The sequence below is a fragment of the Cutibacterium namnetense genome (assembly GCF_001642025.1).
Taxonomy (GTDB): domain Bacteria; phylum Actinomycetota; class Actinomycetes; order Propionibacteriales; family Propionibacteriaceae; genus Cutibacterium; species Cutibacterium namnetense.
Window position 1 is genome coordinate 115,344 of sequence record NZ_LWHO01000001.1, and the last position, 57,671, is coordinate 173,014.

Consider the following 57,671-nt stretch of genomic DNA (forward strand, 5'->3'; position numbering starts at 1 on the left):
CCTTACGAGACCGCTGAACAACTCGATGTGACGGCCACCGTTGTGGTGTGCGACACCGCTGGGGCAGTGGATCCCGGGCTGGGATGGACGCTCACTGGTCAGGTCCATCTGGCGTAGTGGGTCGGAGATTCGGGCGGCTAGATCGTGGTGAGTGATGACGCCCCCGAGTGTGATCCGCTCGACGGCTGTTGCCCACTGGTCGTGAACATCGCGTACCTTCATTATCCCCAGCGTTATCCACAGGATTTGTGGGTAGCTGTGGACAGCGTGCTATGTGCGAGTGGCGCCTGACACTCCGATTTCGGTGTCCACAGATCTTCTGTGCATCTCTTGTAGCTCATGTCAGCGGAGGCATAGCTTCGCGGCCATGTCCGTGACGACTACTCCAATATCTACTCGCGCAGCGACGCCATCTCCGCGCCTTCGTCGCTCGCCGCGCCTCATCGTCATAGGGGTGCTATGTGCATGCCTAGGCGGCTTGGGGGGAGCTGTTGCCTGGCATCGCGCCTCGCACGCCAACCAAGTTCTCGTCATGACGCGAGCTGTGGGGCAGGGAGAAGTCGTTCGTACTGCCGATGTCGGGCTGACATCAGTGGCTGTCGACCGGGCCGTCGCAACAATTCCAGCTTCCCAACTTGACCAGATCGTTGGCCGCCATGCCTTAGTTGACTTGTCACCGGGACAACTTCTCGGGTCTCACTCGGTGGGAGAGCTGCGGGTGGCTCCAGGGCGCGCACGGGTAGGCCTCAGACTTGCTGCCGGGCGCCTACCTACCGTCTACCTACCCGCCGGTGCCCACGTCACCCTGGTAGAAACCAGCTCTGATAAGGACGCGGAACCTGTGACGAATCTCTCAACAGTTGATGCGGTAGTCGTCGCAGCTCCCAAAGCGACGAGTGATCATGGCAGCTGGTTGGTCGATGTCGAGGTCGATTCCGGCAATGCTGCCCGGCTGGCTGGCCTCGCTTCCCTAGACCGCATCGCCGTCGTCGAAAGAGGCCAGTGATGTCGATCATCCTGTTGACCAGCCCTGGGGGATCCCCAGGCCTGACAACGACGGCTCTCGGTCTGGCACTCACCTGGCCGCGCGACGTCATCCTTGCCGACGCCGACCCGTGCCCCGGTCATGTGATCGAATCGGGGTACCTGACGGGACGCATCCCATCGCGCTCCGGACTTATTGGCTTGGCTGCAGCATTTCGTGACGGTGCTGACCCAGTTCAAGCGATGTGGGAGGAGACCATCCCACTGCCCCACGACTCCGAAGACCGGATGGTTGGGCTCCTCAGCGGATATGGGCACCTCGGACAAGCCTCCCTCATGGGAGCAGCGTGGTCGAGCCTCGTCAGCGCCATGATCGATCTTGGTCAGGCGGGGGTTGACGTCATTGTTGACGCAGGCCGGTTGGCGCCGCAAGCCCTGCCTGAGAGCCTCGTTGCCCGCGCATCCCTCATCGGAATCGTGACGGGATCTCGGCTGCGTCAGCTAGCTGGACTATCTATGAGAGTTGAGGAAGTGGAGGCAATGTCCTCGGCAACCACCGGGACCGTGGGGCTTGTCGTTGTTGGCCCCGGTCGGCCTTACAGCTCACGCGAGATCGGTCGTCAGTTTGGTCTCCCAGTGTTCGGTGACGTCGTCTTTGATGCTCGTGCGGCCGCGGTGCTATCCGACGGAGAACCAGCGGGGAAGCGTTGGTCGCGAGGACGTTACGCCACGAGTGTGCAAAGCATGGCGGAGTCCATGCGGGAGCGGGTCCGTCAAGCACATCAAAACATCGCTGGACCTGAAATGCTCAACGCGTCGGTCATAGGAGTGGCGTCATGACAATCGACCAGGCGGTAAGCCGACATACACAAGACGCCCCGATCGCCCCACGTGAGGGAGAGGAGGACCTCGCCAGTCTGCTGTCGCGCATCTCCCCGGCACCACACGTATCGCCTGCAACGGTGTCTGTCCGTCCTACCCCACGACGACTCGAGGCTAAGGGCATTGACTGGCGCACCGTCGTTACGTTGCGTCGGAAGGCATCTGAACGTATCTCGTCGGAGCGGGCGTCCCACCGGGAACGTACCGGTGTCGACCTGAGCGGCGACGATGTGCGAATGCTTGGCCGGTCGATCGTGCGGCAGGCTGTCGAATCCCACGCCGAGAAATTGACAGCTGAAGGGCAAGCCCTGTGGAGTACGCAGACTAAAGATGCGTACGTCCGCGCGGTCATGGATGCCATCTTCGGGTACGGACGGCTGCAGCCTCTCTTCGAGATCCAAGACGCGGAGAACATTGAAATCAATGGCTGCGACCGGGTCTTTGTGCAGTACGGGGATGGACGACGCGAGCCCGGCCCCGCAGTAGCCGACGATGACGCTGAGCTCGTCGAGGCGATTCGGTTCCTCGGCGAATCGGCCAACCCGCCCCGACCCTTTGACGACGCTCACCCCACCATGACGGTGGCGTTGGGATCCCAATATCGACTGCACGCTATCGGGTTTGGGCTGTCCTACCGGCCCTCGGTCGTCATTCGCCACCACACCCTGACGAGGGTGACGATCGACGACCTCGTCAATACCGCGATGATGCCCCACCACGTCGGGGTGCTGCTGCGTGCGGCTGTGCTGGCGCGCCGGTCCATCGTCATCGCTGGAGACCAGGGTGCAGGCAAGACGACGCTGCTGCGGGCTTTGGTTGATGCCATCCCACCCACCGAGCGGTTCGGGACTCTTGAAACTGACTACGAATTGCTCACTCATCTTCACCCAGATCGCGACAATATGGTCGCTCTACAGGCCACTGTGGGGCTGGGAGAGAAAGTGGACGGGCACTGTCTGGGCGAGTTCACGGTCGCCGACCTTATCCCGGAGGCATTGCGTCAGAACCTCTCGCGTCTGGTGGTGGGTGAGGTTCGTGGCGTCGAGGCGGCCGCCATGTTTGAGGCTATGCAAGCCGGTGCCGGGACCATGAGCACCACCCATTCCCATTCCGCCACCTCGACCATGGATCGGTTGGCTGGACGGGTCGCGATGGGAGGGGTTATGACGATTGAGGAGGCCTATCGCCAGATTGCGCACAACATCACGTTCCTCGTGCATGTCACTTTGGTCGATGACACCTGGCGAGGAGGCACCCGAACTCGTCACATCACCGAGATCCGCCAACTCACCGGGGCGTTAGAGAATAGACGACCGATCACCCACCTCACCTATGCTGCGCCAACGCCAACCAATCCAGGCGTGTTTCACCCGGATCCCGCTCTCGTCGCCGAGTTGTCTCGCTACGAGCCGGAGGTGACGAAATGGGTATGAGCACCGCACTTGCCGCACTGCTCGGCGGACTTCTCGTCGGGGGAGTGATCATGGTAGGCGTCGGCATCGCTCCGATTCACCAGTTATCCACAGGACAATCCACAGGCTTGTGGACAACAGTGGACAACTGGTTCTCCCGGCTACCCCGCCGCAGTCGCGTTCGTGGCCTCACTGGTCTGGGAATTGGTGTCGTGGGTTATGTGGTGACGGGGTGGGCCGTTGTGCTGGCAATCGTGCCAGTACTGGCAGTTGTCGTCCCTGCCTTGTTGGCTGATCCACCGCGCCATGACCTTGACGTCATGCGTGCCCTGGAACGGTGGGTGCGTCTGGTCAGCGGGTCAGCATCGACAGGTAAATCCGTCATTGATGCCATCCGGGCGACCCGTCGTCAAGCCCCCGAACTCCTTATCGAACCACTCACCCGAGTGGTAGCCCGGCTAGATTCGCGGTGGGACACCCGATCTGCCCTACAAGGCCTTGCCGATGACCTTGACAGCGCCGACGCTGACCAGGTTATTGCCGCAATCATGATGGCCGCCGAACGTGGCGGGACGGGGGCCACCAGCACCCTTGACGCTCTCGCGGCCTCCCTCCAGGAACGCATCCGAGCAGCTCGAGAGATACGAGCTGAGCGCGCTAAACCGCGGATCGTTGTGCGGCAAGTCAGCATCATCATCGGCATCGTGTTGGCAGGCGCCCTCATTCTTGGCCGGGACTATCTGGTTCCTTACCGCACCGGTGTCGGCCAGCTGCTGTTGTGCTGCTACGCAGGTCTATACCTCGTCGGTTTGATCGCCCTATCCCGGCGTAGTAAGCCGCGACGTCGTGCCCGGATCCTCCTTCGGCGTGCTGGGGAGGCGAACTATGGCTGAGTCCACCGCCGTCCTCGCTGCTATCTGTGGGGCTTTGTTGGCATGCGCCCCAATCTTCGTTATTTCTGGCCGCCGTCATGCGCCCTTGAGACTGTCCGACGCTCTGGCAGGACTGTCCGATCATGGGCGTCAAGACGCCATCGTTGGCCCCAGTCTGGAGGGCGGACGGTTGGAGCGGTGGGGAGCGCGAGCAGCGATCCGTTGGCCGAGGGTGGTGAGCCAGAGATCTCGTCGCACCCTCGTGTTGCAAGGAAGAACCCCTGGTGATCTGGTGACTGAGAAGGCCGTCATGGCCATGGGAGGGATGCTCGTCCCAGCCCTAGCACGAGCTGTGGCTGCTGCCTGTGGGGACACTGTGCCGGTAACCCCGGTCGGTTTGGCGATAGTTCTGGCTGCTGTCGGATGGTTTATTCCCGACACTCGGATCAGATCACGGTCCAAAGCAGTGCGTCAGGACGCCGCCGAGGCCGTCTTGGTCTATATCGATCTCGTCACGCTCGCCCGGTTGGCTAACCAGTCAGCTCCTCGGGCTCTCGTTGAGGCGGCGCACATGAGTGATCACCCCGTCTTGGCGCGTATCCGCATGACACTGGAGCGCTCCCGGTTGGAACAGCAGTCTCCGTGGGCTGGTCTCGACAGGTTGTCAGACGAACTCGATTTGCCGGAACTTGCCGAACTCGTTGAGGTGCTACGACTCGATGACCAGGGAGCATCCCTTGCCGCAGCGCTGCGCGCTCGAGTCCATGAGATGAGGGACGCCCACCTCAATCAGGAGAAGGTCGACGCCCAGACGACTTCGGAATCCCTGACGATCTGGATGGTTATCCCCGTCCTCGTCTTGGGTTTGGTGCTCATCACTCCACCGCTGTTGATCATGGCGGGGGTCGCCTCATGACTACGTTTCACACCCTCGCATCCCCGACCCGTTACGGGGCACACGACGTCACCGGAAAGACCGGTGCGAATGACCAAGGAGGTCGCCATGAAACACGTCAATACCGTTGCTTCGGTCGTTCTACCGATGATGGCGGGGATCTCCCCTCTCGTCGAGAAACGCGACGAGAGAGGGCTCAGCCAGTCAACCGAAAACGCCATCTTGTTGGTGGGGGCGGTCTCGATAGCGACGGTGGTTGTTACCGTGATCAGGGGCTATGTGTCGTCAAACTTGCCGAAATGAGTCCAGGTCGATCCGAGCATCGACAGTGCCGGGAGCGTGGCGTTTCCGAGTCCCTCCAGTGGTCGCTGGTGTGGCCCGTCGTCCTGCTAGTAGTAGTCGCGGTCATTCAGACCGCGGTCGTCCTGCAAGCACGGGCCACCGTCACCGAAGCGGCCCGGGCAGCAGTTCGCGTGCAAGCTTTGCGAGGTTCGCGCGCGGGTGAAGCCGTGGCCACCGCGCGCGATGTCGCCCGGGCCTCGAAGGTGACCGACGTCACCGTCACAGTGAGTACGACCGATTCCCTCATCAGAGTCGATGTTGAAGGACGGGCTGCGGCACTCTTTGGCGCTGCTGTCGCGGTGAGGGGTCATGCAGTCGCCGTCGAGGAGGGGACATGATCTGGCCTTTCTATGGGGGAACGTCATGTCCTCTCGACCTCATCCACCGCGTGCGGTATCGACACCGCAATACCTGGCAGAACCGACGCCATCGGCGCTACCGCGGGGCAGTTGCTGTCGAAGCCGCACTCATCTTGCCTACCCTTCTCATGATTGCTGCGGTAGCCACCGGCGGCTGGCGAATTTCTGAAGTAAAGGCTGACGCCCAGTCGGCTGCCGAGGTTGCTGCTCGAGCTGGGTCAGTGGCCTCTTCGGCTGGTGACGGCATTGTCGTTGGGCAGCGCGCCGGCCTGGCTGAGTTGGCTGGCACCAGATGCAGTAACCCTGCAATTGCTGTGGACTCATCTGACCTTGCGCTTCCTGCCGGGTCCACTGGCACCACCTCAGCACGGGTGAGGTGCACCGTCAGACTGTCTGACCTCCTCGTCCCGGGAATGCCGGGAGCCTTCCACGTCGAGTCGGTGGCCCGCTCCACCCTCGACAGCCATCGGGAGCGATACTCATGAAGATCTCAACTGTCCGCGCCCGAGTACACGGCGCCTTGGCCATGGTTGCCCTCCTCACTCTGGTGGTGGGCTCCCCAGCTGCCCTCGTGTCATGGGGACACCTTGATGCCACCACCGTGTTGCGCCCAGCAGGATGGCTGACCCCTGACGACGGATCGGTGTTCCTCACCGTTGTCACCGTGATCGGCTGGGTGGCCTGGACAGTGTTCTGTGTCTGTGTCGTCGCCGAGGCTGTCGGAATGGCCACGAGTCAGCGTCATCACGTGAAGCTTCCTTGCCTGGGTGCGATTCAGGGGATCGCGGCAGGGCTGCTGGTGGCGAGCCTGACTGTGCTGTCACCACTGACGCGATCAGCTGTCCCACCCGCTCCGATATCGGTAGTGGCCACTGCGGCGGCCACCCCGCAGCCTGCGTCTGAGGCTCAGGCGAGCAGCGAGAACGACACGGAGCACGACGAAGACGTCATGACTGTCACAGTTGGCCCCCATGACGATCTGTGGACACTCGCCGAGACCTGGTATGGCGATGGCACTTCCTGGCGACGCATCGCCGCAGCCAACCCCGATGTCGACGTTGACCATCTCGTCGCCGGTCAGCGACTTGCTCTTCCAGGAGCCACGGTGACCGTGCCTGCCGGCCACACCGGCGCCGGTCGCCCGATCGATGCTGAGCAACTCAACCAGATCGCTGCGCAACCGGGGACGTCGAACGTTCGGACTGTCACTGTCGAGCAAGGGGACACCCTCAGTGGGATTGCTCAGACACAGTTAGGGGATGCCTCGTCCTGGCCAGCAATCTGGCATCTCAATGAGGGGATCATTGCGGACCCGGACTCCATCGAGCCCGGTTGGGAATTGGTCTTGCCGGACTCTCCAGCCGAGGACAAGCTGGCGTCTGGTCAGCACGCCGATGAGCAAGGCGGTGGGCGAGAACGCTCGGCTCCTGCCGAGGCGCCGATCACCGAGAGTACTCCGCCCGAGGCACTACCTGAGGTGGGTGACGACACTGCGGCTACTGTGAATGAGACGAGCGTCGACCCTCAAAAGGCTGCCGGGGCGGACCAGGTAGTGAGCATGGCTGAGGTCGGGCAAAACCCGGCCGAGATACTTCGGACGGCACTAGCTGGCCTGAGCTTGTTCCTGGCAGGTGGGGTTGCTGGCACAGTCACCACTCGGCGCTGCCAGCAACTCTTCGCCCGGCCGCTGGGAAGACGCATACCAGTCGTATCTGGAGAGCCCCGGCGGGCCAAGCGTGTTCTTGACGCCGCCGCAGATCAGCTCGACGAGTCTGCTTCACCGCAGGACACTGCTGCCCTCACTGACGCCATGACCCCGACCACCGTCGTGCTAGGAACGTATGACCCTCAGACGCCGGTCGTGGTGGACCTTGCCGATGTTGGCGGGGTATTAACAGTAAATGGCGCTGAAGACTTGGCTCCTGCGATGGTTGCCTCGATTAGCTTGTCCCTCGTTGCGGCACCCTGGAGCGGCGGTATCGACATCGTCGCGGTGGGTGACGATCTTGCTTGGCTGGCCCATACCGGCAGCGACGACGTACAACTCGCCGACGAGGGCGAGGTTGTCGAGGGGCTAGCTGACCTTTCCAACGAACCCAGCGAGTACCCCGGGACGATCACCAGGGTTGTCCTCTCCTCGAACCTTCTCGACCTTCCGAGCCCCGCGTCCCTTGCTGCAGCGGGCATTGTCGTTGTCATGCCAGGGGTCGGTGCCCAGGAGATCACCGTCACCGACTGCGACCATGCGGAGTTCAAGGGCCGGTCGTTTACCCCACAGATCGTCACTGCCCCAATGCGTCGTGCGGTTGTGGAATTGCTTGAGACCACCGCTCGGTCTGATACAGAGCCCGCCCCATGGTGGGAGCCGCGACGAGGCGAGGAGGAGGGATCCGATCCTCCACCGGTGATGGCCAATCCCTGCGCTGTGCTGCCGCCCATTGATGCCCATCTGCCCGTCGAGGAGGAAACTGTGACGTCGACTATGACGAGTGATGTCGCCCATCTGCCCGTCACCGGCGAACACGTGCCGTCGCCCATACTGCGGCTTCTCGGCCCGGTTGACCTGCTGGGGGCTCGGGGAAATCCGCCGACGAAGGCTCGACGCCAATGCCTGGAGTATTGCGCCTGGCTGCTGTGTCACCCAGGAGCGCGGTCGGTCCAGATGGCTGATGCACTCATGGTTGCCGAGCCGACCCGGCGCTCCAACGTCTCTCGCCTGCGCCGTTGGCTTGGCACCGATGACGCCGGTCGCCCCTACCTTCCGGAAGGATACGACGGTTCATTGCGCCTCGCAGACACAGTCACGAGCGACTGGGAAAGGCTCGAGCTACTGGTGTCTGGGGGAGTATCGACGGCTCCGCTAGCCAACCTTGTGAGCGCCCTTGACCTTGTCCGTGGGGCTCCTTTGGCTGATGCCGCTCCCGGCCAATGGCACTGGGCCGAGGAATGGCGGATCGACATGATCCAGATGGTTCGCGACATCGGGGTCGAGGTGGCCCGGAGAGCCATGGAAATGAGAGACGTCGAGCTGGCGTCCCGGGCTCTAGCCAGAGCTACCGTCGCCTGCCCCGAGGACGAGGTGTTGCTAGTGGCCCGCATCAAACTGGCGGATGAACTCGACGATCGCGGGGAGGTCGAAAGGCTGGTGTACGTACTGTCTCGTCAGGCGCGACGGCTTGGTGTGGACTTGTCAGAGGACACCATCACCGTCCTGCAAGAGGTGATGGAAGGTCGCGCGCGGGCCAGGGTGGTCTGAGGGTGTCCGCGATCAAGGTCGAGGGTGCCGCCACTATTGAGGCGTCACTCTTCGGAGTTACCCGTAGGCAACCCGCCAAGAGCGCTGCCCTTGTCAAAAACATCGTTACCATGGACTTGAGTTGCTAGCGCGAAGATTACGGCCACCACGACGTAGGCGATAGCTAGCCCGACTATGTGCGGGCCGGATAGTCCCTGGATGGGCAACACCAACGCAGCCAAGGCTGAACCTGCCACGAACATCGCGTTGTACACCATGTCGTAAGCGATGAACACGCGACCCTTGTAGACGTCAGTGATTTGTGCCTGACAAATGGTGTCGACACCGGCCTTGAGAGACTGGGCGAAGAGCCCGACGAGAAAGCCAGTCACGAGTAGACCCCAACGGTTAGGGATGGCACCGGGGAAGGCCTGGATGACCGCAGTTGCGATGAGGAGGGTGATAAGGGCACGACGCATTCCTAGGCGATGCACCAACATGGGCATGAAGCCTGCCGAGAGCACAAATCCGGCACCCATAGCTACAGCCCAGACCGTCATGTCTGCCATGGCTCCGTTGATGTCAGACTGCACATGGAATCGGTTACGGTACCCCAGAATCATCGCCACCGAATACACCCCGAACAGTACCCGCTGGGCGCCGATCAGCGTGAGGGAATGTCCCACCAGTGGCACCTTTCCCAGGTAGCGGAACCCATCCACCACATCCCCAGCTACCGCTCTCATCGTCCGGGAACGATCCACTAATGGCGGCCCAAGCTCCCGACGTGAAAACTGCAGCCCCAAGGCGACCGAGACTGCGAAGAGGGCCGCAGAAATGCAGAAAATGATCGTATCGGCGTGGTGCACAGGAATATGGCGTCCGGCAATCATGCGCACTGCTGCAGCAACAATCGCACCGATCATGAGCCCTAGCGGGCCAATCGTTGGCATGATTGACGATGCCGTCAGGTAGTCGCGCTTGTCGATGGTGTATTCCAACCCAGCGACCAAGGCGGTGAGCAAAAACCGGTTCAGGCTCATCGCGATGAGCAACCCAATGAGCAAGGCCAGGTGAGAGGGCTTATCGCGCGCACCACCCCAGACCAAGATCCCCAGCCCGATCGCAATAAGGCAGCGCAGACCATCGGTATAGACGAGGATGCGCTGACGCGACCAGCGGTCGAGCACGACGGAGACGAAGGGGCCAATGATGCTGAAGGGCAACAAGGTAATAGCCAACACCATGGCGATCGACCACGCGTCAGGCTGCTGCTCGGGGGAGAGTAGAACGTAGGAGGCCATCCCGACCTGTAGGGTGCCGTCAGCCGCCTGGGTGGCTACACGAACCCCGAGGATCTTGCGGAAATCGCGACGTCGCCACAGGTGGCGCAGTTTTTGCCAGAACACGTGGTCTCCTTCGGGCTGGCCTTTACTGATCTTAAAGGGTGAACCGAAGAACAGTCGCCGGGGCCATCTCAACGGCACGGCAAGGTTGGCCTTATTAGCGGCGCTGTAAGAACGAAGTGGCGTGAGTAGTTTGGCCCCGACACCCGTCGTGCGGCAACCCGGGGTGGGCTTGTGATGAGGGAGACATCATGACAGAACTCGAAAGGGCCTAGGATTCTTCTAGGAGAATCTAGGTGACACGTGACGACATCAAAACGCTACGCTGCCGCGACGAGCGAGATCATGGCCGGCCACCATGATGCGCTGCAGGTATGCAGAGAAGCGATCAACACGTCATGATTGGAGCTATGACGATGAAGTCGGATCTTGAAATTGCTCGGGAGGCTCACCTCGACCCTATCGAGAAGGTCGCAGCCCGGGCCGGCATTGATGCGAAGTATCTGGAGCCTTATGGGCGTGACGTTGCGAAGGTCGACCCTGACGTCATCAAAGACAACAGGGATCACCCTCGCGGTAAATATGTCGTCGTCACGGCCATGACCCCAACGCCCCTTGGCGAGGGCAAAACGACTACCGCTGTTGGTCTAGCCCAGGGACTAGAGAAGATCGGCAAGCACAGCGTCTTGGCCCTGCGCCAACCGTCGATGGGTCCGACGTTCGGAATCAAGGGCGGTGCCGCTGGCGCCGGGTACTCCCAAGTGCTGCCGATGGAGAAGCTCAATCTGCACCTGACCGGTGACTTCCACGCGATCGGCGCAGCTCACAACCTGCTTGCCGCCATGATCGACAACCACCTGCATCAAGGCAATGAACTCGACATCGAACCTCACTCGATCACGTGGCGTCGCGTTGTCGATATCAACGACCGTGCCCTGCGCAACACCATCGTCGGTCTGGGATCGAGGGTTGACGGGGTCCCCCGCGAGACCGGATTTGATATCACTGCTGCCAGCGAGGTTGGCGTCATCCTGGCCCTGGCCACCTCCTTGTCTGACCTGCGTGCTCGCTTGGGGCGCATTGTCGTCGGCTACAACCGTGCTAAGAAGCCAGTAACTGCCGAAGATCTGCACGCTGCCGGATCAATGGCTGTCATCCTCAAAGACGCCCTCAAGCCGAACTTGTTGCAAACCACCGAGAACAGCCCGGTACTCGTCCACGCTGGGCCCTTCGGCAATATCGCTACCGGCAACTCCTCGGTCATGGCAGACCGCGTCGGTATCGGTTGCGGCGACTACCTACTCACCGAGGCTGGCTTCGGCGCTGACATGGGAGCCGAGCGGTTCTTCAACATCAAATGCCGCATCGGCGGGATGCGCCCTGACGCTGCCGTCCTCGTCGTCACCGTGCGTGCCCTTAAGACCCACGCCGGTCGCTACCAGGTCGTCCCCGGAAAACCCTTGCCCGAGGCGATGCTCGAGGACAACCCTGACGACGTGCTTGCTGGTGGCGCTAACCTGCGTAAGCACATCGAGATTGTGCGCGAGTTTGGCGTCTCCCCGGTTGTCGCTCTCAATGTTTTCCCGACTGATTACCCCGACGAGATTGACGCGGTCCGTAAGGTCGCTGAGGCTGCCGGAGCCCACTTCGCCTCCTCGACCCACGTCGTCGATGGCGGTGGCGGTGCGGTCGACTTGGCTCGCGCGGTCGTCACAGCCTGTGACCAGAAGACCGCCTTCCGCTACACCTATGACCTTGAGGATTCCTTGGTCGAGAAACTCACCAAAATTGCTACCAAGGTTTACGGGGCTGACGGGATCGACATCGCCCCGGCGGCAGCTAAGGAATTGGCCCACTTCGAGGACCTCGGCTACGGCACATTCCCGGTCGTCATCGCGAAAACTCATCTGTCCCTGTCCCATGACCCATCCCTCAAGGGTGCCCCGACCGGGTGGCGGCTGCCCGTGCGCGAGGTGAGGGCTGCCGTCGGAGCTGGGTACATCTACGCGATTTGCGGCGACATGCGCACTATGCCGGGTCTGGGCCGTCACCCGGCTGCCGAAAGGATTGATATCGACGATAACGGCGAGACCATCGGACTTTTCTGACACCAGCGGTTCGGGGACGCGGAACGGTACCGCGTCCCCGAGCTAGTTTCATGCGGGGGTGGTTTGTCGCAGGGGATGTCGTACCCTCAATTCGTGGCCAGCAAACGAACCGAGGATGCCCGCCTCCGTATGGAGTTTGAGGAGAAAGCGCGCCGTCAGGAAGCTGCGCAGGCTCAGCGACTTATTGACGATTTTCTCGTTACGGCTCGCGTTAAGGGGATGACACCAGTGCCACTGCGTGCCCAACTTATGGACGGTCACGAGGCGCGCACTGACAAACGAGGCTGGTACCTCAACGCTCAACATTCCCTCGCCATCGGGGAGAACGGGGAGTATTACCACCTCGTCGTGCCCGGCGGTGCTGTCGAGCGACTGCGCGGGGTCAAGCTTCACCCTTCCCTGCCACCGATGCACATTGGCCGAGGTGGTCGCGACGGTGAGACTGGAGACCTCAAAGAGTTCTTAACGTGGCTGATTGACCGTCGTTAGGCTTCGACGGTCGCCGCGGTGTGACGCTGACCACCTATTCGACGGCGGCTCTTGGACTTCAAGTAGTCACGTCCGAACCATGCTGTCACCACGATCGCGCTGGCGAGGAATCCCCAGGGGATGAGACGCATGCCCAGGATGGTGTGGTCGCGTACCGTCACGATGGCGTCATCTGGATGACTCGGTGTGGCCTGGATAACCAGATCGACCTTCTGACCCACGTGGTACTTCTTAACGTCCCGGTAGGGGTTCGATGAGACCGTGTCCGTCACCCCATCGTAGGTATACGAAATGAGCGCAACATGGCCGCCTTCAGCGTGCATGAGGTACCGGGTGGCGCCCGTGCTGACTGAGTGGTGCAAGTAGACAGCTGTAACGGTGCCCTGGATGATCTGACCATCATGGATGAAATCGTCGCTGCGGTCAGCCAGTACGAGGTACAGGCCCCCCACGGTCGCGAGATAGATCACGCCGAGCAAAGCCATGACACGCTTGAACTTCGTCACAGCGAACAGCATACGTTGCACCCATCACAACCCTCTTCATGACGCGGCGAGTAGCTCGTCACGGCGCTGCCGCATGGCCCTACTCGCCCGAGAACAGTGAGCTCGCACCGCTGTGGCACTGGTGTTGTGGCGTTGTGCGGCGGTAGCGCAGTCCAATGCCTCCACCCACACACTGCGCAATATTGGCGCGCTGGCCGGGGTGATGATTCCGAGCTTCTCAGCTGAGCTGAGCAGGTCCGACGCGACCCGCCCTGGCTCGTGAACCTCTGGTGCGCTGACGTCGATCGATTCGACAAGGGTCTCCCGGCTGCTGCGTTGGCGTCGAGATGAGATGGCATGCAGACAGTCCAAGGCCACATTCAGGCACACCTTATTGGTACGGGACAAAGGGAAATTGGCGATAATCACCCAAGCCTCACCGATGTAATCGTCCAGACAGGCCTGACGATCGCGGCTGGCGATCATGACCAGGGTGGGAATAACCGCCTGGATCAGTGCCATCCCGGCGAATTCGGTGGTTTGGCCTGCCCCACTTCGGACGGCGATGAGGGCGCGAAGCGCGGCAGCGTCGTCTTGGCGCAGTTGCTGGGGAAGGTTCTCTGGGCGGCACCCGCGACAGATCAAGTCAATGTGCCATGAGGCGCGGGGGTGGGAGCACAACTCCTGCCAGAGGCAGCGGAGGCGGCGGGCTGTGGTGGACGTGCAGGTCATGGCAACACCTTTCGGGTGGGCGATGCCCTAAGCCCATCAGCATGGTGTTGTCTGCGGTGTTGCCCACATCGGTCTAGGTGTTGTCCTTCTGCACGCGGGTGTTGTCCGCTTAACCGTTGCGAAAAACCGGCCGTGCCCCCAAGGACACGGCCGGTTCATCACATGCTGACTTCCTGTACGAGGCCTCACTCGTCGGCGAGAGCCTCAGTCGGAATCGCCTTGGCAGCCCGCCTACCCGGCAACACCGAGGCCAGGCATGCCGCCACCAGGCAGATCGCGACAAGGCCGAGGGTCCATGGCCAATCGATTGAGAAGTGCAATGGGATGGTGTCCGAGGCGACCCGGAATACCGACCGGATGCCCAGCCAGGCGAAGTAGAACCCAGCTACCATCCCGACGATGACGCCGACCATTCCGACCTGGATCGACTCGTACAGCAGCATCAACCTCAATCCACGCCTCTGCATGCCCATGGCTCGCAACAGTGCAGACTCCCGACGTCGCTCCAACACCGACAGGCTCAACGTGTTGGCCACGCCGATGAGGGCGATGAGCACTGCCACGCCGAGCAAGGCCGTCATCACCATCAGCAGGAAGTTGAGGATCAGCTCGACGATGCCGCCGATGAGGGCACCTCCACCGATGTCCATGTGCTGCGAATCATTACTCGGCATGGACGTCATGACCGTCAGAATCGAGGCCAGATTGCTACGGTCATTCAAGTGGACCCAGATGGACTGGTCACCCACGGAAGGCACGATCTTCTCCATGTCCTCCTGACTGACCACGACGTCGTCTTCAGAAAGCCCGTGGACCTTCGTGACGTTGAGAGTCACCTTGCCCTTGGAAGACGCGAAGGTCATGGTCTTTGGCGGGTTGCTTACAGAGGTCACCAGTGCGACCCCCGGCTTCATCTCCTTGGCGATTGAGGGTGCTACCTTGGCGATCTCGTCAGGGTTTCCGGACAATATATGGGCGTGAGGGGACAGATCACTGTCGGCAAACCCACCCTTGAGGACGATGGAGTCCTTAACGTTCGGCAGGTCTTGCACCGTCTTGACGGCCGATTTGTCGAGAGTCCCCGTCGTCTCCTGGCCGGTATGCCGGTCGTAGGACGGGCGGTTCGTGAGGGTGACGTCGATGGGGAAATGCTCGTTGATCTGGTCCATGACCGTCGTGCGCGTCGTCGAGATACCCACCTGCAAGGTCACTGACAAACCGATAGCCAACATGAGGGCTACCGCAGTCAGAGAAGTGCGAGTCGGGTTGCGGTTGGCATTTGAGGTTGATAGCCGGGCGGTCGGCCCGAGCGGCCGTAGGAGGAATCCCATGGCGCGGATCAACCACGGCACATACAGCGGGGTCGCGATGAGCAAAGTCGCAGACAGGCAGACTGCTGACAAAATCGCCATCACGATGATCGATGTGCCGGTCCCAACTATTGCGCCCACAGATAGTGCTATCCCAGCCACTGCAAGCAAAGAGCAGATGATGATCCTTGCGATACCGGTGCGACGCTTCTGCTCCACCGTCGGTACTGGGCGCAATGCCTCCAACGGAGCCACTCGGGTTGCCCGCAATGCCGGCAGGAAGGCCGCCAGCACAGTGATGGCAATGCCAATGAGGAACTCGACGATAATGTCCCCCCACGGCCACGTTAACCCGAAAGCCAAGGCCCCGGTATAGGCTACGCCGGCAACGGTTAACAGGATGCCGAGCACGACCCCCAGCGCAGATCCGAGGACACCGAGCACGATCGCCTCGGCGAGGACACGTCGTCTCACCTGCCCGCTCGACGCCCCAACAGCCCTCATGAGGCCGATTTGGCGACGTCGCTGAGCCAACAAGATGAGGAACGTCGTCGTGATGATGATCGCTCCCACCAGCAGGGCGACAGCACCGAAGACCATGAGCATGTACTTGGTGACGTCGAAGTCCTGGGTGAGGTCATTGATGGTTTTCTTCTGGAAAGAGGCAGCTGTCGAGATCGTGGCGCCGGTGTCGCCGTGAGTATTGAACTGCGGCGCGTCCTTGACCTTCGGCAGGGTCTTTTCGAGGTTGGCGACGAGTTGCTCGGGCGTCGTTCCGTTCTTGGCCTTGACGACCCAGGTGTCGGGGTCTTGGCTAGGGAGCAGGCTCACGTAGGCCGGAGCGGTTTGCAGAGCCGAGGGATCGTCGGTGATGCCGACCACCTTGACGCTATGACCGCTCAACTCGACGGTATCGCCAATGCCGGCGTGGAGATCCTTAGCGGCGTCCTCAGACAGAGCGACCTCGTTGGCCTTCGAGGGCCAGGACCCATCCTTGATCGCCGACCAGCGGAAGGGCTCTGACGGAACCTGGTGGAGGTCGATCATCACCGAATCGTGATTGTGGGCTGCCGGCATGGACATCGACGACACGGTGTCAACGGCCCCGACTCCCTGGGTTTCCTTAATGGCCTGGGTGACCGCATTGGGGTCGGCATCAGTTCCGCCGGTGTCGACGACGACGTCGGCCTTCGAGGTGGCGACGGCCTGTTCCTTGCCGAGTGCCACACCCTGGGTGCGTACGAACATCGAGATGCCGACGAGAAACCCGACCGATACGGCAATGGCAATAAGGGTTGCGGCCACCCGACCTGGATGGTGGCGCAGCTCTCTGAGAGCCTCAGTGAACATCAGCCCTCCAATCCGGCCATTGCCTCACTCACCGATTCGGCGGTGGGAGAGGCAAGGTCGTCGACGATATGACCGTCTAACAACATGAGGGCGCGGTCGGCATAGGATGCAGCCTTCGCGTCGTGAGTGACCATGATGATCGTCTGTCCCAGATCGTCGACGCAGTGGCGCAGGTAACCCAACAAGTTTGCGCCTGACTTTGAGTCCAACGCGCCGGTGGGCTCGTCAGCGAAGACGACGTGCGGCTTGGTGATCATGGCTCGGGCGCAAGCGACGCGCTGCTGCTGGCCGCCCGACATCTCCGAGGGACGATGCTTAAGCCGGTCGCCGATACCCAGACCGGTGATCAACTGATCCCACAGCGCCATATCAGGCTTGCGGCCAGCCAGGTCCAGAGGCAGCAGGATGTTTTCCTCGGCGGTGAGCATCGGCAGCAGGTTGAACGACTGAAAGATAAACCCGACATTGTCGCGGCGCAGGGTCGTCAGCTTGGCGTCAGGAAGACTCGAAATCTCGTTGCCAGCCAGGAATACTCGCCCGGAGGTGATACGGTCCAGGCCAGCCAGACAGTGCATGAGGGTCGACTTGCCGGATCCTGACGGGCCCATGATCGCGGTGAAGGTGCCACGGGTGAAGCGAACGTCGATCGAGTTCAGAGCAGTGACGCGGGTCTCCCCCTGCCCGAAGACCTTGGTGAGTTGCATACCGGCTGCGGCATCGGTCTCGATGGGAGTGTTGAGGAGTCCGGGAGCGAGGCCGCCATGTCGCAGTGGTTCGAACGGTCTCGGCTCGCTCGGCATCGCATGGCTCGGCCAGTGCTGGGGTTCGTCGGATTCGTAAAGTCGGTCGTGGTCGCTCATGATGCCTTTCATGGTTCCCGAAGAGAGCATCGACTAGTAGCTAGCTGATGCTCCTCACGCCTGAGGTGACGTGAAAATTAAGAAGGACATTGAGGATGCCCAGTATTGAGTACTGCTTAGGTACCTCAAATGAGGCCGACCTCATGGGCAAACAGTACGAGGCCAACCCTGTCACGGCACTCTAATTTCGATAGTAGTCGGCCAATGTGAGTTTTTACAGTGCCCTCTGCCATGTAGAGGGTCTGCGCGATTTCGGCGTTCGTCGCTCCCTTAGCAATCTCCACCAACACTTCCCTCTCGCGATCCGTCAGGACCGACAGCCTTTTATCTGCGGCCTTGGGATCGTTGGGCAGGGTGGGGACGACGTGGTCGAGCAGACGGCGGGTTGCTGACGGCGCAACGACGGCGTCGCCGTCAGCAACGTTGCGGATAGCGCTCAGCAGCTCCGTGGGGCGGGCATCCTTGAGGAGGAACCCCGAGGCGCCGGCTTTGAGTGCGGCGTACACGTACTCGTCGAGGTCAAAGGTGGTAAGAATCAGCACCCTAGTATCTAGCGGGGAGGCTGTGATGCGTCGGGTGGCCTCAACACCGTCCATCTGCGGCATCCGGATGTCCATGAGAGCGACGTCGACAGGCATTCGACGCAGCACGTCAAGGGCCTCGACGCCATTTGACGCCTCCGCGACGACCTCCATGTCGTCCTCGGACTCGATGAGCATGCGAAACCCCGAACGGACCAAGGACTGGTCGTCAACGAGGATGACGCGAATCGGATCGGGCATGGCACCTCCAGCTGCTTGTCAGTCGAAGCTTACCTACCGCGTGCCGTGCAGGAATGTGTCGATCTCAGGATTTGCGGGGTCGTAATGGTCGCCGCACCAGGTCTCGGCGAATCGCTCTAGACGCTGATCGGTCGAGTGAAAAAGGAGGAACAGCGTCGCGCCGTGGGCAATCATGGCGGGCAAGACGGATGCGCCTGGTAGGCGTAGCAAGAACGCGAGAACGAACAGGATGAGCGCAGGCCAGGTCATTGCAGAGAACGCCAGCATCGTCTTCTTGGCGATGGCGGTCCTCATCGCGCTCGCCGGTTAGTTTGGTGGGAAACGGGCGCAGTATCAGGCCAAGGATCAATGCCACAAGCCACGATGCAACCGGGATGCCTAATGATTCGACGAGCGGTGCGTGGGATTCCGGGAGGATTACCCACGCATCCAGTCCGAATAACCCAAGCGCTACAGCCACGGTGAGGAGCATGAAGTCCAGGCTTCTCGTGATGCCATGAGTTAACACAGCGCAATAGTATTTCATGCCGCGACTGTCCAAGTCGGGGTTGGGCCTCTCCTTGATGTGGCTTAACTCTTGACTGCTCCCTCCGAGATGCCGGCGATGAGTTGCTTGGCGCCAGCGGCAAACACAAAGAGCAGCGGAACGACAGCAATGAGCGAAGAAGCCATGAGCATGCCGTAGTCGGTGCCGTGTGCTGTCTTGAGTTGACTCAAGGCCACCTGCAGGGTCAATTTGCTGGGGTCGTTGAGGACGATAAGGGGCCACATGAAGTCGTTCCACGAGCCGATGAAGGTGAAGATCCCCAAGAATGCCATGGCAGGACGAATAATCGGTAGACACACGTGCGTGTACTGGTGCCAGAACCCGCACCCATCGAGCGTGGCGGCCTCCAGCAGTTCCTTGGGGATGGCGTTCGTGGCGTACTGGCGCAGCCAAAACACGCCGAACGAGCTGGCCAGGGAGGGCACGATGACGGCCTTAAGATCGCCTACCCATCCGATCTTGCTCATGAGGACGAACTGCGGAATCGTCGCTAGTTGGGTGGGTAGCAGGAATGTCGCTAGGACAGCGGAGAAGAGCAGGTTCTTGCCGGGAAAATCGAACTTAGCGAAGGCGAAGGCCGCCAGCGACGAGATGAGCAGCACGAGCACAGCGACCGTGGTCGCCACCAAAGCCGTATTGGCCATAGCCGCCCAGATGTTGATCTTGCCGGCGATGGTGTGGACATTCTCGCCCAGACGGTCGCCGGGGGTGAGAACCGGAGGGTACCGGTAGATCACCGAGGACGGTCGGCTGGCCAGCACGAACATCCAGTAGAACGGGAACAGCGAGATCAGCCCGCCCAGAATGAGGAATAGGTGTCGGAAGAACGCCCCGATGTGCACACGGCGTCTCATCGCGACACCTTGCGATCATGCTCACGAGTGACCAGCCAGTTGATGATTGAGAAGAACAGCACAACGACGAATACTCCCCAGGCGATCGTCGCACCATAGCCAAACCGGTTTTCCTGGAAGGCCACTGAGTAGAAGTAGAGCACCATCGTCAGACCGGAGTTGTTTACCCCGCCTGCCGAGGCTGCCCCGGCGGACTGGGAGCTCGTGAGCACCTGCGCCTCGGTGAAGCTCTGTAACGAACCGATTGTCGACATGAGGGTGATGAACAAGACGATGGCGCGCAGCTGGGGCAAGGTAACGTGGAAAAACGTCTGCCACCCGTTGGCTCCGTCGATGGCAGCCGCCTCATACTGCGTCTTGTCGATGGCCTGCAGACCGGCGAGAATGAGCAGTGCGTTATAGCCGACGAATGACCACACCGTCAACGACGAGATGGCGATCTTGATGCCCCACTCGCTTTGCAACCAGGCGATATTTTCCTGGCCTAGCAGGTTGCGCACGGCATTGGCCAGGCCAAACTGGCTGGAAAAGATCGAGCTGAATAGGATGCCCATAGCCACCATGGACGTGATGTTCGGCACCAGATAGATGACCCGGTAGGTCGTAGAGAACCGCATCGTCTTGTTAAGCATGAGGGCGACGATCGTGGCGATGATGAGTGTCGGGATCGTGCCCATCGCCCACAGAATGAGCGTGTTGCCTAGCGACTTGTAGAACAGGTGGTCGCTGATGAGATACCTGAAATTTTCTAGGCCGACGAAGTTGGCGCTCCCCAAGCCGGACCAGTCAGTGAAGGCTAGTAGCAGGGTGAACACCATCGGTATAGCCGCGAAGACGAGGAAAAAGAAGAAATACGGGCTCAAAGCGGCATAGATAGGCAACGCCTTGCGCATTCGCCGGCCCACGGAGGGACGACGCAGCTCATCGGTGAGCGTGGCGGTGACGATATGTGGCGAACTCATCTCGGTACAGACGCCTCACTTGACGGTGAGATGCAGTTGTCCGGCGATGCGCTTGGCCTCGGAGACGGCATCTTGCCAGGCAGTTTCCGGATTCTTCCCCGAGGATTCGACTCGCTCGAGCTGAGCCGCGAACGGGGCGGAGACGGCACCGGAGTTCGAGTCCTCGAAAAGTGGACGTACCGATTCGGCAGCCTTGCCGAAGACCTTCGCAGCATGCTGGCCGCCAAGGAAGTCCACTGGACCCGAGACTTTCGGGTCGTCATAGGCTTTCGGGGAGACGGGAAAGTTGCCATTGTGGACGTACTCGCGTATCTGGGACTGTACGCTGAGCAGTTCGCGGATCGCGGCGAAGGATGCCTTGGGATCTGAGGCGCCGGCGGGGATGGACAGGGATGAACCGCCCTGGTTGATGGCCGGGCCGGGGTGGGCGCACACCCGCCACTTTCCTTTGGTCTGGGGAGCGTCAACCATGAGGTCGGCCAGGTGCCAGGAGGCACCGAAATCGGCAGGCAAACGTCCCTCGTTGACGGCGGCTGCGGCATCGGAGGTGTCGGACTTGATCGTGGCAACGATGCCGGCCTTCAGCGCCTTGACGGTGATGTTCCAGGCGTTGCGAATGTGGTCCTGGTCGCCGATGAAGGTTTTCTTTTCGTCAATGAATCCCTTGCCCGACTGCGGCCAGATCGTGTCGAACAAGCCAGCGGCGTTGCGCACCAGGTAGGTCTTCTCCTTGGCAGCCAGCAACTTAGTACCGAACTCGATGAAGGCATCCCAGGTAGTTATCTGAGCGGCGACCTGGTCGGGATCGCTGGGCAGTTTGGCCTGCTCGAAGATGTCAGCCCGGTAGAACAGAGCTGTGGGGCCGATGTCGGAGGGGATTCCCAGCTGCTTGCCATCAGTGGTGGTGGCCTGGGCCCACTTCCAGGCCAGGTAGTCAGATTTGATGTCTTTGGCGCCAAGAGTATTGAGATCGACGAAGTATCCGGCGTGGTCCCGGAAGAAGGCGATGTCCTCGCCCTTGACACCGGTAAGATCGGGCAGCCCGGAGCCTGCGGTGAAGGTTGTGGTGAGCTTCTGCTTGAAATCACCGCCGATGATGTCCTGACGCACGCTATAGGACGGCTGCGCCTTAGCGACGGCAGCCAGCGTCTGCTTGTCGAAGCCTTCTGGCCAGATCCACAGGACGAGCTTCTTAGCGTCACCGGCACCCTTGTCCGACGCGGGCTCGGTGGAGGTGGAGCATCCGGTTAACGCCGACACTCCCAACATGCCCAGCCCGGTGAAGCCGCCGGAGAGCAGATGACGACGCGACAGATTCATGAGGTCCCTCCTTGGGGTTGAACGGGAATCGGCACCGACAAAATTGCTCAAAAATGTTCATATGGAGGCGGGCTTCGAACCATCCCCTCCTGGTGCGGACGCCTTTTCAGGGAAATTCAGGGCTCGTATACCCGCCAGGGACCTAGGGTGTCACGACTGTGTGCAACCGAGGTTAACTGTAGGTGATCTCCAGGCAACAACCTTGTCAATGCTTGATTCGAGTGTGATCAAACCAACCGATAGAGGTTGGCTTGTGAGATCACTGTAGCGGTCGGTGGGGGCCAAACTGCCGAAAAATGATTGAAATGACGGAATTGTGTAGACCGATGGCCCTGGATCGGTACCATGGGGCACATGCTCAAGGCCGCTCGTCACGACGCGATCGTCGAACTGCTGCGAGACCGGCCTGCCATGCGCACCGTCGACGTCGCTCGGAACCTGAACGTGAGCATGGCCACGGCCCGACGCGATTGCATCGCCCTGGAAGATAAGGGCATCATCGAGCGTTCCTGGGGAGGTATCCAACTCGTCACGAGCGTGGATGACCATTTCGGTGGCGTCATGAATCATCATGCTCAGGCCAAGGCCGCGATTGCCCGCAAAGCCGCCGAGCTTGTCCACGACGGCGACACCATCATCATGGACATCGGCACCACCGTCCACCATCTGTCCGGGCTGCTCACTGGGCGCTCCATCACCGTACTTACGGCGTCCCTTCCCGTCTTCGAGGCTCTCAAAACCGCCCCGGACGTCACCGTCGTTGTGCTTGGGGGAGTGTGGTCTGAGCGGTACCAGTGCTTTGACGGTCAGTTTGTCGCTGAAGCACTGACCCACCATCAAGCTGACCTGGCCTTTCTAGGCTGCTCAGGGGTGAGTGCCAACGGGAGAGTCCGTGACACGAGTCGCTCCCAGGCCCACATCAAGCAGGCGATCATCGCTGCCGCAAGTCGGAGCTACTTGCTCGTCGACTCCGAAAAATTCCCGGGTGTTGGCGCACATTCCCCGTTCACCATCGAGGAGGTCAGCGGCGTCATTACCACCGGGTCGCTGTCACTGGACTTCGACGCCCACGGCGAGTCAACAGTGGAGGTCATTACCGCATGAAGCTCACCATTCTTGGCGGCGGGGGATTCCGCGTCCCACTGGTATTTAAGGCCCTGGCCCGTGACACCTCACCGCAACGAGTTACTGAACTACGGCTCTACGACACCGATTCGGTGCGGCTAGGCGTCATCGAGAAGGTTTTAGCCCAGCTCGCCCCCGCCCTGCCACACGCGCCGTCAGTGGTGGCCACCACCGCACTGCCCACTGCCTTGGCGGGAACCGACTTCATCTTCTCGGCCATCCGCGTCGCCGGTACTCGCGGACGTGCCCTTGACGAGTCGATGTGCCTGGCTCGCGGTGTTATTGGTCAAGAGACCGTTGGGGCTGGCGGTATCTCATATGCCTTGCGGGGGATCCCGGTGGTACTCGACCTCGTCGAGCAGATCACGCAGTATGCCCCTGACGCCAAGGTCATCAACTTCACGAACCCGGCCGGGGTGATGACCGAGGTCATGCAGCGTCGCCTGGGAGACCAGGTGGTGGGCATCTGTGACTCGCCGGTGGGCCTGGCCCGCCGCATCCTCACCACCCTGCAGCGTGCCGGGGCGGCACCGGCAGATCTTGGGTCCCTGTTCAACGCCGACGGACGGATTCACATCGGCTACAGCGGGCTCAACCACTTAGGTTGGCTCACCAGCCTGGACGTCGATGGGGTCGACGTCCTGCCGCGTCTACTTGAACGTCCTGACCTCATCGAGAGCTTCGAGGAAGGCCGTCTCTTCGGTGCCGACCTGGTGCAAGCCTTGGGCGCCGTGCCCAACGAGTACCTGCATTATTACTACTACTCACGCGACGACCTCGCCGTCGATCGGAAGGCCGAAGCCCCACGCGGAGCCTTCCTGGAATCCCAGCAGAAGCGCTTCTACACCACGGCCCAACACACTGACGATGTCGCTGGACTGTGGGAAGCTACCCGCCTGGAACGCGAAGAGACCTACATGGCCACCAATCGCGAGGTCTCGGGTGAGTTCGCACGCGACGAGGCCGATTTGGAAACCGGCGGATACGACAAGGTTGCTCTGGCAATCATGCACGCCATCGCCAACGACGTGCCCGCCGAACTCATCCTCAATGTCGCCAACCATGGAGCCCTTCCCGACCTGCCCGACGATGCCGTCGTGGAGGTCCCGTGCCGGGTAGATGGAGCCGGGATCCACCGGCTGCCCGCTCCCGCACTGCCAGACCACGCCCGAGGGCACGTCGTCAACGCCAAATACGTTGAACAACGCACCATAGATGCTGCTGTCAACCACAGTCGTACCGCCGCCCTGCTAGCCCTGAGCCACCACCCGCTCGTCGACTCCGTGCACGTCGCCGAGCAGCTGCTAGACGACTTCGCGGAAGCCTTCGACGGCCTGGGGTACCTCAAGGATGCTCATGCATGACCACACCAAACTCACCCAGGATCGGATTGGCCACCTCAAGGAACGTCTCGAACGAGAAATCACCCAGAAAATCTGCCCACTACAGGTGACGGCGTGGCAGGTGCCCGGCGAGCCGGTGAGCTTCGCGGAGGCAACCGCCGCCAGCTACCAGCCATTTCCGCCCGGGACCTGGTGGGGTGCTCCGTGGAGCACCTGGTGGCTTCATGTCACCGGCACCCTTCCAGCTAGCCACGTTGACGAGGAGATCGACCTCTCGATGGACCTCGGATTCGTCGGCGACTGGGCTGGAAACCAGGCTGAAGCGATGGTGTATACCCCCGCAGGGCGCCCGCTTAAAGCCCTCAACCCCCGTAACCATCGGATCGGACTCAACCACGGCGCGCTCGCCGCCCGATTCGCCGCGCAAGGCGAGCCGCTCATCGGGGCCGACGGAGACGTCGAGTTGTGGGTGGAGGCCGCCGGCAACCCAGACATGACCCAGCATCTGGCCGAACCTACCGAACTGGGGGATCGTCACACTGCGGGCCACGAGCCGCTGTGGCAGTTCAAGGCAGCGGAGCTCTCGGTGCGCCGCAATGAGGTGTGGGGCTTGTGGCTTGACATCGACGTCCTCGACGGGCTCATGCGCCAGCTGCCAGCCGACTCCACCCATCGCGCCAGGCTGCTCTACGGCCTGGAACAGGCTGCTGACGAAGTCGATCGTCACGGGATCATCGCCGGTGCTGAACCTGCCCGCCAGATCCTTGCCAGGTACCTGGATTCGGGGGCTAACTCATCGGCTCAACAGATGACGGCTATCGGACACGCACACATCGACTCGGCATGGCTATGGCCGGTGCGTGAAACCCGCCGCAAGGTGGTGCGCACCTTCTCCAACGTCATCTCCTTGGCTGAGGAGTACCCCGACTTTCACTTCGCCTGCACCAGCGCCCAGCACTATGCCTGGCTCCAAGACTCCTCACCAGAGCTTTTCAAGCGCGTTCAGGAGGCCATCGAGCGTGGCCAGTGGCATCCGGTGGGCGGTATGTGGGTGGAGTCTGACACCAATCTGCCCGCTGGGGAATCGTTGGTGAGACAGTTCACCAGCGGTCTGCGCTGGATGCGCGAACACCTTGGGGTGCGTCCAGACTGCCTGTGGTTGCCGGACTCGTTTGGCTACACCGGGGCGCTGCCCCAGATTGCCCGGCTTGCGGGCATGAACTGGTTCTTCACCCAGAAACTCAGCTGGAACACGACGAACATCTTTCCCCACCACACATTCTGGTGGGAGGGCATCGACGGGACCCGCATCTGGACGCACTTCCCGCCAGTGGACTGCTACGACTCCATCGTCAGCGCTCAAGAGGTCGGCAAGGCCGAGGCGAACTTCAAGGAGAAGGGTGCGGCCCGGCGCTCGATCCTGCCATTCGGGTACGGAGACGGCGGCGGAGGGCCTACCGCCGAACAGGTAGAACGCGTCCATAGGTTCGCCGACCTGGAGGACGCACCCCAGGTGCGGCTGGGATCGCCAGACGACTACTTCAACGGGGCCCGCGATGACTATCCGGGGGCGCCGGTGTGGCGCGGCGAGATGTACCTGGAGTTCCACCGGGGCGTCTACACCTCCGTCCACGCCCTCAAGGACGGTAACCGGCGCGCCGAAGCTGGGCTCGCGGCTGCCGAGTGGCTGGTCACCGTGGCGGCCCGCGTCGGCCACCCCTACCCTTACGAGCAGCTAGAACAGCTGTGGCGGCGTACCCTGCTGCTCCAGTTCCACGACATCCTGCCTGGATCGTCGATTGCTTGGGTCAATCACGAGGCCGTCGCTGAATTCACCGCCATCCGTGCTGAATTGGATCAGCTCACAGACGACGCCTGGCAGGCACTGTCACAGGTGAGTGGCGACGAGACAGCGGGGATGAGCGTGGTCAATCCGTCCCACGCGGACCGTCGCGAAGTCATCACCGTCAGTGGTCGACCCGCACTCGTGCAGATACCAGCTATGGCGGCAAAGCCGCTGGCCGATGCCATGGTTACTCCCGAGCACCCAGTGTATGTGCAGCGAGGGCGCGACGCGATCCGGATCGCCAACGGACTCGTCGAGGTGGGTGTTGACACTCGCGACGGGCTGGTGAACTCGATTACTGACCTGGTAGCTGGCCGCGAGCTCCTGCTGGCCGGGCAGCGTGCCAACCGACTCGTCCTGCACCCCGACTACCCCGACTGCTTCGATGCCTGGGAACTGCAGCGTCAGTACCGCCACAGCGCCAACCCAGTCGACGACGTCACCGACCTGTCTGTCACCGAAGACCCGCTGCGCGCCCAGGTGCGCGTCGAACGTCGGGTCGGAAACTCCAGCTTCGTCCAGACCATCACTGTGGATGCCGATAGCCGGGCGGTCGAGTTCAGCCTCGACGTCGACTGGGCCGAGCAGGCCCGCGTGCTCAAGGTGGACTTTCCCCTCGACGTGGCCGCCCGCTCCAGCCGTGACGAGATCCAGTTTGGCTACATCGAACGGCCGATCGGGACTAACACGTCCTGGGATGACGCCCACTTTGAAAGCTGCGGGCAGCAATGGATGCTGCTGAGTGAACCTCGATACGCGGTGGCGCTAGTCAACCAGTCCAGCTACGGCCACGACGTGAGCCCAGCCGGCGGCGACGAACACACCCCCACCCTGGGGGTAATGGCCCGGCTGACCCTGCTGCGTTCCCCACAGAGCCCAGACCCCCACCCCGACCAGGGACGTCACCACCTCAGCTACAGTCTGCTTACCGACGCCGAGGTCGGCTCGGCGCACGTCGAGGCGGCACGGCTCAACCAGCCGCTCCAGCTGCGAGGCGGCACGGTGGAGCTACCCAGCACGGCCCGGATCGAGCCGGTGCATGGTACGGCCGTCATCGATGCCGTCAAGCAGACCTTTGACGGGTCCGGGGATCTCGTCATACGCATCCATGAGGCCGCGGGTGCCCGCAGCACAGTGCGTCTGCTGCTGGATCAGGACGGTTGTATGAGTGAGGTGGACCTGCTCGAGGAGCCCGTGAGTGATCCGACCCAGCAGCTTCCGGCCAGCACCTGCCACGGGGTGGAACTCACCCTGCGTCCCTTCCAAATCGTGACGTTGAGAGTGAGCCAGTGATGAAACTCCTTCTCGTGTGCATCGACGGGATGCGCCTTGACATGGCACTGCCCGAGGCACTGCCACGCAATTCGGGATTCGCCCAGCCCGATCACCCCGCTGACCCGCGATTCGTGCGGGGCGTGGGGCAAGGTGAGCCCGTTCCCGAGCATCCGGTAGCGGCTGTCGACCACACCCTGACCGTCGACCAGGCACCCCATGGTCTGGCCCCCACCCTCGCGCGTTTGGTGCGAGGCGACGAGCACTCCCAAGGCACGATCATCCCCATGTGGATGACTCCACCCACTGATTCCGCTCCCGGCTGGACGACGATCCTCACCGGTGCCACCCATGAGCAGTGCAATGTGTGGTGGAACGAGTTCGTCGGCCACGACTTGGCCCGTCACCCCGACATCCTCTCCCAAGTGTTCTTCGCCAACCCAGCCGCGCGCACTATCGCCGCAGCAACCTGGGACGCCTTCGTCAGCCCCTACGGGCCCGGTCCGATCATCCACCAGCGGGTGGACCAGCAGCGCACCGGCCAGCACCAGCTCTTCAGCCCAGATCTTTCCCGAGGCATCGATCGCGCCGATGAGCAAGTGTCGTCGTGGGCCGCTTGGCACCTCCTACACGAAGGCCCGGACGCGGCCGTCGTCTACTTTGAAGGGGTAGACCATGCCGGGCATAGCTTCGGAGCGGACTCCGAGCCATACCGGCAGGCAATTCAGCACGTCGACGAACTCACCCGTCACCTCGTCAAAGCGGTTGCCGAACGGTACGAGCAGCTCGGGGAGCAGTGGCTCGTCGCCGTGACCACCGATCACGGTCACAAACCCGAAGGGGGTCACGGGGAGGACGAGGTGGAGGTACGTCGCAGCTTCCTGGTGACGCATCACATCGGTGGGACACTTCCTGAGCCGTTGCTGCGTACCGATCCCATCCGTAGTCATGAACTGACGCCGTTATTGCTTGAGACGATCAGGGTGCACCCTGGCCATATGGACGCCAGCGACGTCGGCGTCCGGCGTGACGTGGAACCTATCGGCCCAAGTAGAGAGATGGATTTTGAATGGTGACGATGCACGTGCCTCAGCAGGTGGATGCCGTCCTCTTCGACATGGACGGAACCCTGCTCGACACCCTGCCAGCTTGGCGGGTGGCGTCGGAGCATCTGTGGGGCTTTCCTCTGGCTGACGCCGACAGCGCCGAGGTTGACGGGGGCACCGTCGACGACGTCGTCGAGCTGTATTTGCGGGACCACCCCCACGCAGATCCTCAGGCTACTGGCGAGCGGTTCATGGACATCCTTGACGCCAACCTGGCTGGCAACGCCGAGCCGATGCCCGGTGCTGATCGCCTAGTGAAGAGACTGGCGGGACACGTGCCTATCGCGGTGGTCTCGAATTCCCCGACGCGTTTAGTGCGTGACGGATTGGCCTCACAGGGCTGGCTGGACCTCTTCGACACTGTCCTTGGGGTGGACGACGTCGCCGCCGGTAAGCCGGCCCCCGACCCCTACCTCACCGCAGCCAGACGCCTGGGGGCCGAGCCGAGTCGATGCGTCGTCATCGAGGACTCCGCTTTCGGGCTGCGCGCTGGGCGAGCCGCCGGAGCGTGGGTCCTCACGGTCGGGCGCAGGCTCAAGGGCCAGGGGGATATGTGGGTACCCGGATTGCACGATGAGCGGGTGACGTCCTGGGAGCCCTATCGATGAGGGCATGCGAGTTGACACCCGCCCTACAGCGGCGGCTAGACGAGATTGGCGCTCGGATCGGCCAGGGCGTGAGCGAAGGTATTGACGAGGCGACGGGCCGGCAAGCTGCGAGCCGATTTGTCGCCTGGATGACGGACACGTGGACTCGCACCATGACTCGCGACGAGCACGGCGTCTTCGTCGTCACCGGCGACATTCCGGCCATGTGGCTGCGCGACTCCTCGGCGCAATTGTGGCCGTTCTTGGGGATGTGTGATCTGCCCGAGGTGGCCGCCCAGATCGGTGACGTTATCGCCCGCCAGTGGCACTGCGTCGGCGTCGACCCCTACGCCAACGCTTTCAATCCCGGCCCGACCGGGGCACACTTCGACCCCGCCGACCTCAACCTTGCCGAGGAGTTATGGGAGCGCAAATACGAGGTCGATTCGCTGGCCTTCCCCGTCGACCTCGCATGGCGGTTCTGGCAGCGTACTGCACGTCGCGAACACCTTGATGACGCGGTGCACGAGGGGTGCGTACGCATCGTCGACGTCTGGAGTCTGGAACAGGACCACACCACCCGCTCTGCATATCGTCATGTGCGCCCCAGTGAACCCGTCGACACCCTCGGTGCTGATGGGTCGGGAGGACCAGTGGGCTACACCGGGATGACCTGGAGTGGATTCCGACCCTCCGACGACGCCTGTTGCTACGGCTATAACATTCCAGCTCAGTTCATGGCGATGCGTGCTGTGCGCCAGATTCGTGAATTTTGTCGCATCTGGGATGACGAGGACCTTGCCGAGCGTGCCGCGAAACTGGCCGACGAGATTGACGCCGGGGTGCGGCAGTTCGGTATCGTCAACGACCATTTTGCTTACGAGGTGGACGGGCTCGGATCGGTGCTAGAGATGGACGACGCGAACATGCCATCCCTGTTGTCCCTGCCCCTCACCAGCGACCTCGGTCGTGGCCACCCGCTCTACCAGAGCACCCGCAAGTGGGTGCTCAGCGCGGCTAACCCGTACCTGTTCAGCGGTCCGGCAGCCCGCGGCATTGGTAGCCCGCACAGTCCTGCGGGGTACATCTGGCACATCGGTTTGGCGGTGCAGGGACTGACCGGGGACGGCGTCGAGGCTCGCGAATGCTTAGCGACGATCCTCGCCACCGATGGTGGTACTGGCTGGACTCACGAGAGCTTTGATCCAAGCGACCCCACCCGGTTCACCCGAGGATGGTTCAGTTGGTCGAACTCGATGGCCTGCCTGCTCATGATGAAAGTTGCCGGTATCGACGCCATCACCGGTGCCAGTTGACCCCCATCGCGGTGAGACGGCGAGTTTGGGTCGCCAATTCTGACAGCGGCCGAGCCGGGCTGCCAGTCCACAACTGCTCGGCGATCGAGGTACCGCGCGGGAAAGCGGCATCCTCAACTTGGGCGGGGGTGCGCAGATATTCGGTCCACAGTTGGAACTGTCCACCCAGCAAGTGAGGTGAGTTCACCGCGGCCAGCACGTCGTGCAGCCCGGCGACGTCGCCCATAGTCATCGGAGCGTCGATTGTCACCGGCGCCTGCGGACCCGCCTCAATGCCGTGATCTAAGTAGGTGTGCCGGGCGGGGGCAGCGATGACATCGTGACCTGCGGCAGCGGCGCGGGCAATGTCATCGGCATCCCGCCACACCATCACAGTGATCTCCTCGGGCGCACTGGCCTCCAATACCTCGTCCCAGGCGATGACTTGACGCCCTGCCGCGACCACGTGATGACACATCTGGCGCTCGAACCACGCCTGGGCTTGATGTGGGGTCGTGATCCCCAGCTTCGCCAGCCGGGTACGGGTGGGCTCATGCCCAAACCATTCGTTGCCGGGGCACTCGTCGCCACCGATGTGGATCGGTGAGTTCGGGAAGACCTCCATCACGGTGTCCAAGGCGTCGCGGCAGAAGGCCAAGGAGTCGTCGGTGAGGCTGATGTGATGCTCCGACACCCCGAAAGCGGTGCGTGGGTGATCGATCGGTACTCCGCAGCCCAGCGCGGGGTAGGCGGCCACCACCGACTCGGTGTGGCCCGGTAGATCGATTTCCGGAACGACTGTGATGCCCAGCATGCCTGCCCGCTCATCGATGGCGCGCAACTGGTCGATGGTGTACGCGCCACCATGGGGTATGTGGTCGTGCGTGGCGACGTCGTCACAATCGTTGTCGTCGGGTGGTGGTTGGTGACCTCGTACCGTACCTGGACGCCACGCCCCCACCGTGGTCAGACGCGGCCAGCCGGGTACCGGCAGGCGCCACCCCTGGTCGTCAGAGAGGTGCAGGTGGAGCCGGTTGAGCTTGTGCATGGCCAGCACATCCAGGAAACCCATGATGAACGAGGCAGGCATGAAATGCCGCGAGACGTCCAGATGGGCCCCGCGCCAACTGTGGCGTGGTGCGTCGACGATGACGCCCTTCGGAAGGTACAGGCGCTCCAGGGCTAGCGGCCCGGGCCCGTAAACCCACGGGGTGAGCAGCTGAAGCAGAGTCTGCACCGCCCAATGCGCGCCGGATGGGCTGCCAACGGTGACGCGGACCTGCACGTCGATCTCGATGCGGTAACCCTCCGTTTCTAACGCGGGATTGACCGTAACAGTGAGGGAGGCGTCATCTGATGTTGCTCGCACGACGTCGAGTGCTGGAGCTAATCTCTCGGCGAGGATCGTAACGGCATTGGTGACCTCGTCGGGGCCAGCCCAGGTGAGCACCGCCGGCAAGGGGAATCGTCCTTCGGTGAGTCGCACCTGGCGGGGCTGGGGGCACAGGCCCCGGGCCAGGGCGTCGGTGGTGGGCATCTCTGCTCCTCGTGACATCGCCTGACAATGGGATGTTTCACAGCTTACTGGGGCGCTGCCTATGCTAGGGGCGACCCATTGCGCGCAGGAGCCATGCCCATGTCCGTCAACCGTCATCCTCGGCTGCTTACCGCCGGCATCACGTTCCGCGATTTCGTCATCTCTGGAATTGACCAGTTGCCCAGACTAGGCGAGGAGCGTTACGGCACCGACTTCGTCGCCACCTGGGGTGGGGTCGCGAACACGGCACGGATTGCGGCAAGCCTGGGTGCGCAAGTCGAGTTGCTGACGGGTCTAGGCGACGACCCCAACTCCCAGATGTGCCGTCAGGAACTAACCGACTGGGGCATCAACCTGGCCCCGAGCCCGGTCAACCCTGGCTGGGCTCTCCCAGTGACGATGAGCCAGGCGTGTGGCACCGAGCGGGCTATGACGACGGTGGAAGCTGCGTTGCCAGCTCCGCTTCCCGCACCGAACCTTGACGGAGTCGACGTCGTCGTCACCCATGTGTCGGTCCCCGCGGACACCTGGCTGCATGAAGCTGCCGGCGCGGGGATTCCAGTGATCGCAGACCACGGATTCGAGGACGAATACGAATCCGGATTGCTGGACGCGGTGTCGGGATGCACCTGCTACACGCCTAATGCTATAGAGGCGATGCACCTTACGGGTGCCGACGACCCCGTGCGGGCCGCTCGAGCCCTCGCTGAGCACGTGCCGGTGGTTGTTGTGACTTGTGGTGGCGACGGGATCGTCGGTGTGGATTCTCGTACCGGCGAGGAGATTCACGTCCCGGCGGTGGCCATTAACCCGGTCAACACCACAGGTGCTGGCGACGCTACCTTGGCCGGCCTGGCCTGGAGCTGGGGGTGGCAGGTGCCGTTCGCCCGTAAGCTCGACGTCGCCGCCCTGGTAGGGGCTATCGTCACTTCGCGAGCGCACGGAACTGCCGACCCCCTCACACCCGAGGATGTGCTCGCCTGGGTACCGCGGGCTCCGGAGCGGTTAGGGTTCCTCACCGAACTGTTGGGATAAATGGCGTCGGAGCCGAGCTCACCTCTGGCGGGAATCGCCCTGGACCGGCAGGTTCGCTATGACGCAGAACCCGCCCTCTTTACGAGGCCCCGCGGACAATTGCCCACCCATCGACGTCACGCGCTCCCTCATTCCTTGGAGGCCGTGTCCCCGACCGTCCCCCTGGACGGCATCCCCGTACCCGTCGTCGAGAATCTCCACGTGAATCGCGGTAGGTGAGTACGTCAGGTCTACAGTGGCGTGAGCGCTTGGACCAGCGTGCTTGAGGACGTTGGTGAGAGCTTCCTGAACGACTCGGTACACCACCAGTCCAAGGGTCTGGGAAACCACCGGCTCTGCCCCGGTGACCCTCAGTTCAACTTTCGCCCCGGACTTTTCCACCAGGTCGGGAATCTCAGTCAGGCCGGGGGAGGGAGAGAACTCGGCGTCGGTGTCCTGGCGTAGCACCCCGACTATTCGCCTCATCTCAAGGAGAGCCTCTCGGCCGGTCTCGGCGATGGTATCGAGCACCTCGGGGGCCTTCTCGGGTTTTTTCGTTGCTAATGCTTTGCCGCCTTCGGCCTGCACAATCATGATCGACAGCGAATGGGCGACGATGTCGTGGAGCTCTCGTGCGATCTCGTTGCGGGTGCGCTCCTCGGCGACCCTGGCCTGCTGCTCCCGCTCGGCGAGGATCGCACGGTACCGCTGGGCTTTGACGATGCGTTGCTGGGAGTCGATGAGGGCGGACTCTCGCAGCCGCCGGCCTACCGCGTATGGGGTAAGAACGAGGCCCGCGCATACCGTCATGGCGAGCACCAACAGCACCCAGGGTGTTCCCGATGAGGGATCGTAACCGGCGGCAATGGTGGGGATCCACCTCATTGGTCCAATGACAGAGCCCACAGCTCCGACCCACAGCACCCAGCGAGACTGGTGGCCGTCGACCCACCTCGCCACTGAGTAGGAGGTGATCGGGACGACGAAGATACTCAGCACCGGGAAAGGTACAAAGAAGAACTGGATAGCAGCCCCGATGGCGACCAACGTCATCATGAGAAGAGGATGTTCGCGGCGCACCGGCAGGGAAGCCACCATGACCATCGATGAGAACAAGGCGGCGACATACTCTGGGCGCGGCCATTCCACCAGGCTGACGAGGTAGGGGACGATCGTCACTACAGCCATGACGAGGGTCAGGGTGACGTCTCCCCACCACGCCCGTTCGGTGTCGGTTGGGCGGCCGTCGTCGAGCTTGGGGTCCAGCACCTCTTCCATACCGGGGATGCTGATTTGGGGGACGTTATTGCGGCTCGGGTTGAACCGATTGAGACGGGCGCGTACCCCTGCTCCGCGGGAACCGTTGGGGCGGCTCTCCGTGGGTAGCGGCTGCGATCCGGTGTCCTCCATATCCGCAATTCTAGAAACCCGCCATAAACCCGCCATGGAAAATCGGTTAGGCATGGCAGATAGTGACACGTGGGCTGGCAACGCGCACCACTCGTGACCAATTCACCACACGCAGCCCGTGGCCGCCATAGAGGCGGGTGAGCCGCCCCTAAACTTGAGCGCGACGAGTTCGACGTTACGGAAGGTTCCCATGAAGATTCTCATCACCGGCGGGGCCGGTTACATCGGATCGACGGTTGGTTCAGCGTGTGAGGAGGCTGGCCATGAGGTCGTCGTGCTGGATGACCTGTCCGCGGGATGCCGCGAATTCGTTCGCGACCGCACGTTCTACGAGGGCGACATCGCTGATCAGGACCTGCTCGATCGTGTCTTCTCTGAGAACCAGATCGACGCCGTCGTCCACTGCGCAGCCAAGATCGTCGTCCCCGAATCGGTTGATGAGCCGCTGACCTATTACGGCAATAATGTCGGCAAGACCGTTGCCCTGCTCAAGGGTATGGAGCGCAACGGTGTACACCGCATCTTGTTTTCGTCCTCGGCGTCGATCTATGCCACTGACGAGGAGTTCAAGGTCACTGAGGAATCCGCGCTGGACCCCGGCTCCCCCTATGCCACCACTAAATTCATGGTGGAACTCATCCTGCGTGACGCCGCCCACGCCTCCGATCTCAAGGCGCTGAGCCTGCGGTACTTTAACCCGATCGGCTCGGATCCGAAGCTGCGTACCGGTCAGCAGATTGAACATCCCACCCATGTGCTCGGCAAGATGATCGACGCCTGGATGGAGGATTCCACTTTCACTGTTACTGGGGTTGAGTGGCCGACTCGCGACGGGTCAGGTATTCGCGACTACATCCACGTTTGGGATCTGGCTCGCGCTCATGTTGCTGCTTTGGAGCATCTCGATGAGGTTACGACCGACGACCCGTATCAGGTATTCAATATCGGTACCGGAAGCGGCGTTACCGTCAAGGAGCTCGTTAAAGCCTTCGAAGAAGGCACTGGAAGGTCCCTCAATGTCGTCTACGGTCCGCCGCGTCCCGGTGACGTTGCAGGTGCCTACACTGTGTCCCGCCGGGCTAAAGACCTGCTCGGTTGGAGCGCGGAGTTAACCCAGGCAGATGGGATTCGCGACGCCATTGCATGGCTGCCAGAGCGCAAGAAGATCCTGGGTTACTGATCCTCCTTAGGTGGGCAACCCCGGCGTTTTACAGTAAAGCCATGAATAAACCCCTCCTCGTGGGCCTTGCCGTTGTGGCCAGTGCCATTGCAGTGACCAGCCGGATCAGCTCAATGAGGAGGGGCTGGATCGACGAGGTATGGCGATTCGGCATGGATGGGATCGACGAGCGCCCCGACGACGAGCAGTGGAGCTGACCGTCGTCTTATTCAGTCCGGGTTAGCCCCTCATCGAGGACCCGACGCAGAGTCGGACGGGTAACCCACAGACCCAGTCGAACCATCCCCGCCCCCACCAGAATGGTGGCGACTGTTACGAGGATCGTCGCTGGCCGGGTGACGAGAGCGATCCCGGTCGCCGGGATGAGCAGCAGCCCGGTGGCGACAATGCCGGCGGCCATGGCAAACCGCATCGGGGAAATGACAGTGACGCGTCGCACCTTGTCCTGGGCCCACAGATCCATCCCGACGACGTCCAACCCCACCTCGACAGATCGACGATCGAGGACCGCAGCAGCCTGGTTGACTCCCACCGAGCAGGCAACAGTGGCGAAGGCGAAGGCGATGAGGAGGATGACACCAGTCTGTAGATCCCCTCCGATGATTCGGGAAGATACCGTGGCCTGGGAATCGTTACCGACGGCCTGCATCATCGCGGCTCCGGTCCCCCCGAGCATTCCAACCACGCACACCGCTCCCAGCGAGGCCATCTGGGTCCAGGCTGCGCGGGGGTTCTCCAACACCTGACGGGCTGCCACAAGATCGGTGGCACTCGTAGCCTGCTTGAGACGGTGCTGGAAGTACATCGCCAGCAGCTTGGGGCCAATGATGTTGGCGAGTTCGACGACGGCGGCCAGGGTGACGGCGATAAACACGTACACGCCTACCATGCCCGTCTGTCTACCGAGGAACTTCAACGCAGCTCTAGAAAAGACGATGAGCACAACGACGGTGCCACCGACTGCCAGCCGAATCCACGAGACCGATCGAGGCTGGCTGCGCATCCGCACTCCAAGCGGGGACACGTCAACCCTTCGCAGGCCGATCGCAGAGCTGACAAGGGCGAGTAGCACGAGGGCGAGGATGACGCCGGCCACCGGGATGGGACCCAGCAGGATCGAATCTGCACCGACCCTTCCACCGTTGAACGACAGCTGCCCCAGCAGAGGCAGACACAGTGCATATCCGGCAATGCCCAGAATGGAACCTGTGAAGGCCTGTAACCCAGCCTCGGCCAGGGTCATTACCCGCAACAGATGGGACGAAGCGCCCACAAGTCGCAGAGCAGACAACCGGTCGTCCCGCCGTCGGGCCGACAAACGTGCCGCCGACGCGGCCAAGGTCATCAGGGGCAGCACCAACAGGATGACGGCAACTGTCGAAGTCAGTTTGTAGAAGGCAGAGTTCTGTCCCGGTAGGTGCCACATCATGACGGCACCGCCAGTGACGTCAAGGATCATTGTCGCAATGACAGTAAAGGCGACCACCGGCAGCCGCCAGGAGGAGTGGTCGGCAACCGAGACACGGAGGATCATGCCGAGGACCGCAGCAGTAGCCGGATGTCCAGGCGTAACTCCCGGCGTCTCGGGGACGGTGAGGGGCGGGATCCTTTGACTGGCGTCGATAGTTGGCGTCACAGTCACCACGTCCCGTCAGAATGACGCACGTCGTCAGAGACGATTCGGCCGTCTTGCAGGCGAAGGATGCGCTGGCAGCGGCGGGCAACATTTTCGTCATGGGTGACGACGACGAGGGTGCGTTCCCGTCCGGTCGTCGCCGAAAGCAGAATAGCCATCACTTCGACGGCGGTGGCCGAGTCGAGGGCCCCGGTGGGTTCGTCAGCGAAGACAATCGCCGGATCGATCACCTGGGACCGCGCAATAGCGACGCGTTGGGCCTGGCCCCCGGAGAGCTGGCCGATCCGGCGATCTGCCATGCCGCCCAACCCCATCGATTCAAGCCACTGGGCGGCATACCTGACGGCCTCGGCTCGGGATACGCCGTTGAGCATGAGAGGCAGGGCGGTGTTCTCCACCGCAGTGAGCTCGGGGACAAGCATTCCTTGCTGGAAGACGAAACCCAGGGATTGACGACGTAACTTTGCGCGGTCCTCGCTAGAGAGGTTTTCGACGTTGACGGTGCGGTCCGGCAGGCCCAGCTCGATAGTGCCAGAGTCAGCCGAAAGAATCCCCGACAAGCAGTGCAGCAAGGTGGTCTTGCCTGACCCAGACGGCCCCATAATGGCGACCGACTGGCCGGCTGGGATGGCGATGTCGATGTGGTCGAGGGCACGTGTCGTCCCGTAGGTTTTCGTCAGCGCCAGGGTGCGCAGGTGGGCGCCACGGATAGCCGCGTCAGCAGCATGGAGGTGTGGGCGAGTTGTCGTCAACATGGCCTCTACTGTGCTGCCCAAAGCCCTCGTCACACATCATGCTGGCGGGCGAATTGGCTGGTCCTCCCGTGGTATGAGCGTGTTCTCCCCACGTGAACGCCGAACCCTGCGACATCGTCGACACCCCGTCATAGGGTGGTTTTATGATGACCAACGACCGTTCGCTCCCCTCCGATCTCCCCACCAAGTTGCTCATCGACGGAGAATGGGTTGACGCCGAGGCGTCCCGCACCTTCGACGTTATCGATCCCGCCACTGAGAAGTTCCTCGTCGCCATCGCCGATGCCTCTGTTGACCAAGGCACCGATGCCCTCGACGCTGCTGTTCGTGCCCAGCGCTCCTGGGCCGACACCGCCCCGCGAGAGCGCGCCGAAGTCCTGCGCGAGACGTTTAGCCTCGTCACCAAGCGCAAGGATGACTTCGCCCGCCTCATGACCCTCGAGATGGGTAAGCCGCTCGCTGAGTCCTACGGTGAGGTCAGTTATGGTGCCGAATTCCTGCGCTGGTTCTCGGAGGAAGCTGTGCGCATCCGTGGTGACTACGGTCTGCTTCCTGAGGGCAAAGTTCGTCAGCTGGTCACTAAGCGTCCCATCGGTCCGTGCCTGTTCATCACGCCATGGAACTTCCCGCTGGCGATGGCCACCCGCAAGGTCGCCCCGGCTCTGGCTGCTGGGTGCACTGTGGTGATCCGCCCAGCCTCGGCTACCCCGTTGACCACCTTGCTGCTCGCCAAGACGTTCCTCGATGCTGGCCTGCCAGCTGGTGTCCTCAATGTCATTACTGGCCGGGACCACGCCGTCACTGACGCGGTCTTGGAGGACCCGCGGCTGCGCAAGCTCTCTTTCACGGGGTCTACCGGGGTTGGTGTGAACCTGCTAGGTAAGGCTGCCAAGCACGTGTTGCGTACCTCAATGGAACTGGGTGGTAACGCTCCCTTCATCGTTTTTGACGATGCCGACCTAGACCAAGCCATCGTCGGGGCCAAAGCCGCCAAGATGCGCAACATGGGCGAGGTCTGCATCGCTGCGAACCGCTTTATCGTCCACGAGTCGGTGGCCGAGGAGTTCACCGACAAGATGGTGGAGATGATGTCAGGTCTGGTCGTCGGGGACGGCTTAGACGAAAAATCCGAAGTCGGGCCCATGATCACCGAACGGGACCGCGAAAAGGTTGATGGTCTGGTGCGTTCTGCTGTTGAAGCCGGTGCCACCGTGCGCTGTGGTGGTGAGATCCCTGCGGGTAAGGGCTGGTTCTACCCGCCGACGGTGCTTGCTGGCGTTCCTGCCGACGCTGAGATCATGCAGACCGAGATTTTCGGGCCGGTCGCCCCGGTGACGACCTTCCGCACCGAAGAAGAAGCGTTAGCCCTCGCCAACTCGGTTCCGGTCGGACTGGCCGGGTATGTGTTTACCCGTGACACAGCTCGCATCCTGCGGATGGGACAGAAGCTGGAGGTCGGCATGATCGGCGCGAACCTGGGGGCGTTCTCTAACGCGGCTGCCCCATTTGGTGGCGTCAAGGAGTCCGGGCTGGGCCGCGAGGGTTCTTACCAGGGCATCGAGGAATTCTTGGAGACGATCTACGTCGCCCTTCCCGCATAATCGTCACGACATGATGGCGAGAAACAAACGATAGCGTCGGACTCGTGGCCACTTCACGGATCCGATTTCTCCTCGCCGTCGTACTGACGGGGTTGGCGTCGGGACTCATCGGTGGTCTTACCAGCGAACTGTCTCACCTCTTGGAGGCCTGCGCGTTCGGTGTGCCCTTCTCCCCCTCAACGACAGGTGTCGGAACAGTCGCCATGTGGAGACGCCTTACCGCACCGATTGTGGGCGCTCTCATTGCGGGGTTGACGTGGTGGTGGCTGCGTCCGCTCCCGTCGGGGTCGATCACCTCGGTGCGGCAGGCCGTCGACTCTCCGGCGCGGCTACGCCCGGTCGAGACCATCGTTGATGCTCTCGCCCAGCTCGTCGTCGTCGGCTCCGGGAGTTCCCTAGGCCGAGAGGCGGCACCGCGTCAGATGGCTGCCTTGGCCGCCCAGGGGTTATCCGACACCTTCCGAGTCGACCCTGCCACCCGGCGGGTTGTGCTGGCCAGCGCTGCCGGTGCCGGCCTGGCATCGGTCTATAACGTGCCCGTCGCTGGAGCGCTGTACGCCCTGGAACTGACAGTGCGCCCTAACCTTCGCACCAAGCGCGGCTGGGGACAGGTGGGGATAGCCGTCGTCATCTCCGCCCTGTCAACGGTGACGGCATGGTTGTTTAACCATGGCCGGCCCATCTACCGCTCACCAGCCGCCACAGTGACGAGTAGTGGCCTCGGCTGGGTGGTTCTTGTCGTCGCGGCGTCGACCGTTGCGGGGGCCGGGATGGGCCTGCTCTTTAGGGAGACGAAACGACGAGTTCCCCTCACCTCCAGGCTGTGGTGGACGGTTCCGCTGGGATCGGCTGGCGTGACAGCCATCGCCGTGGTGGCACCTCAGGTGGTCGGCAATGGTCAGGTCATCGTCAATCTGGTGCTGGCTCATCCCGTGGCCCCAGCCAGCTTGGCGATCCTGCTCGTCGGCAAGATTCTTGCCACGACGGTGGCACTACGATCCGGTGCTGCTGGCGGCCTACTGACCCCCTCCCTATCTGCAGGTGCCCTAGTTGGAGCCCTGGTGGCCGTGCTGGCAGGGATCGACGCACCCTCCCAGGCTGCAATGATGGTAATTGTCGGCGCCGGATGCGTGCTGTCCATGACCCAGCGTGCTCCGCTATTCGCAGCCGCCTTTGCGCTAGAACTAGCTCGCCCCGGAATGCTAGGAGTTCCGGTTGTTCTCGTAGCGGTTGTGCTCGGTTGGGTAGGGTCCGTTCTCGTCAGTCGGCGGCCCCACGGGCGGATAGGTCGGGCTCCGGGGAATACGTCTGATCCGCGGTAGTCTGAGCGGGATGTACCAGCCGCGGTGCGGCGCCCCCCATATCCAAGGAAGACACATGACTCAGGACCTGGCTTCAGCAATCGCATTCCAGGTGCGATCGACTTCAGGACGTTCCGTCACCGCGTCGACTCCTATGGAGGTGTGGCAGGGATTATCTGCCTCCGTCGTGGGCCGTATTGCAGATGACTGGCAGGCCACTGACGCTGCCTACAAGGCCGGACGTCAGGAGCACTACTTCTCCGCTGAATTCCTCATGGGACGGGCCCTGCTCAATAACTTGTCGAACCTTGGACTGGTCAACGAGACCCGTGAGGCCCTCGCCAACTTCGGTATCGACTTGTCCCAGGTACTCGAACAGGAGCCTGACGCTGCGCTAGGTAACGGTGGCCTCGGCCGTCTGGCCGCCTGTTTTCTCGACTCCTGTGCCACCCTAGAACTGCCTGTCACTGGTTACGGAATCCTCTACCGCTACGGTTTGTTCAAACAGCTCTTCGACAACGGTTTCCAGACTGAGCATCCGGACCCGTGGATGGAAGAGGGCTACCCATTTGTCATCCGTCGCCAAGAGCAGCAGCGCATCGTCCGCTACGCCGACATGTGGGTGCGTGCCATTCCTCACGATATGCCGATCACCGGCTATGGGACTCGCAACGTCGGAACTCTACGGCTGTGGAAAGCCGAGCCGATGGAACAGTTCGACTACCAGGCTTTCAACTCCCAACGCTTCACCGACGCCATCGTCGAGCGGGAGCGCACCTCCGATATTTCGCGAGTGCTCTACCCCAACGACACCACCTTTGAGGGCAAAGTGCTGCGGGTGCGTCAGCAATACTTCTTCTGCTCGGCCTCCTTGCAGGAGATCGTGGACAACTACATCGAGCACCACGGCCAGGACCTCACTGACTTCGCCAAGTACAACTCGATCCAGGTCAATGACACCCACCCAGTGCTGTCCATCCCTGAGCTCATGCGCATCCTCCTCGATGACCACGGCATGGGTTGGGAGCAGGCGTGGCAGATCGTCACCCACACCTTCGCCTACACCAACCACACCGTGCTGGCCGAGGCCCTCGAGAAGTGGGAAATGCAGATCTTCGATCGCCTGTTCCCGCGCATTTGCGAGATCGTGCGCGAGATTGATCGCCGTTTCCGTGAGGATATGAACAAGCGCGGCCTGGACGCCTCCACCATCGAGTACATGGCCCCGGTCAGTGGCAACCAGGTACGGATGGCGTGGATCGCCTGCTACGCCTCCTACTCCATCAACGGTGTGGCCGCCCTGCACACCGAGATCATCAAACGCGAAACCCTCAAAGAGTGGTACGCGATCTGGCCGCAGCGGTTCAACAATAAGACCAACGGCGTCACCCCGCGCCGCTGGCTCAACCAGTGCAACCCGCGTCTGGCCGCCCTGTTGACCGAAGTCACCGGCTCTGACGCTTGGGTCAAGGATCTTGCCGTGCTCGCTGACTACACCGATTCCGTAGACGACTCGGTCTACGACCGCATCAACGAGATCAAACACGCCAACAAGGCTGACTTTGCGGCTTGGGTGGCCGAGCGTGAGGGCGTCGAGATCGATCCGGATGCCATCTTCGACGTCCAAATCAAGAGGCTGCACGAATACAAAAGGCAGCTTCTCAACGCCTTCTACATCCTTGACCTCTACTTCCGTATCAAGGACGACCCCACTGTCGATGTGCCCAAGCGGGTGTTCATCTTCGGCGCTAAGGCCGCCCCCGGCTACCTTCGTGCTAAGGCGATCATCAAATTCATCAACGAGGTGGCTCGTCTGGTCAATAACGACGATGACATCGACGGGCGAATCAAAGTTGTCTTCGTTCACAATTACAACGTCTCCCCAGCCGAGCACATCATCCCGGCCGCTGACGTCTCCGAGCAGATCTCGATGGCCGGCAAGGAGGCCTCGGGCACCTCGAATATGAAGTTCATGATGAACGGCGCACTCACCTTGGGCACCTTGGATGGGGCCAACGTCGAGATCCTCGACGCTGTCGGTGATGAAAACTCCTACATCTTTGGTGCCACTGAGGAACAGCTGCCCTCCCTCAAGCGGGACTACGATCCACGGTGGCATTACGAGAACGTGCCGGGCCTCAAGCGAGTCATCGATGCGCTGACCGACGGTACCCTCGACGACAACGGTTCCGGCTGGTTCCATGACCTGCGTCAGAGCCTCATGGAGCCCGGTTGGGAGGGTCCCGACGTCTACTACGTGCTGGGCGACTTCGCGTCCTACCGGGATGTCAAGGACAAGATGGCCGCTGATCATGCTGACGCCCATGGTTGGGCGCGCAAGGCGTGGGTGAACGTCACCAAGTCTGGTCGGTTTTCCTCGGACCGCACTATCCGCGACTACGCCGAACAGGTGTGGAAGCTGGAGCCAGTCAGGGTTGAGTGAGTTTCGGGCCTGATGGAGCATCGCGGACACCGGGTTGGCCACGGGCGCCCGGCGTCCACGTGTATCTGGAGGGTCAGCCCCATAGCGCCTTGGCTGCCACCGTGAGCAGTACCGACCACAAAGCCGAGGCCATCGTTCCGATGATGAATTGCTCGATAGCTGCGCTTGACTCCTTGTTGGCCTGCGTAGCGTCCGATCCCGGGGTGGGTTGTGACTTTAGTTCGGCATAGCGGGCGAGGGTCTTGACGCCGAGGATGACGGCGATTCCGGCCGGATAGCTGGCGAGGATGGCGGTGGCGATTCCCAGCCGCTCTAAATAGCCGATCCACAGGCCTCCGCGCAGCAGGCCAGTATCCGCGCCGGCGCGGACTCCGGCGGCGTGGAAAACTAGCGAGACAACGTACTTGCCGCCCCACACCGCAGCGATGACGAGGAGAGCGGCCGCGATTCTCATGGTGACGATCATTGCGCTTCCTGGGCCAGATCGGCGGCGAGCTGGCGAGTCTCGACGAGGTATTCCCAGCGGGCACGGGTGAGTCGCTGGCTGACGGCCGAGGGGCTAATTCCGAGGGTCCGCGCGGTCTCATCGCTGCTCATAGACAGATCGTAGAACTTGGCGACATCACGGGAGGCGGGGCGCATCCGCCGGGCGAGATCGACGACGATCTGGGCTGCCTGGCAGAACCGGCGCATTCCATCAGTGCCGTTGGGAAAGACGTGGATTGCTGCGCGACGTCGTCGACACTCGTCGATCGCTTCTCGGGCCGATATGTAAGCCGGTCCTCGTGCTGCGCGCGTGGAATCGGGCAGCGGAGTGTCGACCTCGCCATGGGAGACTCCAATACGCCACGGCCCAGAACCGGCCGTCCACACGGCGTGGATGAGGCTGGCGGGGTCAGTGGTGAGGGCCTGGACCTCGTCACCGGAAGTCCGCTCTGGGGGAAGGACCCATTCCGGGGTGCCGACCCTGTGACCCGTGGGGCTCACCAGTAGCCCGGGGGAGGTCAGGGCAGCAAGGAGATGGGGGACCTCGTCGTTGTGACGTCGACTGTCAACCTGGTCGGCAAGAATGACCCAGGCGAGCATGGAACGCTCCTTCCTCGTGGCTTCTAGCATGCCGATCGCTGTTTTAGCGAATAACCTAAATCGTAGTCCCGTGAAGCTTAAATCCTTACATGTATCCCTGTATGAACGTGTGGTGATTCGGTGGGAAGGGAAACCTTCTGCCATCCGGAGAGACCCTCGTAACCGTTTCTCGCACGTTTGCCATGGCGGTGCTGTAGCTGGGTGAACTCGTTAACCACCATGACCTCCCTGGTTCTCGAAAACTGTTTGGTTTGGGCTTTCAGCCAGGGGTTGAATGCGCGCTTCGAACCGCCTTCAACCCCGTTAGGAGCCGCCGGAACGCACAGTACGCATGTCAGCCACGTCGATAAGCAACGACAAGCCGCGGTCATGGCCGTCTGGCAGATGAGGCCCCGCGCCACACTCAGCTTCGCTTCAGCGCTGTGGCAATCCTGCAGGGAAGGCCGTCAGCTGCTACCACGAATGGCAGTCGTCACGATGACGCACATGATTGCCACGGAGGATCGCCGTCGTCGACGCCATCCATGGAAGGATGGGTAACACCCGACACAGATCAGGAGTCGCCATGTCCAAAAAGAAGAAGGTCGGCATCCTCACCGCAGGCGGTGACTGCCCCGGGCTCAACGCCGCGATCCGCGGATTTGGGAAAGCCGCCATCCGCCAGCACGGCATGGAACTCATCGGTATTCAGGACGGCTTCCTCGGATTGGCGGAGAATCGCACCGTCACCCTTGACCCGCGTGCCCTCTCGGGCATCCTCACCGTCGGCGGGACCATCTTGGGAACCAGCCGTGACAAGGTCAACCACATGGTTATCGACGGCGAGGAACGGGATATGGTCCCCACCATTGTCGAGAACTACGAGAAGCTGGGACTTGACGCTCTGGTGACCTTGGGTGGCGGCGGCACCGCCAAGAATGCGTACAAGCTAGCCAAGGCCGGACTAAACGTCTTGCATCTGCCCAAAACAATCGACAACGACATCGTCGGAACCGACGACTCCTTTGGGTTCTCGACGGCACTAGAGATCGCCACTGAGGCCATCGACCGGCTGCACTCCACCGCCCACTCCCACCACCGCATTATCCTCGCCGAGATCATGGGTCACCGTGCCGGGTGGCTGGCCCTCGGCTCGGGCATCGCCGGCGGCGCTGACGTGATCCTGCTGCCCGAAGTGCCCTACAAACTGGACTCCATCGTCCAGGCGGTGGAAAACCGACAGAAGCAGGGACTGAATTTCTCTGTCATCGCGGTGGCCGAGGGCGCTCGTGACGAGGCCGATTCGGCTGCGATGGCCGGAGCCCAGGCCCTTGTTGACGCTGCCAAGACTGCGGAGACGAAGGCGGCGGCCAAGAAGGCCAAGAAGGATCTTGAACATTCCATGCGCGACAACACCCTCAAGTTGGCTACCCAGCTTGAGGAGGCCACCAAGCTGGAGTCGCGGGTCTCAATCCTCGGCTATGTGCAGCGTGGCGGTATCCCGTGCGCTCACGACCGTCTGCTTGCCACCCGGCTGGGAACCATGGGTGCCAGGCTCGTTGATGACGGCGAGTTCGGCATCATGGTGGCCGCGAAGGGCACAGATGCCACGACTGTGCCGTTGAAAGAGGTCGCTGGCAAGGTTAAATACGTGCCTGCTGATCATCCGTGGGTGAAGGCGGCACGTCAGGTCGGAACCGGTCTAGGCGACTAAAGTTTTGCCATTGGTTTTCGTCAAGGGCACCTGCCATTCAAGCGTGTACCATACACCGGACCCCGGGGTTAGCGTCGATGGTCGCGGTCTGCCCCGTCACACCCTCGACGACCCCACAGTGCAGGGAACACACCACCTGGGGGTAATCGCGGGCCAGGTCCAGGAAGGGGCAATGGCGCAGCTCGATACCGTCCTCTTCTACGGTCGGGGAGAAGCCCATGTCATCGAGTACTGCGACGAGATCGTCGGGGCGACGCCGCCCCCAACGCTGACCGATGCGCATGGCCGTAGCTGTCGGGTTGTTGGCGAGGACAACCTCCTCAACGAGCATCTGAGCTAGCAGCCGATAGGCCCGTGGTCCTTCGTCGCTGACGAGGATAAAAAGCGTGTGCGGACGTCCCCGGGTGGCCCGATGTCGACGCGTCATCGTCGCTCGCCCCTGTTCGACGAGATGGTCGAGGTGGAATCGCGCCGTCGAGGGGTGAATCCCTAGGTCGGAGGCCAGTTCGGCGCTCGTCGCTGAACCGCCACGTCGTCTCAGAGCGTCGGCGACCTCGTCGATACGCTGCTGTGATCCTGGATCGACCAGGCTCGCAGTGTCATCACTTCGTGTGCTCATGTCGTCACCTCAATGAATCCCTTGGCGCCGCGCTCCATCTCCACGAAGGAGTGGTTAACAAAGGTGTAGCGTCCTGGCTCCTCGAAGAGCATCTCAACGAAACCGCCCTGGGCGCTGGCCAGATCGAGGGCCTGGCAGCCCCCACCCTCCGGATTGCCACGTTTGAGAGTGTAAGCGCCCTCCTTAAAGACGGTGTCGAATTGGGTTCCGACGACGTGGAAAGAGCACCCTCGACTCGGGCCAGCCGCGAGTACCCAGATGCGCACCCGCTCGCCGACTCTGGCTTTGAGAGGCTCAAAAACGTATTGGTTGGCGTGCCCGTTGAACATCGTCAGATCAGGGGTTTCGTTGGCAATCTTGGCGATATTGACTTCCGCCCCATTGTGCTCACTTAGGTAGGTCTCCGACTGCACCAGGTAGAACTCCCGATCGGCTCGAGGCAGGTCGTGCGGCGGCACGATGACGGCTCCGAACATGCCTGCTGCAATGTGAGCTGACATCGGGGCGGTAGAGCAGTGGTAGAGCCAGATCCCAGCGCGATGCAGGGTGAAGTTGTAGTCCAACTGCTGGCCCGGAGCGATGGTGCGCATGACCTTGGTAGGGGAGACCGTACCGGCGTGGAAGTCCAGAGAGTGGCCCATGGTGCCCTTGTTGACCAGGTGGATTCTCATCTGGTCGCCGATACGAGCGTGGATGACCGGGGCCATATAACGGCCGTTGTAGGTCATCGCGTCGATGGTTGTCTCAGGGGCGATCTCCTGCACGGACTCCTGGGCGATGAGCGTCATCTGGTGAATGCGTCCGGTCATCAGTGGTGGTAGCACCGCATCGCGGGTCCTGAAATCCTTGCCCGGAGCTTTCGTCAAGTCGATCCTGCGACGGGGATTAGCGACGTCGCTGTGGGTATCGGGGCTGTCGGCGCCCGACATGCCATCGACCTTGACGTTAAGCACCATGCCCATCGACTTGTGCCCGACGATGGTGCACCAGCCCTCGGTTGGCCCGGTGATGACCCCGGCTTTGACGGTGGCGTGAGCTCCGGGAGCTAGGCGCGGTGAGTGGGCTCCGTTGGCGAATTGGAGGTCGTGGACTTGGTTGGGGTCCTTGTTGGTGATCTCAACGACCAGCTGATCACCAGCCGGGACGGTGATGGTGCTGGGGTGGTATCTCATCGCTTTGGCAGTGACGGTGACCTTCGTGGTGTGACCGGTGGGGGCGACGTCCCCGATGACCGCCGCCGAACCGTTGGTGTCGTTGGTGGGCGGGGCTTCGTCGAGGTGACGACCGATCGCGGCCGCCGTCAAGGCGGTGGCCAGGCCGGCAAAGGCCCCGACGAAAGAGCGGCGGTCTGGGGGAGCGGTGGGAGCGGGTTCGACGGGCTTGCTGGTGGTCCCGGCCACGGCGGAGCGGTCTGGCGGAGCAGCTTGGGCGGCTGCTGTGCCGGAACCGGGGACTTCTTTGTTTTCCGAAGCAACCTTCCGGGCTGCCATCTGGCGTCCCTTCTCCTTGAGCAGGGGCACTCCGGTGCGCACCATCGCGGCGGCGGCCGGCAGGAAGGTGGCCAATCCGGCGACGGTCAGCACTATGCCGATGCGACGGGTCCACGTGCCCATTGCAAGCACCCACAACAGCAGGCCGGCATTGGTGATCGTGGCGCGCAGTGCTCCGTAGGCGTGCATCTTGGCATTGGTAGCTCGGACGATTGTCGGTCCGCCGCCCATGACCATCGGCATGAGGTAGCTCATTGCGCCGATGAGGAGCTGGAGCAGGAACCCGACGATGACGGGCACCGATAGGGTAAAGATGTCGTCCGCGAGCAGCCCCCTACCGTTGGAGGCGAGCTTCCATACCAGCCAAACGAGCCACACCAGCAGCCAGCAGATGGCGGCCCCCATAGTGAATCCGGGGAAGTCGCGCGGCGGCTTACGGACAGCACAGGCCACCAGGTCGCCCAACACGATACAGATTCCCACGATGTGGGCCGCCACGCCGAGGGCAGCCAGCCACCACAACCCGCACAGGGCTCCGGTGGTCACCACCGCCATCGCCACAAGCATGACGTACAGGGAGATCTTCCCGTGGCGTTCTTGGACGGGCTGCATCTTGGTGCGCAGCACGGTCGGCCACAACGTGATGAGGGTACCGATGACGGTCAGACCGACGAAGCCGAGCAGGTTGAGCGCCTGGTGGGCCACTAACAGACGAGTTCGCCACGGCTCGGTGGGAGAGAAGGCCATGATTGCGCCGAGGGTTGCGCCCAGTGGCAGCAGACCGGCAGCCGCACAGTAAAACCACACCGTCGAGGCGAACCGTCCCGGTAAAGCGTGGCGAACTTGGTGGGCCAGAGCGAAGGCGTACCACGTCAGCACCGATCCGACGACGACGGCACCGACGACGGTCACCCATGGCCAGGTCGCCACCATGCCGACGCAGGTGACGATGATGCCGATTGTGAGCAGCCGAATGCGTGATACCTGACGACTACGGTCGGCGTCAGTGAGGTTGTTGTGCAGGATCGCCTCGGTGAAGTATTGCCCCCACACCATGATCGAGGTAGTAGCCACACCGAGCGTGATCATGTGCACCAGTAGCCAGCGTGACTGCGGGATCCATGGGCTTGCGACTGCCACGATGAGCAGGGCTAACAGCCACCCTGACACTGGACGTGATGCCTTGCGATGCCAGCTGCGGCGAGTGGTGTCAGGTTTACGATCACTCGGTGCGGGTGTGATATCAGGCATGGTCCCTCCTGGCGAGGCGTGCGGGGGTCGGATCGGTGGACGTGGCGGGCACGGGGGTCAGGGCTTCTGCCGCATCCGTCGCGGCTCCTGGGCGCCTGCGGGACCTTACGTGACTGGCGATGACGGCCACTAAACTCAGCAGGGCCACAACGTTGACGACCCCGCCCACCTGGAACGCGCCGGAACGTTTCAACCCGTCACCGATCCCGATGCGCACCAGCAGGGAGGCCTCCAGCAGGAAGGCCGGAAGCCAGAACCACGTCGTCCATGCCAGCCGGACTCGCAACACGGCGGGCAGGATGATAGGGGCGTGGCCGAGGATCATCCCCATGGTGAATCCGAGGAAGATCGAGTGGACGACGGCGTCGTACCCACTGAGGGAGATGGGCGGCCCCTGGATCGTGCATATGATCCCGGCCGTTGCGAGCCACAGGTAGGCGACCATGAGCAGCAGGCCGATATAAGCGGCCTGGCCGCCGCGTCTTAGGCCGCCACGGGCAACATCATGGCGGCACAACCACGCTGCGAGTCCAATCAGCACCACACCGAGCACCCGCCACCCGATCGTTGGGCTGACGACCGAGACGAGCAGGGCTGCCACCAGTGCCAGACATAGGGCTGGCAGGGCGTGGTTACGGGCCATCGTCACACGTGACAGCTCCAGCCTTTCCCCACAGATCGTCAGGATCATGTAGCAGGCCAACCACCCGATGATCTGGGAGACGCGTACCCCCGATGTCAGCAGAGCAGCGGCCCCGGCAGCGCAGAAGGCACCGGCACCTTGGATGACGACGGCGTCGTCGTAGCTGCGTCGCCACAGGGGAACGTAGATGGCCAGTAATCCCAACTGGGCGAGCGTGAGCACAGCGAGTCCGGCGCGGGCGGAGTCGAAGGGCAGAGGCGCTAGCATGACGATGACGCCGAGCCCGGATATAGCCGGGACGAGGTACCCGAGGCGATGGCCGAGTGCTACTGCGCGTTCCAGGCAGATGACGGTCCCGACGAACCCGAGCACCATGAGGGGCCCGTGCCAGTCGGATAGTCGCGTCGACATCACTGGCGACCACACCCCGAGCATCAGCAGGGCACCGTCGAGACCGGCCAGCAGGGAAATGCCGGCCGCGACTATGAGCCAGGCGTGGTGCGATCCGGCGGAGGAAGTAGGCACGGGGAATCCTTTTTTCGACTATTGGATCCTCAAAATACCAGGGTTGATGAGGCTGCCCTCACTTGACCCCGCTGTGTGATGGTACCTGGGTGGAGGTTGCGCAGTGGCACCACGGGTGTGCGGCACCTGCCTGAGCGCTGCTCATCAGGCCACCTTCACCGGATGGTCGGGATGCTTGTCCAGCCAACCCTTGATGAACGAGCAGGCCGGACGCACCGCCAGACCTTGGGAAGTAATGTCGTCGAGAGCGAACCGTGCCAAGGCACTGCCGACGCCCCTGCCGCCGAAGGCTGCGAAGACCTCGGTATGGGGCATGACGACGACGTCTCGCTCGCGTCGGAATTCAGCGAATCCGGCGAGCTCTCCGTCGAGGTGAGCTTCGTAGCGTGACTGCTGGTCGTTTTTGGTGACGGTCGTTTCACTCATACATCCCATTGTCGGGTAATTGTCCTTGGTTTCTGCCTTTTTTGCACAGGCTTTCTCCGGTGGCGTCATGACCTTGGAAGTGACCTTGTTGGGGGGGCAGTGTGGAGGTGAACACCTAACGCATACAGAGGAGTCGTCATGCCTATTGATCCCAGCAGGCCCTCAACGAACACCAATGGGTCACCAGCCCCCAGCGACGAATACTCCCTGACCGTCGGCGCTGACGGCCCGGTGGCGCTCCACGACGCGCACCTGGTGGACACCCTGGCCCACTTCAACCGAGAAAACATCCCCGAGCGTAAGCCCCATGCCAAAGGCTCGGGTGCTTTTGGTCACCTTGAGATCACTGCCGACGTCTCGGAGTACACCAAGGCATCCTTCCTACAGAAGGGGCGCGAAACTCCCATGCTGGCCCGATTCTCCACAGTCGCTGGTGAGCTCGGGAGTCCCGACACCTGGCGTGACGTCCGGGGATTCTCGCTGAAGTTCTACACCGACGAGGGCAACTTCGACATGGTCGGCAACAACACTCCGGTGTTCTTCATGCGTGACCCGATGAAGTTCCCGCATTTCATCCGCTCCCAGAAGCGGCTGCCAAATTCTGGCCTGCGCAGTCCGAACATGATGTACGACTATTGGAGTTTGTCGCCAGAATCGGCCCATCAGGTCGCTTACCTTATGGGACCGCGCGGCATTCCGCTCAGCTACCGCACTATGAACGGCTACTCCTCACACACTTACTCCTGGGTCAACGCTGAAGGGAAGATCACCTGGGTGAAGTACCACTTCATCAGCGACCAGGGTGTTCACAACATGACTGCGGATCAGGCGAAGGAGACCGTCGGTGACCACCCGGACATCCACCGCGAGGACCTCTTTAACCACATTGCCGACGGTGACTATCCCTCCTGGACCGTCAAGGTGCAGCTCATGCCCTACGACGAGGCCAAGGATTACCGGTTCAACCCCTTCGACATCACCAAGGTGTGGCCGCACAAGGACTACCCGCTGCACACCATCGGCAAGTTCACCCTGGACCGCAACCCGGAGAATTTCTTCGCCCAGATCGAGCAGGCGGCCTTCTCGCCATCTAACACTGTTGAGGGCACCGGGTTGTCGCCAGACCGTATGCTGCTAGGCCGCGTCTTCGCTTACAACGATGCCGCCCGAAATCGCCTGGGAGCCAACTACGAACAGCTCCCAGTGAATTGTCCGGTGACGCCGACGAACCAGTACACCTTCGATGGCCCGATGGCCTTCGAACACTCCGGATCGGCACCCACCTACGCTCCCAACTCTTACGGTCGCCACTTTGCCACCGGGTACCGAACCGGTGGCGAGGCTACCTGGGAGGCTGACGGCGAACTCGTTCGTTCCGCCCAGACCCGGCACGCCGACGATGACGACTTCGGTCAGGCTCACACCCTGGTGCGTGACGTTTTCTCCGATGCGGAGCGCGATGAGCTCGTCGATACCTTGGTCGACTTGATGACCAATTTCGACATGGAGGAGCCGGTCCTCGGCAACACGCTGTCTTACTGGCGCCACATTGACTCCGGTGTCGCCGAGGCAATCGAGGGCAGAATCTGACGATCGATCCCAGCGCTGGGCTGTCCCGCAGCTCAGTGCTGGTTCGACCACACCCGCCACAGCGCGGCGAACGGTCCATCGCCGTGACGCAGTTGCTCCGGCGGCCCGACTTCGACGATCCGACCACCGGCCATGACGGCGACCTCGTCGGCCATCGCCACCTGGGACAACCGGTGAGCCACCACGAGGGCGGTCCGTCCCCTGACGGCCTCGGCTGCGGCATGATCAAGAGCCGCAGCACCGGAGCTACCGGCTTCCGCCGTCGCCTCATCAAGGATGATGACGGGCGGGTCTGCCAGCAATGCGCGCGCCAGGGCGACCTGTTGTGCCTGGGCAGGTGAAAGGCGGGTTCCCAACCGTCCCACCACAGTGTCGACGCCGTTGGGGAGCTGCTCGATCCAATCAGCCCCGACCCGCTCCAATGCCGCAAGGATGGCGTCGCGGACACGCTCGTCGGGCCAGTCTTCGGCCTGTGCGGGCAACCCCAGTGCCACATCGTCGAAGAGGGTGCCGGAGAAGGTGTGGATTTCCTGGCTGATGAGCACGGTCCGGGCATGACCCGATGTCATGGTGACGGTTCCCTGCCGGGGTTCCAGCAACCCCGCGACGAGAGCCGCCAAGGTTGACTTGCCCGCCCCCGACTCCCCGACGAGCACCACGGTGTGTCCGGCTGGAATGTCCAGACTCACCATGTGCAGCACATCAGGGCCGTCTTGATAGCCAAAGCTCACCTGATCCACATGAATCGCCGTCGGCCCGGGCTGGTACCGCTGGAGGGTTGGTGACTTGTCGTGGCGTGCCCCGATGACGCCCACCACCCGCTGCAGGCACACCCATGCAGCCTGCAGGTTGTTGAGGAACATGAGCAGGAACCGCACTGGAGAGAACAACCTCAGCAGCACCAGCACCGCCGCCGCAGCCGCGCCGACGCTCAACCGGTCGGTGGTCACGAGCAGGTATCCCGTCCAGGCGACGCCGATCGTCGCCACTGCCTCGCCGGCTAGCAGCCGCACGATGAGGGTGTTACCGAGGAACCGTCCGCGTAAGCTCCAGCGGATGGCCTGCCACGATCCGTTGGCCACCGCCCGGGTGCGCAGGTTTTCCAGTCCGAAGGCGCGCACCGCGTCCACCCCGTGAATCGTCGAGAGGATGTGCTGGGACTGGGTCGTCGACGCGCTCCTCTCCGCCCGGTACACCGGTGGGGCCGTGCGCAGGAACTCCCGAATTGCGAGGCCATAGAGCACCGCGGCGAGGAGGACGGGGACGAAGAAAAGCGGATGCAGGCTGGCCAGCGCGCCCACTGACACAATCACCATGATCATGGTGTTGACGAGTCGGGGGAGGGCGCCATTAGCGGCGTCGCGCACAGCCGTGACATCGTCGGAGGCCCGCGAGACCAGATCGGCGGTACCAGCCTTCTCGACCCGTTGCTGGTCCAGCCCCAGGCCGGCCGCGATCATGGACTCGCGCAACCGGGTGATGATGGTCGTAAAGAAGGACGGCGTGAGGGACTGTGCGGCACCGTTACAGATCCCTGACCCGATCACTGCAGCAACCATCACTAACGCTGGGGTGAGCAGAGCTGAGGTTGGGCGGTGAGCCTTGGCGGCGTCGATGATCCAGCCGGTAGCCACCGGTACAGCCAGATCGAGCAGGGAGGCCGCCGTAATCACCACGATTGCCCCAATAAAGTAGCCGCGCACTCCGCGTGCTGCCCGGTGGACCTCCTGGCGAACCTGGGCAGCAGTAGCCAGTGGCAACGAGCGGGGGAGGCTCATGACAGCATTTTCCGGTAGTCGTCGCGGGCCAGCAGTTCGCGATGTGGGGCGCGTGCGATCTGGCGGCCGACGGCGTCGAGCAGCACCACCTCATCCATCTGGTCCAGCAGAGCCGGGGACGTCGTAGCGATGATGGTGGTGCGTCCGGCCCGCAGGCGTTGCATCTTCTCGGCGATGGTGGCGGTGGTGACAGCGTCGATGCTCGTAGTGGGGTCAATGAGCACGAGGCCGTCGGGAGAGTGCAGCAGGGCACGGGCCAAGGCCAGACGCTGACGCTGCCCCCCGGACACGTGGCGGCCACCCTCTCCGACGTTGGTCTCCAGCCCGCGTGGTAGCACGGCGGCGACGGTGTCTAGGGCGGCTGCGTCGACGACGGCGTTCAGTCTGGCGACAGTCGTCTGGCTGTCGAGCACGATGTTCGCGCGCGCAGTGTCGTCGAATAGTTCGGGGGAGCGGGGAGCCACCAACACCAGGCGGCGCCGCTGGGCAGGATTGAGTTTGCTGGTCGGAACTCCGTTGAGAAGGGTTCGCGGATCGTGGTTAATGGCCTCGGCCAAGGCATCACAGATCTGCTGAGGGGCCACGACCCCCAGGTGGGTGCCTCCGGCGACGTCCAGCTGGAAATCCTTGACCGGGATGTGCAACTCCACTGGACCGTCACCAGGTGTGGTGCGGGCACCATCGTCGGGATGAACCTGCCAGGCAGCCGGGCTGTCACGCAACTCACAGAATCGGTCCCCGGAGGCGTGGGCGGTGGCCAGCATCGTCGCGGTGTCGACGCCCAGTGCCCGCAGTGGTGGACCGAGGGTTTGGGCCAGCCCGACCACGGTGGCGAGTTCCCCGACGCTGATACGCCCGGCTAGGGTGAGCCACCCAGCCAGCACCGTCAGTGCGGTGATGAATACTCCCACCGAGGCGTTAATCGTCCCGGTGTAGATCCCTTTGACGCGCCGGGTGCGCAGGGAGGCGTCGAGGCCATGACGACTGGCAGCCCGGAATCTTGCGGTGGCTCGACGTTGCGCCGAGAGCCCTTGTATGACCCGCAATCCGCTGGTGAGATCGGCGGCTGACCCGGCTACGGCGGCCTCGGCGCGGCGCTCGCGACGAGTGCTGCGCTTAACCGGGGCGACCCCCTTCACCGACAGCAGGATGAGTAGCGGCACAATGCACACCGTTGCCAGCGTCAACCAGCCGTTGATGAGGGTCATCGAGATGAGGGCGCCGAGCAGGGTGACGACATTGCCGGGGATAGACGTCAGCGCGATGAAGGCTCGCGACACCGCCCGCACATCCGTGACGACGACCGCGAGCAGGTCGCCGGGAAGCCGCGAGCGCCCGCCGATCCCTTCCGGGGCGGTGATCCGGGTGAGGGCCTGCACGCGGAGGTCATGCTCGGCCACACCGGCCCCGACATTGGTCTGCATCCGTACCGTCTGGGCCACCGCGCGCACCGCGTAGGACAGCCCAACCAAGGCTAGCCATCCGGTCAGTGCCGCAGCATCGGCGGCCACCACCCCGTCGTCGATGGCGCGCCCCAAGGCCATCGGCACGCCGATATTCACCAGGCTGACGAAGGCCGAGGCGATCGATCCGGGCAGTAACCAGTGCCGCCCATCGCGGGCCATCCGGCGCACCAGTGCCCGTCCGTCGTGGGCGTAGGTGATGTCGATCAGAGGAGCATCAATGGGTGGTGGGGTCTGCCTGGGGATGCGTGGCAGCCAGCGCAGCTTCGGTTGCCAGTGTCGGCGCGGGGTGCGTATCACACTGTCCTGCTAACTGAGTCGAGTGGGCGTCGCCTCATCCGGTGCGGCAGGACGAGCCGGGCAGCCTGGGAGAGGTCCTCTGTGGTGATCTCGGTGCGACCGTTCCAAGCTGCCAGGGTGCGCGACGCTCGGACCATCATGATGTCGGCGCGGTGACCGTCGACGTGGGCGTTGAGGCAGGTGCGAGCTGCCGTCATAAGGGTCTCATCGGTGATGACTACCTGGGTGATGAGCTCGCTGGCACATCGGATTCGTTCGCCGAGCTCGTGGCCATCCTGTTCCCAGGTGCGCGAGAAGCCAGTGGGGTCGTCCTCGAAGGTCATTCGGCGCCGGATTACCTCAATGCGCTTGTGCGGGTCGTCCTCCCCGCTGACGGTGACGCATAGCCCGAAACGGTCGAGTAACTGGGGGCGTAGTTCGCCCTCCTCCGGATTCATGGTGCCGACCAGGGTGAACCGGGCTGGATGGGTAATACTGACTCCCTCTCGCTCTACCGTGTTGACGCCCATGGCGGCTGAATCCAGCAACAGGTCAACGACGTGGTCGTCGAGCAGGTTAACCTCGTCAACATAGAGGATCGCCCGGTGGGCTGTGGCAAGGAGGCCGGGTTCGAAACGGCGCCGCCCCTCTCGCAGCGCCGTCTCCATGTCGAGGGTTCCTGTGACACGGTCCTCGGTGGCGCCGACTGGCAGCTCGACGACTGGAACTTGGACGGTCCGTGGAGTGGGCATTGGTTGCGGCAGCCCGAGCTCGGCGGCATGGTCGGGGTATTCCTCGGGGGACAGGTGGTAAGCCCCGGGTACCTCCTGGTGCTTCGGCAGCAGGGCCGCCAGGCCGCGTACTGCGGTGGATTTGGCGGTGCCCTTCTCGCCGCGGATGAGCACCCCAGACAGATCGGGGCTGATGGTGGCGAGGATGAGGGCCAGCTTCATCTCCTCCTGACCGACGATGGCGCAGAAGGGGTAGACGGGGTGTTGTGCCATATCAGCGGTCCTTTCGGGGAGATTGGTGGGAAGGATCAAGGTGGGAAACGATGTTGACGAGGTCGTCGGCCCGCAAGTCATCGATGCGCAGACAGGGGCCGCCCAAGGCGGTAGCAATGTCGCGGGCCCGCGACAGCTGGACACCGCGAGGATCCTCGGTGTCGATGACCACCCAGCTGAGTCGTGTGTCAGCGCCGATCTCGGTTGCTACCCGGATCGCCTCATCGGTGGCCCGGGAGTTGGGCTG

At 62.4% G+C, this 57,671-nt stretch carries 49 protein-coding genes and 1 pseudogene (2 of these 50 cut by a window edge); 26 read left to right on the forward strand and 24 right to left on the reverse strand.

The annotated features are described in order from the left end of the window. The 10 genes from A5483_RS00465 to A5483_RS00510 all read left to right on the forward strand — a co-directional run. A protein-coding gene (locus A5483_RS00465; RefSeq protein WP_063810663.1) for a hypothetical protein crosses the window boundary here: on the forward strand, positions 1-117 show its end. Its footprint begins 543 nt before the window's first position; only the last 117 of its 660 coding nucleotides appear in the window; its start codon lies beyond the left edge, outside the window; the stop codon is at positions 115-117. Positions 118-532: 415 nt separating this feature from the next. Then, the gene (locus A5483_RS00470) at positions 533-1,006 is read left to right on the forward strand and encodes an SAF domain-containing protein (RefSeq protein WP_063810926.1); all 474 of its coding nucleotides are present in this window, start codon (positions 533-535) and stop codon (positions 1,004-1,006) included. Continuing rightward, a complete protein-coding gene (locus A5483_RS00475; protein WP_063810665.1) occupies positions 1,006-1,824 on the forward strand; it encodes a hypothetical protein in 819 nt (272 codons plus the stop codon). Before A5483_RS00470 ends, A5483_RS00475 begins: the two co-directional genes overlap by 1 nt. Before the next feature lie 278 nt (positions 1,825-2,102). Then, the gene (locus A5483_RS00480) at positions 2,103-3,299 is read left to right on the forward strand and encodes a TadA family conjugal transfer-associated ATPase (protein WP_176607922.1); all 1,197 of its coding nucleotides are present in this window, start codon (positions 2,103-2,105) and stop codon (positions 3,297-3,299) included. Beyond that, the gene (locus A5483_RS00485; protein WP_002550211.1) at positions 3,290-4,171 is read left to right on the forward strand and encodes a type II secretion system F family protein; all 882 of its coding nucleotides are present in this window, start codon (positions 3,290-3,292) and stop codon (positions 4,169-4,171) included. Before A5483_RS00480 ends, A5483_RS00485 begins: the two co-directional genes overlap by 10 nt. Further along, positions 4,164-5,066, forward strand: a complete 903-nt coding sequence (locus A5483_RS00490) for a hypothetical protein (RefSeq protein ID WP_063810669.1) — start codon at positions 4,164-4,166, stop codon at positions 5,064-5,066. Before A5483_RS00485 ends, A5483_RS00490 begins: the two co-directional genes overlap by 8 nt. 69 nt (positions 5,067-5,135) lie before the next feature. Next, positions 5,136-5,348, forward strand: a complete 213-nt coding sequence (locus A5483_RS00495; protein WP_063810671.1) for a hypothetical protein — start codon at positions 5,136-5,138, stop codon at positions 5,346-5,348. Then, on the forward strand, positions 5,345-5,725 hold the full coding sequence (locus tag A5483_RS00500) for a TadE/TadG family type IV pilus assembly protein (protein ID WP_176607917.1): 381 nt from the start codon (positions 5,345-5,347) through the stop codon (positions 5,723-5,725). Before A5483_RS00495 ends, A5483_RS00500 begins: the two co-directional genes overlap by 4 nt. Beyond that, positions 5,722-6,231: a TadE/TadG family type IV pilus assembly protein gene (locus A5483_RS00505; protein WP_002550137.1), complete on the forward strand. Its 510-nt coding sequence runs from the start codon at positions 5,722-5,724 to the stop codon at positions 6,229-6,231. Before A5483_RS00500 ends, A5483_RS00505 begins: the two co-directional genes overlap by 4 nt. Continuing rightward, on the forward strand, positions 6,228-9,002 hold the full coding sequence (locus tag A5483_RS00510) for a LysM peptidoglycan-binding domain-containing protein (RefSeq protein ID WP_063810673.1): 2,775 nt from the start codon (positions 6,228-6,230) through the stop codon (positions 9,000-9,002). Before A5483_RS00505 ends, A5483_RS00510 begins: the two co-directional genes overlap by 4 nt. 44 nt (positions 9,003-9,046) lie before the next feature. On the opposite strand, the gene A5483_RS00515 is transcribed toward A5483_RS00510, so the two are convergent. Further along, the gene (locus tag A5483_RS00515; protein ID WP_193790415.1) at positions 9,047-10,444 is read right to left on the reverse strand and encodes an MFS transporter; all 1,398 of its coding nucleotides are present in this window, start codon (positions 10,442-10,444) and stop codon (positions 9,047-9,049) included. 281 nt (positions 10,445-10,725) lie between these two features. On the opposite strand from A5483_RS00515, the gene A5483_RS00520 reads away from it, so the two are divergent. Beyond that, complete coding sequence (locus A5483_RS00520; RefSeq protein ID WP_193790416.1) at positions 10,726-12,435, forward strand: formate--tetrahydrofolate ligase; 1,710 nt, start codon at positions 10,726-10,728, stop codon at positions 12,433-12,435. A gap of 75 nt (positions 12,436-12,510) precedes the next feature. Then, positions 12,511-12,924, forward strand: a complete 414-nt coding sequence (locus tag A5483_RS00525; RefSeq protein WP_063810677.1) for a hypothetical protein — start codon at positions 12,511-12,513, stop codon at positions 12,922-12,924. Here A5483_RS00525 and A5483_RS00530 read toward each other — a convergent pair. The 9 genes and pseudogenes from A5483_RS00530 to A5483_RS00570 all read right to left on the reverse strand — a co-directional run bounded on the left by A5483_RS00530 (position 12,921) and on the right by A5483_RS00570 (position 22,126). Then, positions 12,921-13,442, reverse strand: a complete 522-nt coding sequence (locus A5483_RS00530; protein ID WP_063810679.1) for a hypothetical protein — start codon at positions 13,440-13,442, stop codon at positions 12,921-12,923. The two genes, A5483_RS00525 and A5483_RS00530, sit on opposite strands and share 4 nt — an antisense overlap. Before the next feature lie 24 nt (positions 13,443-13,466). Then, positions 13,467-14,141: a hypothetical protein gene (locus A5483_RS00535; RefSeq protein WP_063810681.1), complete on the reverse strand. Its 675-nt coding sequence runs from the start codon at positions 14,139-14,141 to the stop codon at positions 13,467-13,469. A 185-nt stretch (positions 14,142-14,326) separates the two neighbouring features. Further along, the gene (locus tag A5483_RS00540; RefSeq protein WP_063810683.1) at positions 14,327-16,801 is read right to left on the reverse strand and encodes an ABC transporter permease; all 2,475 of its coding nucleotides are present in this window, start codon (positions 16,799-16,801) and stop codon (positions 14,327-14,329) included. Beyond that, complete coding sequence (locus tag A5483_RS00545; protein ID WP_193790403.1) at positions 16,801-17,673, reverse strand: ABC transporter ATP-binding protein; 873 nt, start codon at positions 17,671-17,673, stop codon at positions 16,801-16,803. The genes A5483_RS00540 and A5483_RS00545 overlap by 1 nt, the downstream gene beginning before the upstream one ends. Before the next feature lie 113 nt (positions 17,674-17,786). Next, a complete protein-coding gene (locus A5483_RS00550) occupies positions 17,787-18,443 on the reverse strand; it encodes a response regulator (protein ID WP_002550146.1) in 657 nt (218 codons plus the stop codon). 33 nt (positions 18,444-18,476) lie between these two features. Then, a pseudogene (locus A5483_RS12190) lies at positions 18,477-18,969 on the reverse strand (hypothetical protein). 44 nt (positions 18,970-19,013) lie between these two features. Continuing rightward, positions 19,014-19,844, reverse strand: a complete 831-nt coding sequence (locus A5483_RS00560) for a carbohydrate ABC transporter permease (protein ID WP_063810687.1) — start codon at positions 19,842-19,844, stop codon at positions 19,014-19,016. Continuing rightward, positions 19,841-20,737, reverse strand: a complete 897-nt coding sequence (locus tag A5483_RS00565; protein WP_042843207.1) for a carbohydrate ABC transporter permease — start codon at positions 20,735-20,737, stop codon at positions 19,841-19,843. Before A5483_RS00565 ends, A5483_RS00560 begins: the two co-directional genes overlap by 4 nt. Positions 20,738-20,821: 84 nt before the next feature. Continuing rightward, positions 20,822-22,126, reverse strand: coding sequence for an ABC transporter substrate-binding protein (locus A5483_RS00570; RefSeq protein ID WP_002550083.1), 1,305 nt, complete (start codon positions 22,124-22,126; stop codon positions 20,822-20,824). Positions 22,127-22,471: 345 nt separating this feature from the next. Here A5483_RS00570 and A5483_RS00575 point away from each other — a divergent pair, with 345 nt between their 5' ends. Genes A5483_RS00575 through A5483_RS00600 form a run of 6 tightly spaced genes read left to right on the forward strand, consistent with a single transcriptional unit; the run spans position 22,472 to position 30,721 of the window. After that, the gene (locus A5483_RS00575; protein ID WP_063810689.1) at positions 22,472-23,230 is read left to right on the forward strand and encodes a DeoR/GlpR family DNA-binding transcription regulator; all 759 of its coding nucleotides are present in this window, start codon (positions 22,472-22,474) and stop codon (positions 23,228-23,230) included. After that, a complete protein-coding gene (locus A5483_RS00580; RefSeq protein ID WP_063810691.1) occupies positions 23,227-24,615 on the forward strand; it encodes a 6-phospho-beta-glucosidase in 1,389 nt (462 codons plus the stop codon). The genes A5483_RS00575 and A5483_RS00580 overlap by 4 nt, the downstream gene beginning before the upstream one ends. After that, positions 24,608-27,733: an alpha-mannosidase gene (locus tag A5483_RS00585; protein WP_063810693.1), complete on the forward strand. Its 3,126-nt coding sequence runs from the start codon at positions 24,608-24,610 to the stop codon at positions 27,731-27,733. Before A5483_RS00580 ends, A5483_RS00585 begins: the two co-directional genes overlap by 8 nt. After that, entirely contained in the window at positions 27,733-28,788 is a 1,056-nt protein-coding gene (locus A5483_RS00590; protein ID WP_063810695.1) for an alkaline phosphatase family protein, read from the forward strand. Before A5483_RS00585 ends, A5483_RS00590 begins: the two co-directional genes overlap by 1 nt. Then, positions 28,782-29,426, forward strand: coding sequence for an HAD family hydrolase (locus A5483_RS00595; RefSeq protein ID WP_063810697.1), 645 nt, complete (start codon positions 28,782-28,784; stop codon positions 29,424-29,426). The genes A5483_RS00590 and A5483_RS00595 overlap by 7 nt, the downstream gene beginning before the upstream one ends. Further along, the gene (locus A5483_RS00600; protein ID WP_063810699.1) at positions 29,423-30,721 is read left to right on the forward strand and encodes a glycoside hydrolase family 125 protein; all 1,299 of its coding nucleotides are present in this window, start codon (positions 29,423-29,425) and stop codon (positions 30,719-30,721) included. Before A5483_RS00595 ends, A5483_RS00600 begins: the two co-directional genes overlap by 4 nt. Here A5483_RS00600 and A5483_RS00605 read toward each other — a convergent pair. Then, positions 30,705-32,237 carry a beta-N-acetylhexosaminidase gene (locus A5483_RS00605; RefSeq protein ID WP_063810701.1) on the reverse strand — a complete coding sequence of 511 codons (1,533 nt, stop codon included), beginning with the start codon at positions 32,235-32,237 and terminating at the stop codon, positions 30,705-30,707. The genes A5483_RS00600 and A5483_RS00605 overlap by 17 nt on opposite strands. Positions 32,238-32,336: 99 nt before the next feature. On the opposite strand from A5483_RS00605, the gene A5483_RS00610 reads away from it, so the two are divergent. Beyond that, positions 32,337-33,272, forward strand: coding sequence for a carbohydrate kinase family protein (locus A5483_RS00610; RefSeq protein WP_063810703.1), 936 nt, complete (start codon positions 32,337-32,339; stop codon positions 33,270-33,272). Between the two features lie 18 nt (positions 33,273-33,290). On the opposite strand, the gene A5483_RS00615 is transcribed toward A5483_RS00610, so the two are convergent. Beyond that, positions 33,291-34,661 carry a sensor histidine kinase gene (locus tag A5483_RS00615; protein WP_002550173.1) on the reverse strand — a complete coding sequence of 457 codons (1,371 nt, stop codon included), beginning with the start codon at positions 34,659-34,661 and terminating at the stop codon, positions 33,291-33,293. Positions 34,662-34,779: 118 nt separating this feature from the next. Here A5483_RS00615 and galE point away from each other — a divergent pair, with 118 nt between their 5' ends. Both galE and A5483_RS12080 read left to right on the forward strand, forming a co-directional pair. Continuing rightward, complete coding sequence (gene galE / locus A5483_RS00620) at positions 34,780-35,841, forward strand: UDP-glucose 4-epimerase GalE (RefSeq protein ID WP_082863950.1); 1,062 nt, start codon at positions 34,780-34,782, stop codon at positions 35,839-35,841. A gap of 41 nt (positions 35,842-35,882) precedes the next feature. Further along, positions 35,883-36,038 carry a hypothetical protein gene (locus A5483_RS12080; protein ID WP_042843184.1) on the forward strand — a complete coding sequence of 52 codons (156 nt, stop codon included), beginning with the start codon at positions 35,883-35,885 and terminating at the stop codon, positions 36,036-36,038. An 8-nt stretch (positions 36,039-36,046) separates the two neighbouring features. Here A5483_RS12080 and A5483_RS00630 read toward each other — a convergent pair whose 3' ends face one another. After that, positions 36,047-37,483 (reverse strand): FtsX-like permease family protein, encoded by a 1,437-nt coding sequence (locus A5483_RS00630; protein WP_063810928.1) that lies wholly within the window; start codon positions 37,481-37,483, stop codon positions 36,047-36,049. After that, complete coding sequence (locus A5483_RS00635) at positions 37,480-38,232, reverse strand: ABC transporter ATP-binding protein (protein WP_002550128.1); 753 nt, start codon at positions 38,230-38,232, stop codon at positions 37,480-37,482. Before A5483_RS00635 ends, A5483_RS00630 begins: the two co-directional genes overlap by 4 nt. A 143-nt stretch (positions 38,233-38,375) precedes the next feature. Between A5483_RS00635 and A5483_RS00640 the strand changes: the two genes are divergently transcribed. The 3 genes from A5483_RS00640 to A5483_RS00650 are packed head-to-tail and all read left to right on the forward strand — an operon-like array spanning position 38,376 to position 43,577. Then, positions 38,376-39,833 carry an NAD-dependent succinate-semialdehyde dehydrogenase gene (locus A5483_RS00640; RefSeq protein ID WP_002550235.1) on the forward strand — a complete coding sequence of 486 codons (1,458 nt, stop codon included), beginning with the start codon at positions 38,376-38,378 and terminating at the stop codon, positions 39,831-39,833. A gap of 44 nt (positions 39,834-39,877) precedes the next feature. Then, positions 39,878-41,155, forward strand: a complete 1,278-nt coding sequence (locus tag A5483_RS00645) for a chloride channel protein (RefSeq protein ID WP_063810706.1) — start codon at positions 39,878-39,880, stop codon at positions 41,153-41,155. A 55-nt stretch (positions 41,156-41,210) separates the two neighbouring features. After that, on the forward strand, positions 41,211-43,577 hold the full coding sequence (locus A5483_RS00650) for a glycogen/starch/alpha-glucan phosphorylase (protein WP_063810708.1): 2,367 nt from the start codon (positions 41,211-41,213) through the stop codon (positions 43,575-43,577). A 73-nt stretch (positions 43,578-43,650) separates the two neighbouring features. Here A5483_RS00650 and A5483_RS00655 read toward each other — a convergent pair whose 3' ends face one another. Then, a complete protein-coding gene (locus A5483_RS00655; protein ID WP_002550105.1) occupies positions 43,651-44,043 on the reverse strand; it encodes a hypothetical protein in 393 nt (130 codons plus the stop codon). Next, positions 44,040-44,663 carry a sigma-70 RNA polymerase sigma factor region 4 domain-containing protein gene (locus A5483_RS00660; RefSeq protein WP_002550213.1) on the reverse strand — a complete coding sequence of 208 codons (624 nt, stop codon included), beginning with the start codon at positions 44,661-44,663 and terminating at the stop codon, positions 44,040-44,042. Before A5483_RS00660 ends, A5483_RS00655 begins: the two co-directional genes overlap by 4 nt. Positions 44,664-45,228: 565 nt before the next feature. On the opposite strand from A5483_RS00660, the gene A5483_RS00665 reads away from it, so the two are divergent. Continuing rightward, positions 45,229-46,356: a 6-phosphofructokinase gene (locus tag A5483_RS00665; protein WP_115939038.1), complete on the forward strand. Its 1,128-nt coding sequence runs from the start codon at positions 45,229-45,231 to the stop codon at positions 46,354-46,356. Positions 46,357-46,393: 37 nt separating this feature from the next. On the opposite strand, the gene A5483_RS00670 is transcribed toward A5483_RS00665, so the two are convergent. The 4 genes from A5483_RS00670 to A5483_RS00685 form a co-directional block, all read right to left on the reverse strand. Next, positions 46,394-46,975 carry a helix-turn-helix transcriptional regulator gene (locus A5483_RS00670; protein WP_063810712.1) on the reverse strand — a complete coding sequence of 194 codons (582 nt, stop codon included), beginning with the start codon at positions 46,973-46,975 and terminating at the stop codon, positions 46,394-46,396. Then, positions 46,972-49,716, reverse strand: a complete 2,745-nt coding sequence (locus A5483_RS00675) for a multicopper oxidase domain-containing protein (RefSeq protein WP_063810714.1) — start codon at positions 49,714-49,716, stop codon at positions 46,972-46,974. Before A5483_RS00675 ends, A5483_RS00670 begins: the two co-directional genes overlap by 4 nt. After that, a complete protein-coding gene (locus tag A5483_RS00680) occupies positions 49,709-50,845 on the reverse strand; it encodes a hypothetical protein (protein ID WP_241497663.1) in 1,137 nt (378 codons plus the stop codon). The genes A5483_RS00675 and A5483_RS00680 overlap by 8 nt, the downstream gene beginning before the upstream one ends. Positions 50,846-51,028: 183 nt before the next feature. After that, positions 51,029-51,310 carry a GNAT family N-acetyltransferase gene (locus A5483_RS00685; protein WP_042843211.1) on the reverse strand — a complete coding sequence of 94 codons (282 nt, stop codon included), beginning with the start codon at positions 51,308-51,310 and terminating at the stop codon, positions 51,029-51,031. A gap of 138 nt (positions 51,311-51,448) precedes the next feature. On the opposite strand from A5483_RS00685, the gene A5483_RS00690 reads away from it, so the two are divergent. Continuing rightward, entirely contained in the window at positions 51,449-52,900 is a 1,452-nt protein-coding gene (locus A5483_RS00690) for a catalase (protein WP_002550086.1), read from the forward strand. A 32-nt stretch (positions 52,901-52,932) separates the two neighbouring features. Here the strand turns inward: A5483_RS00690 and A5483_RS00695 are convergent, their stop codons facing one another. The 4 genes from A5483_RS00695 to A5483_RS00710 all read right to left on the reverse strand — a co-directional run. Continuing rightward, complete coding sequence (locus A5483_RS00695; protein WP_002550200.1) at positions 52,933-54,678, reverse strand: ABC transporter ATP-binding protein; 1,746 nt, start codon at positions 54,676-54,678, stop codon at positions 52,933-52,935. Next, on the reverse strand, positions 54,675-56,303 hold the full coding sequence (locus A5483_RS00700) for an ABC transporter transmembrane domain-containing protein (protein WP_193790417.1): 1,629 nt from the start codon (positions 56,301-56,303) through the stop codon (positions 54,675-54,677). The genes A5483_RS00695 and A5483_RS00700 overlap by 4 nt, the downstream gene beginning before the upstream one ends. Positions 56,304-56,437: 134 nt before the next feature. Further along, entirely contained in the window at positions 56,438-57,424 is a 987-nt protein-coding gene (locus A5483_RS00705; protein WP_063810718.1) for a magnesium chelatase ATPase subunit I, read from the reverse strand. A 1-nt stretch (position 57,425) separates the two neighbouring features. Beyond that, on the reverse strand, positions 57,426-57,671 hold the final stretch of the coding sequence (locus A5483_RS00710) for a magnesium chelatase subunit D family protein (protein WP_063810720.1). 1,731 nt of this gene lie beyond the right edge of the window; the window shows 246 of its 1,977 coding nt (coding positions 1,732-1,977); its start codon lies beyond the right edge, outside the window — the gene reads right to left on this strand; its stop codon occupies positions 57,426-57,428.

Coding starts and splice junctions, on each gene's coding strand:
- A5483_RS00470 (WP_063810926.1), top strand. CDS start 533: ATGACGCGAGCTGTGGGGCAGGGAGAAGTCGTTCGTACTGCCGATGTC.
- A5483_RS00475 (WP_063810665.1), top strand. CDS start 1,006: ATGTCGATCATCCTGTTGACCAGCCCTGGGGGATCCCCAGGCCTGACA.
- A5483_RS00480 (WP_176607922.1), top strand. CDS start 2,103: ATGCTTGGCCGGTCGATCGTGCGGCAGGCTGTCGAATCCCACGCCGAG.
- A5483_RS00485 (WP_002550211.1), top strand. CDS start 3,290: ATGGGTATGAGCACCGCACTTGCCGCACTGCTCGGCGGACTTCTCGTC.
- A5483_RS00490 (WP_063810669.1), top strand. CDS start 4,164: ATGGCTGAGTCCACCGCCGTCCTCGCTGCTATCTGTGGGGCTTTGTTG.
- A5483_RS00495 (WP_063810671.1), top strand. CDS start 5,136: ATGACCAAGGAGGTCGCCATGAAACACGTCAATACCGTTGCTTCGGTC.
- A5483_RS00500 (WP_176607917.1), top strand. CDS start 5,345: ATGAGTCCAGGTCGATCCGAGCATCGACAGTGCCGGGAGCGTGGCGTT.
- A5483_RS00505 (WP_002550137.1), top strand. CDS start 5,722: ATGATCTGGCCTTTCTATGGGGGAACGTCATGTCCTCTCGACCTCATC.
- A5483_RS00510 (WP_063810673.1), top strand. CDS start 6,228: ATGAAGATCTCAACTGTCCGCGCCCGAGTACACGGCGCCTTGGCCATG.
- A5483_RS00520 (WP_193790416.1), top strand. CDS start 10,726: ATGATTGGAGCTATGACGATGAAGTCGGATCTTGAAATTGCTCGGGAG.
- A5483_RS00525 (WP_063810677.1), top strand. CDS start 12,511: ATGTCGTACCCTCAATTCGTGGCCAGCAAACGAACCGAGGATGCCCGC.
- A5483_RS00530 (WP_063810679.1), bottom strand. CDS start 13,442: ATGCTGTTCGCTGTGACGAAGTTCAAGCGTGTCATGGCTTTGCTCGGC.
- A5483_RS00535 (WP_063810681.1), bottom strand. CDS start 14,141: ATGACCTGCACGTCCACCACAGCCCGCCGCCTCCGCTGCCTCTGGCAG.
- A5483_RS00540 (WP_063810683.1), bottom strand. CDS start 16,801: ATGTTCACTGAGGCTCTCAGAGAGCTGCGCCACCATCCAGGTCGGGTG.
- A5483_RS00545 (WP_193790403.1), bottom strand. CDS start 17,673: ATGAAAGGCATCATGAGCGACCACGACCGACTTTACGAATCCGACGAA.
- A5483_RS00550 (WP_002550146.1), bottom strand. CDS start 18,443: ATGCCCGATCCGATTCGCGTCATCCTCGTTGACGACCAGTCCTTGGTC.
- A5483_RS00560 (WP_063810687.1), bottom strand. CDS start 19,844: ATGAGACGCCGTGTGCACATCGGGGCGTTCTTCCGACACCTATTCCTC.
- A5483_RS00565 (WP_042843207.1), bottom strand. CDS start 20,737: ATGCGCAAGGCGTTGCCTATCTATGCCGCTTTGAGCCCGTATTTCTTC.
- A5483_RS00570 (WP_002550083.1), bottom strand. CDS start 22,126: ATGAATCTGTCGCGTCGTCATCTGCTCTCCGGCGGCTTCACCGGGCTG.
- A5483_RS00575 (WP_063810689.1), top strand. CDS start 22,472: ATGGGGCACATGCTCAAGGCCGCTCGTCACGACGCGATCGTCGAACTG.
- A5483_RS00580 (WP_063810691.1), top strand. CDS start 23,227: ATGAAGCTCACCATTCTTGGCGGCGGGGGATTCCGCGTCCCACTGGTA.
- A5483_RS00585 (WP_063810693.1), top strand. CDS start 24,608: ATGCATGACCACACCAAACTCACCCAGGATCGGATTGGCCACCTCAAG.
- A5483_RS00590 (WP_063810695.1), top strand. CDS start 27,733: ATGAAACTCCTTCTCGTGTGCATCGACGGGATGCGCCTTGACATGGCA.
- A5483_RS00595 (WP_063810697.1), top strand. CDS start 28,782: ATGGTGACGATGCACGTGCCTCAGCAGGTGGATGCCGTCCTCTTCGAC.
- A5483_RS00600 (WP_063810699.1), top strand. CDS start 29,423: ATGAGGGCATGCGAGTTGACACCCGCCCTACAGCGGCGGCTAGACGAG.
- A5483_RS00605 (WP_063810701.1), bottom strand. CDS start 32,237: ATGCCCACCACCGACGCCCTGGCCCGGGGCCTGTGCCCCCAGCCCCGC.
- A5483_RS00610 (WP_063810703.1), top strand. CDS start 32,337: ATGTCCGTCAACCGTCATCCTCGGCTGCTTACCGCCGGCATCACGTTC.
- A5483_RS00615 (WP_002550173.1), bottom strand. CDS start 34,661: ATGGAGGACACCGGATCGCAGCCGCTACCCACGGAGAGCCGCCCCAAC.
- A5483_RS12080 (WP_042843184.1), top strand. CDS start 35,883: ATGAATAAACCCCTCCTCGTGGGCCTTGCCGTTGTGGCCAGTGCCATT.
- A5483_RS00635 (WP_002550128.1), bottom strand. CDS start 38,232: ATGTTGACGACAACTCGCCCACACCTCCATGCTGCTGACGCGGCTATC.
- A5483_RS00640 (WP_002550235.1), top strand. CDS start 38,376: ATGATGACCAACGACCGTTCGCTCCCCTCCGATCTCCCCACCAAGTTG.
- A5483_RS00650 (WP_063810708.1), top strand. CDS start 41,211: ATGACTCAGGACCTGGCTTCAGCAATCGCATTCCAGGTGCGATCGACT.
- A5483_RS00655 (WP_002550105.1), bottom strand. CDS start 44,043: ATGATCGTCACCATGAGAATCGCGGCCGCTCTCCTCGTCATCGCTGCG.
- A5483_RS00660 (WP_002550213.1), bottom strand. CDS start 44,663: ATGCTCGCCTGGGTCATTCTTGCCGACCAGGTTGACAGTCGACGTCAC.
- A5483_RS00665 (WP_115939038.1), top strand. CDS start 45,229: ATGTCCAAAAAGAAGAAGGTCGGCATCCTCACCGCAGGCGGTGACTGC.
- A5483_RS00670 (WP_063810712.1), bottom strand. CDS start 46,975: ATGAGCACACGAAGTGATGACACTGCGAGCCTGGTCGATCCAGGATCA.
- A5483_RS00675 (WP_063810714.1), bottom strand. CDS start 49,716: ATGCCTGATATCACACCCGCACCGAGTGATCGTAAACCTGACACCACT.
- A5483_RS00685 (WP_042843211.1), bottom strand. CDS start 51,310: ATGAGTGAAACGACCGTCACCAAAAACGACCAGCAGTCACGCTACGAA.
- A5483_RS00690 (WP_002550086.1), top strand. CDS start 51,449: ATGCCTATTGATCCCAGCAGGCCCTCAACGAACACCAATGGGTCACCA.
- A5483_RS00695 (WP_002550200.1), bottom strand. CDS start 54,678: ATGAGCCTCCCCCGCTCGTTGCCACTGGCTACTGCTGCCCAGGTTCGC.
- A5483_RS00700 (WP_193790417.1), bottom strand. CDS start 56,303: ATGGCCCGCGATGGGCGGCACTGGTTACTGCCCGGATCGATCGCCTCG.
- A5483_RS00705 (WP_063810718.1), bottom strand. CDS start 57,424: ATGGCACAACACCCCGTCTACCCCTTCTGCGCCATCGTCGGTCAGGAG.